We start from the raw sequence: 56,870 nt of genomic DNA, 5'->3' as shown, positions 1-56,870 counted from the left end.
CGGAGTTCACCCAGGTGTACTTCAACATGTCCCAAGGCGCGGAGAACCTGCGCGGGCCCTGGAACCAGGGTGACGGTTGGGAGTTTGTGGAAAACCCACAACCGGCGGTCGATGGCGGTGACGGCACCGCCAGCGTGCAGTTGGACGCCGACGATGAAGCGGTGCTGAGCGCGATGAAAATCCGCACGCTCTCGGACCCCACCAGCGACCCCACCACCGGCGCTGACCTGGGCAAGGGGCTGCAGCCAAAACCTGAACCATGATCCAAGTCGCGCGGCGCCCAACCTTACGGCGCCGCGTCCGCTCGGCACAAGATGGCACTGCGCAGCGTTTTCACGGTCCATGGAACACGTACCACGTATCTGGAGGTGAACCTTGGCGACAAAGAAGAAGCCTGTGGTCGACGGTATGGAATTGGCAATGCTGTCTGCCAGCCGCAAAGACCTGTTCTTTGCGGCCATGCAAGCCAGCCACAGTGCAATGATCGTGACCGACCCCGCGGGGCCTGATAACCCGATCATCTTTGCCAACCAGGCGTTCCTGACCCTGACAGGCTTTGAACTGGACGAAGTGATCGGACGTAATTGCAGGTTCTTGCAGGGGCCTCAAACCGACAAAAACGCGCTGCACCAGGTGCAGCGCGCGGTTGAGCAGCACCATGAGGCCTGTGTCGAGGTGCTCAACTACCGCAAGGATGGCTCGACCTTCTGGAACGAGCTGTTCATTTCGCCGTTGTTCAACGAACGTGGGCAACTGGTGTATTTTTTCGCATCGCAGCTGGACGTGAGCCGGCGTCACGATGCCGAACAGCGCGTGCGTCGCGCACAAGACCTGGAAGCGCTGGGGCAACTGACCGGTGGCATTGCCCATGACTTCAATAACCTGCTGCAAGTGATGATGGGTTATCTCGACTTGATCCAGCAGAGCGCCAAGCGCCCCGGTAGCGATCCGCAGCGCATCGTCAACAGTGCCAGCCGTGCCAGGGCAGCGGCGGAAAAAGCTCAGACCCTGACCCAGCAGTTGCTGGCGTTTTCGCGCAAGCAACGGCTCGACAGTCGGGTGATCAACTTGAACAGCTTGCTCAGCCGCCCCGAATTCATGGCACGTGCGCTGCAGGGCGTCGAGTTGCATGTAGAACTTGCCGAAGATCTGTGGAACTGCCGCATCGACCCTGTCCAGGCGGAGCTGGCAGTGCAGCACCTGTTATCGAATGCCCAGGATGCTTTGCGCGGGCGTGCGGACCCAGCGGTAACCGTCCAGACCTGCAACGTCCAGGTAACGGGCGATGTCGGTCCCGAGCGTGATGGGTTGACCGAGGGCTGTTACGTGAGCATTTCGGTCTCGGATAACGGCAACGGCATCGACGCAGGTATTCAGGACAAAGTCATGCAGCCGTTCTTCACCACCAAGGAAGAAGGCCAGGGCTCGGGCTTGGGGTTGTCGATGGTGTACGGCTTTGTCAAGCAATCGGGCGGCACGGCGCGGATTCATTCAGACCCGGGCATCGGTACGACGATTCGCTTGTACTTTCCTGCAGATGACAGCCAACTGTGGGTCGAGCAGACACCCACAGCTATCTCACCGCAAGGTAACGAACGCATCCTGATCGTGGAGGACCGGCCCGAGGTGGCCGAGTTGGCGCAGGTCATTCTGTCTGACTACGGTTACCACACGGACATCGCCCTCAATGCAGCCGAGGCGTTGGGCATGCTCAAGCAGGCGACGTATGACCTGGTGTTCAGTGACTTGATCATGCCCGGCGTGATGAATGGCGCAGCGTTGGCGCGGGAGGTGTCGCGCTCGTATCCGCACATCAGGATCTTGCTGACCACCGGCTATGCGAAAGACGCGTTGGGCCGCGCGGAGATAGAGGTGCATGAGTTCGAGTTGATTCCCAAGCCGTATCAGCCTGCTGACCTTCCCCGGAAAATCCGTGCAGTGCTCGATGCCTGATCGAGCAGGCCACTGTGCCCCAAATGTGGGAGCGGGCTTGCCCCAATGCCAGTCAGTTAAGCGCAATCCCCTGTGGGAGCTGGCTTGCCTGCGATAGCGGCGGGTCAGTCAACATCAATGTTGGGTGGGCCGACGTCTTCGCGGGCAAGCCCGCTCCCACAGTTGATCTTCGTTGCTTTGAGCATTGCATCCCTCGAGGGCGCCGCCCACAAAGCTACCTCAGCACCGCCAGCGCCAGGTCAAGCGCCAGCACCAACACAATCGAAAACCCGAATATCCTGCGCGCCCAGCCGGTCGGGTCAGCGAGGCGTGTACCGCTGGCCGCGAGGGTTAGCCAATAACTCCCCAGCCCTAGCATCACCACAAAATACAACGCCGCCATCTGCGCCACCGCGCCTAGCACCAGGGCGCTGGCGAGGAAGGCCAGCATGTACGCCTGGATCTGCCGATGGGCTTGGGCCAGGCTCAACAGCGGCAGGCCTGCGGCGCGGAAATCCTCGCGGCGCATCACGTTGATGGCGTGTGAATGCGGCATCTGCCAACAACAGAACACCACAATCAGCAGCAACGCCGTAAGGTCAAACCGCCCGGTGACCGCGCAATAGCCGATCACCGGCGGCATCGCCCCGGAGACGCTGCCGATCAAGGTGGCCCAGTGGGAGCGTCGCTTGAGCCAGTAGGTGTAGACCCCCGCATAGATCACCAGCCCGACCATTGCCAGCCCACACGCCAGCGCATTGCTGCCGGCCCACAGCAAGCCAAAACCGCAGGTGCCCAGGACGATCCCATAGCCTGCGGCAGTGGACACGCTGATGGTGCGCAGTGCCAATGGCCGATGACAGGTGCGCACCATGCGCCGGTCGATGTCGCGGTCAATGCAGTTGTTGACGACACAGCCGCAACCGATCACCAGGGCCGTGCCGAGCAGTGTGGCAAGCCCGTGCGTCACCGAGGCCACATGCCCGCTGGCGGCGAGCAGGTAACCGCCCAGCACCGACGCCAGGTTACCGACAATAATGCCCGGCTTGGTGAGCTCGATAGCGGTATTGAACAGCCCCCGCCAGTGTTTCAGTGCGCCAGCATGTTGTGATGAATACTGTCCATGATCCATAGCGAAAGCCCCACCAACAGAAGAATGATGATCGCCGAGAAAATCAGCGCAATCAGGTTCCAGCGTTGTTCTTCGGCCGTGTCCAGGTGCAGGAAGAACTTGAGGTGGACCACGATTTGTATCGCGCCCAACGCCACTACCAACCAGGCGGTGACGGTGCGCGGCAGTGACGGGAACATCACCAGGGCGAACGGAATCAGGGTGAGCAGTACTGACACCAGGAACCCGACCAGATAGGAGCGACTGCTGCCATGGCTGGTACCGGCGCTGCTGTGAAGCGCGCTTTGCTTGTACATGTCACACCACCCCCAACAGATAGACCACGGTAAAGACGCAGATCCACACCACGTCCAAAAAGTGCCAGAACAGGCTCAGGCAACTGAGCCGGGTGGCGTTGGTGCTGGTCAGGCCGCGTTGCTTGACCTGGACCATCAGCACCGCCATCCAGATCAACCCGGTTAACACGTGCGCGCCGTGGGTGCCGACGAGGGTGAAGAAGGCCGTCAGGAAGCCGCTGCGGTCCGGCCCGTAGCCTTCTGCGATCAAGTGGTGGAATTCGTTGATCTCCATGGCGATGAAGCCCGCGCCCAACACGAACGTGAGCCCCAGCCAGCGCAGCACATCGCGTTGCTTGCCGTGGTTCATGGCGAGCATGGCGTAGCCGTAGGTGATACTGCTCAACAGCAGCAGCATGGTTTCGGCCAGCACATAGGGCAGTTCGAAAATATCCATGCTCGACGGCCCGCCCGCCACGCTGTCGCGCAATACGGCGTAGCCGGCGAACAAGGTCGCGAACAGGATGCAGTCGGTCATCAGGTAGATCCAGAACCCGAACAGGCTCAGGGAACCGGCGTCTTCATGCCCTTGTTCGTGGGTATGGGCAATGTCTTTTTCCATAACGATATTGGACATGGGTCAAGCCTCCGCCAGGTCTTTGAGACGGGCCGTTTCGATGCGCGCGACTTCCTGGGCGGGCACGAAGTAATCGGTGTCTTCGTCGTAGCTGCGCACCACGAACGCGACCACCGAGGCCACCAGGCCGAACGCCGCCAACCACCAAATGTGCCACACCAACGCAAAGCTGCAGACCAGCGCAAACAGGCTGATGACCAGGCCCGACGCGGTATTGCGCGGCATATGGATGCTCCGATAGTCGGTGTGGCTCAGGGTGCTGACGCCGCGCTCCTTCATGCCCCAGTACGCGTCCAGGTCATTGACCTTGGGCTGCTCGGCGAAGTTGTACAGCGGCGGGGGAGACGCGGTGGCCCATTCCAGGGTGCGCCCGTCCCACGGATCGCCGGTGCGGTCGCGGTATTGATGACGGTTGCGGATGCTGACAAACAATTGCAAGGCTTGCGCCGCCACGCCGCAGAGGATGATTGCCACCCCCACCAGCTCCAGCAGCAGCCAGGGCCGCCACTCGGGGTTGTCGAAATGATTGAGACGGCGCGTCATGCCCATGAAACCCAGCACGTAGGAGGGCATGAACGCGAAATAAAAGCCCACCAGCCAGCACCAGAAGGCGATGCGGCCCAGCTTGTCGTTCAAGCGGAAACCGAACGCCTTGGGGAACCAATACGTCAGGCCGGCCATATAGCCGAACACCGCACCACCGATGATCACGTTGTGAAAGTGCGCGATCAGGAACAGGCTGTTGTGCAGCAGGAAATCGGCCCCGGGCACCGCCAGCAGCACCCCGGTCATGCCGCCGATGCTGAAGGTCACGATAAAGCCCAGGGTCCACAGCATGGGCGTTTCGAAGCGCACACGGCCGCGGTACATGGTGAACAGCCAAGTGAAGATTTTCACCCCGGTCGGCACCGCGATGATCATTGTCATGATGCCGAAGAACGCGTTGACGTTGCCCCCCGCGCCCATAGTGAAAAAGTGATGCAGCCACACGATGAACGACAACACGGTGATCGCGATGGTCGCCCATACCAGCGACACGTAGCCGAACAGCCGCTTGCTGCTGAAGGTGGCGGCAATCTCGGAAAACACCCCGAACGCGGGCAGGATCAGGATGTACACCTCCGGATGCCCCCAGGCCCAGATGAGGTTCACGTACATCATCGGGTTGCCGCCCGCCTCGTTGGTGAAAAAATGCATGCCCAGATAGCGGTCCAGGGTCAGCATCAGTAGGGTGGCGGTGAGGATCGGGAATGCCGCCAGAATCAGCACCGAGGTGCACAGCGCATTCCAGGTGAACACCGGCATCTTGAACAGCGTCATGCCTTCGGTGCGCATCTTCAGGATGGTGACGAAGAAGTTCACCCCCGTGAGCAGCGTGCCGATGCCGGATATCTGCAATGACCAGATGTAGTAATCCACCCCGACGCCGGGGCTGTAGCCCAGCTCGGATAACGGCGGATACGCGACCCAGCCGGTGCGCGCGAATTCACCGACCCCCAGCGAAATATTCACCAGCGCCGCACCCACCACGAACAGCCAGAAACTCAGGGCATTGAGAAACGGATAGGCCACATCACGAGCGCCGATCTGCAACGGCACGACGATGTTCATCAAGCCGACCACAAAGGGCATGGCCATGAAGAAGATCATGATCACACCGTGGGCGGTGAAGATCTGGTCGTAATGTTCCGGCGGCAGGTAACCCGGCCCGCCGCTGGCGGCCATGGCTTGCTGGGTGCGCATCATGATCGCATCAGAAAACCCGCGCAGCAGCATCACCAGGGCGACGATGATGTACATGCAACCGATCTTCTTGTGGTCCACCGAGGTGAACCATTCGCGCCACAAATAGCCCCACTTGCGTTTCCAGGTGATCGAGCCCACCAGCGCCACCCCGATCAGGCCCACGATGGCCAGGGTGTACATCACAATGGGTTCAGTGGTTGGGATCGCGTCCCACGACAGTTTTCCGAACATGGTTACCGCTCCTCAGCCAGCAGACTTGGGTGTTGATCGGTGCGTTGTGCAGCGTCGCTCAATGGCGAGCGCCGGGGTTTATTGGCCTTGTTCATGCCCTCGTATTTATCGACGATGTCCAGGAACAAGCGCTCCTGTACCGGCGAGTAATAGGTCACCGGGTGCTTGAGGGTGGGCTTGGCCAATTGCGTGTAAGAGCTGTGGTCCAGAGAGGTGGCCGCACCCTTGACCTTTGTCACCCAGGTTTGAAAGTCGGCAGTGCTCAGGGACAGCGTGGTGAAATGCATGTCGGAAAAACCGGGGCCGTTGTAGTTGGCGGCAATCCCTCTGAACTCACCGGTTTCGTTGGCGATCAGGTGCAACTTGGTCTGCATGCCGGCCATGGCGTAGATCTGCCCGCCGAGTGCGGGAATAAAGAACGAGGTCATGGCCGCGTCGGAGGTGACGGTGAAACTCACCGGCGTGTGCACCGGCAGGGCCAGTTCGTTGACGCTGGCGATGCCCAGGTCAGGGTAGATAAACAGCCACTTCCAGTCGGTGGCGACCACCTGCACATTGATCGGCGGGGTGCCTGATTCCAGCGGGCGATAGGGGTCGAGTGCGTGGGTGGTCTCCCAGGTCACCCACCCCAGGACGATTATGATCAGCAGGGGAACGCCCCATACCACCGCTTCGATTTTGTGTGAACTGGCCCAGCGGGGGGAGTAACGCGCTTTTTTATTGGTGGCGCGGTAGCGGTAGGCGAAGACAAACATCATCACAATCACCGGAACGACCACCAGCAGCATCAGGCCCGTAGCGAGAATAATCAGGTCGCGCTCATCGGTTGCTACTTGCCCCTTGGGGTTGAATACCACCAGGTTGCAACTGGTGAGTAAGAAGAGGCTGGTGATAGTGACCAGGCAATAACCCATCGCTCGTTTCATGTCTTGCTCCTGTATTGGAAACTTGCGTTTTGCTGTGCCGAATCTGTGCTCGCGCGTTAACTAAGCGAAGCGCTTGTTAACATCAGGAACCATCAGGTGATAAACATTCGGCAATAAGCTCGCGTCAGTAGATAAAATGCGTCTACTGTCCGGTTCTATTGGCTTTTTCTGCCGCTCTGCAGGGCGCATTTCGCCGCGCTCCCGAACATTTTGAATAGAGCCCGATGGGTTGGTTTAACAATTTGTTTCCTCGCCTGACGAACGGTTTAACAGGCGAAACGGTAAAGGGTTTTTATCGGTGCATGATGGAGGTGGCCTTGCAGAAAGTCTGAATTCTGGTTAGGGATTTCAGTCGTTAGTTGATGGCCAACCCCACTAACGGTTTTGGAGAAGCGCTATGTTTATACGTGGCAACACCTATAAAGCCTGGGTCTCAAAAGCACTGGAAGAAAAATGCTTCACCCGGGAAGTCGAAAACGGCTGCCATATCGAAGTCAGGGCCCGAGAGCGGGACGATGCTGATATTGAAGTGCTGCTCTGTGTTTATACCGCGACGGGACAATGTGTGGTTGAACGCATCAAGCAGTTGCCGGGTGCCGAATGGACGGTGAATGACGCGCTCAAACGCGGTATTGATCAGGCGGAACGTATTGCCGGAGGTGAGTCCGGCCGACTGCCCTGTGCTGACGCTCACGTGCACGACGACGATTGAGTGGCTGCGCGATCTTGAATGTGGGAGCTGGCTTGCCTGCGATGACGGCCTGACAGCCGACGAGGATTTTGGTCCGACAGGCAAGCTTGGACCTCGGTGCGTCAGTTAGACAAGCGTCGGCTGCCAGGCCGTCACGGGAGCAAGCTCCCTCGCCACAGGATGAAGCGTCGCGGCAGAATAAAAAAGCCCGCACGGAATGCGGGCAAAACAGGAGTTTTTACCAAGAGCCTGGAGTGAACAGACTCAGTATTAAGAAACAGAAGAAGCATGAACCGTTTTATTTTTTTAATGCGAGGCCGACGAACGGTAGTGCGGCAGAAAGTGCGTGATCGTCGTCATTAAAAGATTAAAATTTCTGAACCTTCGTTCTGAGCAAATAACAAAAAATCAGAAGGAGAGGTTATGAAAAATTCTTTATATGTCATCGAGTACGAATACCACCACGAGCCTAAGTCTTTCATTATAAGAGCGGAGGTGATGAATAACGCAGAGGCGTGGCATTGGGCCTGTTGCGATGCAGGAATTGGCATTATTCCCAGGTCGCGTAATGAAAAGATCAAACGCATCAGTAAACCGCTGGCCGAGCGCTACGGTCTTGAGAATGTAAGATGGCGCCCGTCTGGGAGTATCCCGTTTATTGCAAAGCCCTATGTGCCGCCGCCACCCGAATAAATGTATTTTTAATGGACGGTGTTCATACGGGTGGCGGTAGGGGCGAGGCGAGTGTTTACTGTTTTTTGCGTCGCTCCTGCAACATGCACAACTTTTGCACGCTGCGTTGAAGTGCCTCTTTCATCAGGTCGGCTGCATAGTGTTGCTGGCACGCCGGGCAGAGCATGTCAGAGGCCGACGACACTAGAAAGTCGGGGTCATCCAGCGTCGATTCGTAGGGTTGTTTACATTGCAGGCAACTTCGGTTCGCTTGTAGATGGGGCACATCGATTCCTCCCTGAATGAACGGCCACTCTCGATTAAGAAGTGGGCGTTTTCAACTGCTAAAGAGGAAGAATTCAAACAAGCGATTAGTTGATGTTTTAATGCCAGTATCGAGAGGCGGCGGGGAGGGGATGGCGCTTGGACGGCTGTCGATGTTTTAGAACCCTGGCAGGTTTATCGACAGGCGCGTCCTCACTCTCTGCTCTGTGGGTTCAGCAGTTGGGTTTTCTGCTGCGGGTTTTTTGCCCGGCGGCGGTCGCCTGGCGCTTTGATCGGTCCGGGTTGGGCGGAGTGACGCTACTTGCTATCGAGCCTGCCAGGCCGTCATTCGGCGGGGTTGTCAGCTCCTCCCTGGCTTGTAACCAGTGCACGAAATCCTGACCATCAGGCTTCCCTTGCTGTTCCCAAATGCGGTACGCGGTGAGTCGGATCGTTTCTTCGTCCATTGTGAGGCTCCCCTATTGAATAAAAGGTGCTAGGAGTGAATGAAGCTGCTCACGAAGTCCGCCTTGACCACGGGAAGTTCGATCCCATGGATCAAGCCGGCGGTCAGCGCTTGTTGCGGGTCGAGAATGCGTGGCGCGGCGATCAGGTACTTTTCGGTCTCCAGTTTTTCGACAGCATCGGCGGTGCGCTCGGCTACGATGCGTGCGTACAACTGCAAGTCGTAATCGAGGCTCATCGCATATTCGGACATGCGCGAGTGGTCAACCGCGCCTTGCACATGCCAGTGGAAGGGGTGGAACAGGAATTTACTGTGCTTGCAGGCGGTTCTGCGCTCACCGGCCAGGAAGATGATATTGCCCATGGATTCCACGGTGCCGAGGTTATGGGTATGCACCGGAATCGGCAGGGACAATAAAAAGTTGTACATCGTAAAGCCGTAGCTGCATTCACCACCCATGGTGGCGATATTCAGTACCAGGCCCTGGGCATCTTGTTGTACGGCCAACGAGGCTTTTTCAATCAGTTGGCTGCACGTAGAAGCGGTGACCGGTGCGGTGAAGTTGATAATGTGTAAAGGCATGGTGTCCCTCATCAATGAAAGCAGGGGAGCATGGCTCCCCTGCATCAAGCACATCAGCTTTTGCGTCCGCCGCCGTGGCTGTGTTCGCCACCTTTACGCCCGGCTTCGGAAGCTTTTTCACGGTCATTGGCAAAATTGCCGCCACTGTTCTGGCCGCCTTTGCTGCCCGCCTCGGCGGCGCGTTCGGGGTCATTCTTGAAATTGCCCCCGCTGTTCTGGCCGCCTTTGCTGCCGGCTTCAGCGGCGCGCTCGGGATCATTCTTGAAGTTCCCGCCACTGTTTTGGCCACCTTTGCTGCCGATCTCCTGGTAGAACTCTTTGTCATGGGACGCAGAAGTGGCTTCGCCGCCTTTTTTACCGGCTTCGCTGACGCTCATCTGGCCTTGCTTGTCTTGAGTAGTCATGTTCAGTTACCTCGTCGTTATGTCGGTAATGTAACGTTCACTTCGATTGTGCTGGAAACGTGCACTTAGTCGCGTGCGTCAAGCTGCACAGTTATAAGTGCCTTTCACACAAGGGTGGCGTTTTAGATGCACTTATCGTGGCTTCGGCTTGTTCAGCAAGTTGCTGATGTTCGTAACACGCAGACGTATTAGAACGCAGGCCAGTCCTTGCTTTAGTTTGCACTTCTACAATCGGCCTGCGAGCTGGCTCGCCGCGCTGATTATCAATGGACGCACGCATGATGAATGCCCTTTGTTAACGAACGGAACAGCGGTACTGCCCGTGTGGTCAGGACTTACGTCCACCACCATGACTGTTCTGGCCGCCTTTACGCCCGGCTTCCGAGGCTTTCTCGCGGTCGTTGGCGAAGTTGCCGCCAGAGGCCTGTCCACCTTTCCTTCCCGCCTGTGATGCTTTTTCGCGATCATTGGCAAAGTTTCCAGGGTTTTTATTGCTCGTCGTCATAACAATACTCCCAGTTTTGAAATGTCGTTTCGCTAGTTGCCCGTTTATGCAACGGACATCTTTTCTGATAAGGGCAAGTGCGCAGATGTTTTGAAATTTTTTAAAAAGGGCGATGAACGGTAGAGTGGCAGATGAAACTTGTACAAGTAGGCTCAGAAAGTGCCGCTTCGTCTAAGTTTTTCTGCGTCGATTGATATTGAATTAATGGCGACCTTAACGGTTGGTTTAGCTTTCAATACCCTGTTTGATAGTGGTCATTAAAGGCGCTGGCTCCGCTGGCCGGCGCTCAGCCGCACACTCTGTTGCTGCAGCCCGCACAGACTGCTTGTATGCTGGCACTCTGGAACCGGTTGCCCTGTGAGTACCGACGTTCGAATGATGGCTGGAACGGAAACCGGACTTCCTTAAGGTGCTGACGTGAAGCGTGATACCCGTCTTGTGATGCTGTTGCTGTTGGTGATCGGCTGTTCCCTGACTTCGCTGACGATTTGGAAAGTCCTGTCTTCCCGCGACCGTGCGCTGGCGGAAGTGGATGTGCATGGCTTGAACCTGACCCAGGCCCTTAACACCTATACCGAAGGCATCGTGCGGCAAAGCTCGTTGCTGTTGCTGGGGCTGGTTGAGCGCCTGGAAACCGAAGGCAGTGGCCCGGTGCAAATCCAGCGAATCAGCACGCTGATCAACCTACAGCAGCCGCTGATGCCGCAGTTGAGCGGCATCACCATTTATGATCATCAGGGCCGGTGGCTGCTGTCTTCCAATCGTGCGATTCCGGAGGGCGCCAATAGCAGTGATCGGGTCTATTTCATCCACCATCGCGACGATCCGAGCGCTGAACCTTTTATTGGCCCGCCGATTCAAAGCCGCGCCAACCATGAATGGGTGGTGACCATCAGCCGCCGTTTCAACGACGCGGCCGGCAACTTCGCTGGCGTGGTCGCCGTGACCCTGGGGGTGGAAAACTTTCTGCGGGTATTCGGCAAACTCGATGTGGGCCAGGAGGGCGCCATCGGCCTGTCCTACGCCGACGGCACGTTACTGGTGCGTTACCCGTTCCGCGAGCAGGACATGGGCCGCAACTTCTCCACCTCGCCTATTTATTCCAAGTACCTCGTCGACCAGCCTGTGGGCACTGCGGCCTATACCTCCAGCCTGGACGGGGTAGAGCGACTCTATGCCTTTCGCAAAAGCGAAACCCTGCCGCTGATCACCACGGTCGCGTTGGGCAAGCACGAAGCCCTCGCGGCGTGGCGCATCGAGGCGGCACTGTCAGCGGTCGTGGTAGCGGGGCTGTTGGGGCTGACGGGGCTGATCGGCTGGTTTCTGATCCTGGATATCCGCAGGCGTACGGCGGCGGAAGAGGCGTTGCGTGTCGCCCAGCAACAGTTGCTCGACTCCAATCGGCAATTGGCGCTATTAGCGAAAAAGGATGCGCTGACCGGCCTCGCCAACCGCCGCTGTTTTGACGAAACGCTGGCGGTGGAAGCGCGCCGGGCGCAGCGCGAGGGTACGTCACTGGCATTGCTGATGATCGACATCGACCACTTCAAACGCTTCAACGATGCCTTTGGTCACGTCGCGGGAGATGCTTGCTTGCAGGCGGTCAGCACGTTATTGGAAACGTGCGTGCGGCGGCCCTCGGACCTGGTGGCGCGCTATGGCGGAGAAGAAATGGCGGTCATCATGCCCGCGACTGACAGTGCAGGCGCTGCGGTGGTCGCGCAACGCATTCTTTCGCGCCTACAGCAAGAGAACATCACACACCCAGGCAGCCCCTTCGGGCGCGTGAGTGTGAGTATCGGCGTTGCGACGGGCCTGGGCTCACGGCTGGAGCCGGTGTTGGGTTTGGTCGAGGCGGCCGATGCAGCGCTTTACGGTGCGAAGGCGGCGGGGCGCAATGGGTTCAACGTGCACCCTGCGGACGTGACTTCGGGCGGCTGAAACGGCTTTTACCTGGGTATGCGCGGCTCACATCCCAAGCGTCGGGATCATGAGTTCGCCGCACTCCATCAGTTGGCCAGCGGTGACTTGCAGCTGCGGGGTGGGTTTGGCCGCATAGCCTGCGATGAAGCCAGCACTTAGCAGTGCCAGGCAGAGGACGGCTTTTTTCACAAGCATGCGCAGGGTCTCAATCGGTTCAAAAGGGTGAACCACAGATTGTGCATTCGAGAAAAGGTTCCTGGCCGCGCAGAGGGCTTTCTGCCTTCTTCTTTCTATAGGAGCGAGCTTGCTCGCGAAAAACCTCAACGATAACGCGTGCTCCCTGAATAAGCGCGGCGCCTGTGAGTGTTTCGCGAGCAAGCTCGCTCCTACAAAAGGTATCGTCAGCGAATGAACCTGACGTACACACGTTCAGGGTCGTTATCGTCCAGATTCTCGATCTGCCCGCTGGGAATAAAGCCGGCTTTCGTCAGCAGGGCCTGGGACGCGCCGTTGGAGGCATTGGTCGACGCGAACAGCTTGGGCGTCTTGCAGGCCGCTTCGGCCGCTGCCAGCAGACGAAGGGCGACGCCTTGGCGTTGGTACAGCGGTGAAACCACCACCAGCGCTATAAACCCATGGTTGAAAAAATCGTGGGTGAGCACCAGGTAGCCGGCGCACACGTTAGCGTTGGCGGCTACCAGGCATTGCTGGCGAACCACGGCATCATAGATAAACACACGACGGCTGGCATGCTCGGTTGCGTAGGCATCCAGTGCGACCAAGGCATGCACATCGTCGGGGATGGCTTGGCGGATCAGCCAGTGTGGGGCAGCGGGAGGAAGAAGGTATTCAGCCATGGTCGTGGAGCATCCTCTGTTTGAACATTTGACCCCACGTGCTTGATGACAGTCCCTTGTGCATTGATGAGGCGATGCTATCGCCCGCTATAGCACAGTTACAGGGGGCGAAGGGGTTACGTTTGTTGGCCTGGTTGCGGTCGTTGTTTAGAAATGTTTATGTGTTCCAATGGTTATCTCGACTTGCGCAGGAAGCGCATCGGCCGAGGCCATTCAGTCTTTTAACAGATTCATCCCAAGGAGTAACACCATGCAAGGAAGCACATCGCTCAAGTACCTGGCGTTTTCGTTGATCCCGTTGATGGCCGCCTGTACCACGCCCACACGCCAGTCCGCCGTCCTCCCTGCGCCACCCTTGCAGTTCGATAACTGCGCGGTTGGTTGCCCCACCGGCGGCAGCCCAGTGACGTTGAACCGCCAGGCCTACACGTTGAACAACAACGGTTCGACCAAGTTTGCCAATTGGGTGTCGTACAAGATCACCAAGGCCACCGCGGCCAGCGGGCGTTCCCGTGACTGGCGCACCGATCCGGATATTCCAGCCGGGGAAACCCTGGACCCGGTGGATTACAACGGCGCCAACGTCGCGCTCAAAATCGACCGTGGGCATCAGGCCAACCTCGCGTCAATGGCGGGGGTGGCCGATTGGCAAACCCTCAACTACCTGTCGAACATCACGCCGCAAAAAGCCGAACTCAACCAGGGGCCGTGGGCGCGCCTGGAAGACCAGGAGCGCACTCTCAGCAAGGAGCCAGGCGTCGATCAGGTCTATGTGGCCACCGGGCCGCTGTATGAGCATTTTGTCGGCTCGTTGCCGGGTACGAACAAAGTGCACACCATCCCCAGTGGCTATTGGAAAATCATCGTGGTCGGCAGTTCGCCGGAAACGGGCCTGTACGCCTCATTCGTGATGAACCAGGAAACCCCCAAAGGCGCAGACTTCTGCGATTACCAGGTCACCGTGGATCACATCGAAGAGCGCTCGGGGCTGACGTTCTGGAGCACCTTGCCGCAAGCGATGCAAGCCACGCTGAAGGCCAGGCAGGGTCAGTTGCCGAGTCGGATCGGCTGTAGCCGAACCAAAGCCTGACGCCTAGTCGGCACACACCAACGAGGGCCTGCGGCTGTTGTTCTTGCCCAGGCGCTCACGGGTGCTGATCTCTGTGAGCGGCGTGCCGGTGCTTGCCTGTTCATGCAGCGCTGCTTCCAGCGCTTGCAAATGCTTGTTCAGGATTTTCACCGAACCGCTCGGGTTGGCGGGGTCGAAGGGGATCCGGCCGTTGGCAATCAGCACCATGGCCAGTTCCCAGGCGCGTTGTGAGTCGTTCATGACAGGGGTTCCTTCTTCAGCGTGATCGATATAGAGCTGTGACCCGCTGCCAACGCCCCGGTATCAACTGGGTTGCTGTCGAAATTTCGATCATTTCAACGATTCAGTTGCGCTGAAACCATCATCTTTTTAGATGGTGCCCGGGGAGCGTCGAAAGAATGAACCACCGCGGCGCGGTGGTCACCTAATCCGTATGAATCGGTCGTTTCCCATTCAATGTTCCGAGGGGCAACCATGGACTCTGTACTGCGGGCTGTGGCGATTTACCTGGTGCTGCTGGTGCTGTTCAAAGTTGCCGGCAGGCGCACGCTGGCCGAGCTCACCACCTTTGACCTGGTTTTGTTGATGGTCATCGGCGAAGCCACCCAGCAGGCGTTGCTGGGCGAAGATTTCTCGATGACCAACGCCGTGCTGGTCATCGCCACCCTGATTGCCATCGACATTGGCTTCTCGCTGGCCAAGCAGCGTTCAGCCTGGTTCGCGCGGGTGCTCGATGGCGGGCCGACGGTGCTGGTCGAGCAGGGCCAGGTGCTGCACAAACGCCTCAAGCATGCGCGGCTGGACGAGGGTGACATTCTTGAGGCGGCCCGGTCCACCCAAGGGCTTGTCGAGCTCAAGCAGATCCGCTTCGCGATTCTTGAGCGCAACGGCAAGATCTCGGTGATCCCGTTTGATTGATACGCGGCCCCCATTCGTCAGCCAAGGGTCTGTTTTTTGAACGCACGCGCCTCTGTACCAGACAGATAGATCATGGGCGGACGAATGTTGCTGTCGTCACGCGGATATCACTCACTCGCCAGCAGGTGAACCTTCATGAAGAAGCTTTATATGTGCCTGGGCCTGTGCAGCGCATTCATGCTGCACGGCTGTTTTGACAACGCCGACAACGCCACTAAAGACAACAACAGTGGCACCCAGTCGTCGGTGCAGATGCAGGAAGGCAAGGCGGACGAGAGCAAATAGAGCGGCCTGCCAGCCGCCGCTTATATCATTGATGCTCATTGCCGAATGTGGGAGCTGGCTTGCCTGCGATAGCGGTGGTTCAGTTAACGATGCAGTGACTGACCGTCCGCCTTCGCGGGCAAGCCCGCTCCCACAGCGGACCTGTGCCAGGCGCTGATTTTGTGGGCAATGCATGGCCAGCTCCCACAGTTGATCGCGACCGATCAGCGCATATGCAGGATGATCGGGCTACTGCTCGCCGGGTCGGTATGCCCACGCAACTTGCCCACGGCCTTCGCATCGACCGCACCGCCGTGGTTGCCCCAGGTACCGCGCACGTAGCTCAGCACGTCGGCGATTTCCGAGTCGGACAATTGCTCCCGGAACGCTGGCATGCGGTAGGCATCCGGCAGGCCGGCGGTGATCACGCGCTGTGAGCCATTGAGCGTGATGTTGATCGCGGACGCATCTTCCTTGGCCAGGGCCGAGGTAGCGCCGGCCAGAGGCGGCATCCAGTCGGGCTGGCCTTTGCCGTCGAGCCCATGGCAGGAGGCGCAGCGGGTGGCGTACGTGTGAGCACCGGGGACATCCGAGCGCGCCGTTACCGGCTGATATTGCCAGGGGCTGCCGTCACGCTGGGGGTCGCCGGGCAGTGACTTGAGGTAGCGAGCGATCGCGGCCAGGTCATCGTCCTGCATGAACTGCGTGGAGTTGTTGAAGGCTTCGGTCATCGAGCCATAGACCACGGCATGCTGGTTGCGACCGGTCTTGAGGAACTGCACGATCTGTTCCTCACTCCAGCGCCCCAGGCCGGTGTTGTGGTCCTGGCGCAGGCTGGGGGCGTACCAGCCGTCGAGCAGGGCACCGGCCAGGAACGGCGCGCCGGATTCGTCCAGGGCCTTTTCGTTGAACGCCAGCCCTCGTGGCGTGTGGCAACTGCCGCAGTGGCCGGGGCCTTGGACGATATAGGCGCCCCGGTTCCACAGTGCGTCCTTGCCGGGCTTGGCGGCATAGGTCGCGGTCGGTGCAAACACACCGTTCCACAGGGCGATGGGCCAACGCAGGTTGAGCGGCCAGGGAATGTCGCTGGGGATATTAGGCTGGTTGGCCGGTTGCACGCCTTTCATGAAAAACGCGTACAGCGCCTGGATGTCGTCGTCGCTGAGCTTCACATAAGACGGGTAGGGCATGGCCGGGTAGAGTCGTCGCCCACCCGGTGCTACGCCGTGGCGTACGGCGCGGTCGAAGTCGGCCAGGCTATAGGTGCCGATGCCATGCTCGCGGTCGGGGGTGATGTTGGTGGCGTGGATCGCCCCCAGCGGTGTGGCCATTTCCAGGCCACCAGCGAATGGCTGCTTGCCGGCCAGGCTATGGCAGGCCACGCAGTCACTCACTCGCGCGACGTATTCGCCGCGACTGACCAAGGCGGGGTCGAAACTCGTGGCCTGTTGCTGCTCAAAAGGCGAGGCAGGCTCGCGAGTGACGTACCAGGCCAGCAGGCCGGCGGCGACCACGCAGGGCAGCACCAGCCACCCTGCGGTTCTTGCGAATCGGCGGTTATTCATGGGCATTCCCTGTCGGTTAGCTGAAGGTGTAACGGCTCAAAGGCAGACTGCGGATGCGTTGGCCGGTCAGCTGCGCCACGGCATTCGCCACGGCCGGGGCCACAGCCGGCAACGGCGGTTCGCCGATACCGCCCATTTTTTCTCCGCTTTCGACGATCTTCACGTGTACCTGCGCCATACGCGAAGGCGGCAGCACCGGATAAAGGTCGTAGTTGCGCGCCCTTGGCTTGCCATCCACGTATACCGCTTCCTCCAACAAGGTTTGCGACAGGCCCAACGCCACGGCACCGTTGACCTGCGCTTGCACAATCGCCGGGTTGACGATGCTGCCCGGGTCAATCGCTTCCCAGATGTGATGAACCTTGACCTGGCCGTTCTCGATCGACACCTCGGCCACCACCGCTGCATGGGAGCCAAACGGCGAGGCCATGGCTACGCCGCGTGCACGGCGGGTGCCGTCTTCGGCGGTGTAGGGCCCACGCTTCCAACCGCCAGACAGCTCGGCGGCCGCTTGCAGCAGGGTGGTCAGGCGCGGGTTGTCGCGCAGCAGGTGCAGGCGCAGTTCATAGGGATCATGGCCGCCTTTGTCGGCCAGTTCGTCCAGGAAGGCTTCGTAGAAAAAGTCATTGAGCGAGTTACCCACCGAGCGCCAATAACCGAGCATGGCCGGGCCTTTGACGTAAATCTGTGCGATGCGTTTGTTGGGTATTGCGTAGCTCTTGCCCGACAACCCTTCCAGGGCAGTAGGGTCGATGGCGTCGCCCTGTTTGCCGGCGATGGCTTCGGTGGGGCCTTCGGTGGCGCTCACCGCTTCGATGGCGACGGGCAGGCCTTTGTCATCCAGCGCGGCGCGGAACTTGACCACGGCGACCGGGCGCAATACATCGCGCACGAACTCTTCTTCACGGCTCCAGATCAGTTTGATCGGCCGGCCCACCGCCTTGGCCAGCGCAATGGCCTGCGGGTAAGGATTTGCCGAGTCATACAGGAAATGCCGGCCGAAAAAACCGCCCAGCAGCGGCGAGTGCAGGGTGACTTGCTCAATGCTCAGACCGGTGCGCTTGGCAATGTCGGCACGGAACATATCCGGCGCCTGGTTAGGCAGCCACACCTCCAGCGTGCCGTCGGGGTTAAAGCGTGCCAGGGCTGAAGGCGGTTCCAACTGGGCATGGTTGAGGTACTGGTTGTGGTAGGTGGCTTCGACGCGGGTCTTGGCGCTGGCCAGTGCACCGGCCACATCGCCTTCGTTTTCGTCATCGCGGGCCGGGCCCTGCTGGGCGGCGAGGAAGTCGCGGTACTTGTCGCTGGAGAAATCCGCTGGCATGGCCCGCACGGTGGAGTCGGCGGCGGCTTCAAGCCACTCCACCTGGATGGCTTCGACGGCCCGCTTGGCATGCCACCAACGTTCAGCTACCACAGCTACGGCGCCGGGCAGGGTGTGAACCGAATGCACGCCTTTCATGGCTTGCACCTGCGCCTGGTTGCGCAGGCTGCCCACGGTCATGCCCAGGCGTGGCGCATGCTGGACGGCGGCATGGAGCATGCCGTCGATTTTCAGGTCGATGGTGTACTGCGCCTTGCCGGTGGATTTGTCATAGGCATCCAGGCGCTTGACCGGCTTGCCGATCCAGCGGAACTGGCTCGGGTCGCGCAGGGTGATGCTGGCCGGGTCGGGCACCGGCATATCCAGGGCGGCACCTGCCAATTCGCCGTAGCCCAGGGAGCGACCGGAAGCGGCGTGCACCACGCGACCGGGCTGTGTGGTCAGCTCGCTGAGCGGTACGCGCAGTTGCGCGGCGCCGGCCTGCATCAGCATCGCGCGGGCGAGGGCGCCGAGGCGCCGCATGGTCGGGTAGCTCATGCGCACCGACATGCTGCCGCCGGTGATGCGCATGCCATTTTCCATCACCACGTAGGCTTCGCCGGGCGGGGCCGCTTCGACGATGAACGTGGCCGGGTCGGCATCCAATTCTTCACCGACGATCTGCGCCATGGCGGTGTGGGTACCTTGGCCGCCTTCCATGAAGGGGCTTAGCAGGCGCACGCTGCCGTCTGGGCGAATCTCCAAAAAGGCGGGTACCTGGGTTCCACGCTCAGCGGCCGCGCCGGTCGCGGCTTGCACGCGGGAGGTGCCCAGCGGCAAGCCGAAGCCGATCACCAGCGCGCCCACCGCGGTGCTGGCCAGGAAGCGGCGACGGGACAGGTTGATCGGTTCGCCCAGGGTAACGCCGGGAATGATCTCGGTGGTGTTCATCAGGCGGTCTCCTTCCCGGCGGCCAAGGCATCCATGGCGGCATGGATCGCGTTGTAGGTGCCGCAACGGCAGAGGTTGACCATCGCCGCGTCGATCTGCGCCTTGGTCGGCGCGGGGGTATGTTTGAGCAGCGCGGTGGCCGCCATCACCTGCCCGGACTGGCAGTAACCGCATTGCGCGACTTGATGTTCGACCCAGGCCGCCACCACACGCTTGCCCACGTCATCGGCCTCCACGGCCTCGATGGTGGTGATCTCGCGACCGACCACGCCGGCCACGGGCGTCACGCAGGCGCGCACCACGTTGCCGTCCACCAGCACCGAACAGGCGCCGCACTGGGCCAGGCCGCAGCCGTATTTGGTGCCGGTCATGCCCAGGTTGTCACGGATCACCCACAATAACGGGGTGTCGGCTTCGGCATCGACCTGATAGGCCTTTTGGTTGATACGTAATTCCATGCGGGCTCACCTGCTGATCATCGGTTGGTGGTGCTGAGTTCTTATAGGAGCGGTGCGACTGGAAGTCGCCCATCGTCGAACTCTAGACCAACGCGCAAGGGCTATCTATCCGATTGCCCTCAAGTTCAGAGGATCAGGCAAGAATTCAACAGGATTGGGTCACTGTCCTCTGTAGGAGCGAGCTTGCTCGCGAAGATCGCCAACGATAACGCGCGCTATCAGGTTTAACGCGGGGTTCTCGGTTTTTTCGCGAGCAAGCTCGCTCCTACAAGAGCCTTCATCAGCAGCCACCAAATTGAAACCCGCCTGACAGCTTTTCCTTCAAATACCCTACCAATACGGTCACCGATTTGGGCACATGGGGCGAGTAGGGCCGAATGAGGTAAATCTCATCGGCAAACGCGCCTTTGAGTGTCCAGTCCTTCAATACCTGCACCACTTTGCCCGCGTCCAGCGCCGCCTGGGCGCTGAAGTCCGGGAGGAGGGCGATGCCCAGGTGGTTGAGTGCGGCGTCGCGCAAGGCTTCGCTGTTATTGGTGGCGAAGCTGCCGGCGATGGGCACGGTGAGGCGCTCGAGGGGTTGGCTGCCGCGTTCGAAGGTCCAGGCGGGCTGGTCGGTGCCGCGTGGGTAAAACAGGCAGTTGTGGGCCGACAGGTCGCCCGGCTCGCGGGGTTCACCTTGGTGTTGCAGGTAATCATGGGTGGCGACCAGTACCGAGTTGGTGTCGCACAGTTTCCACGCCACGTGGGTTTCGGGCACCTGGAAGCCGTGGCGCACCGCCAGGTCGTAACCCTCGGCGGCCAGTGAGCTCAAGGCATCGGAGACGTCCAGTTGAATACGCACCTGGGGGTACTGCTGCAAAAAGCCGGACAGGTGCGGCACCAGTTGTTGCCGGGCGAAGGCCACGGGGGCGGTCAGGCGCACCAGCCCGCGTATTTCCCCGACCGAGTCGCGCACCGAGGAAAAACTGCGGGCGATCTGCGCGTAGGCGCTGCGTACTTCGCGAGTCAGTGACAGCCCTGCATCGGTCAGCCGCACGCTGCGGGTGGTGCGCGTCACCAGCCGGGTGCCCGTGGCCTTTTCCAAGTCGGAAATGCGCTGGCTCACCGCTGACTTGCTCACCCCCAGGCGCGCGGCGGCGGCGGTGTAGGTGCCTTGTTCCTCCAGCACTGACAGCCAGTGAATGTGGGTCCACAGCCCTTCGATCTCAGCCTTTTCCATGGGGGTATTGTTCGCATATAAGGACAATAAGTTCTGGATTCTGCTCTGGTTCGGAACAAAGCGAAAGCCTATCGTGTGGACCAACGCTACCCACCTGGATCGACTGCCATGACTGCAACCATCGAGCACTACATCAACGACCAGCGCGTCAGCCGCGATGACCGTTATCAGGACGTCTACAACCCGGCCACCGGTGAAGTCACCGCGCGTGTGGCCCTGGCCAGCCGCCATACCGTGGCCGAAGCCGTCGCCGCCGCCCAGGCTGCGTTTGCCGGCTGGGCCGACACCCCGCCGATCCGTCGCGCCCGGGTGTTGTTCCAATACCTGCACCTGCTGCGCGAACGCAAGGACGACCTGGCGCGCATCATCGTCGCCGAGCACGGCAAGGTATTCACCGATGCCCAGGGCGAAGTTGACCGTGGCATCGACATTCTCGAATTTGCCTGCGGCATTCCCAACCTGCTCAAGGGCGAACACTCCGACCAGGTCTCCCGTGGCATGGACAACTGGACGATGCGCCAGCCGTTGGGCGTGGTCGCCGGCGTGACGCCGTTCAACTTCCCGGTGATGGTACCGATGTGGATGTACCCCATTGCCATTGCGGCGGGTAACACCTTTATCCTCAAGCCCAGCCCGACTGACCCAAGCGCGTCGCTGTTCATGGCCGAGTTGCTGCATGAAGCCGGCCTGCCCAAAGGCGTGTTCAACGTGGTGCAGGGGGATAAAGAGTCAGTGGACGCGCTGATCGAACACCCGGACGTCAAGGCTGTGAGCTTCGTCGGCTCCACGCCGATTGCCCAATACATCTACGAGAGCGGCGCCCGCAACGGCAAGCGCGTGCAAGGCCTGGGCGGGGCGAAAAACCATATGGTGGTGATGCCCGACGCCGATATCGAACGCACCGTGGACGCGCTGATGGGCGCCGCCTACGGCAGTGCCGGCGAGCGCTGCATGGCGATCTCGGTGGCGGTGCTGGTAGGCGACGTGGGTGACAAAGTCATCGCCGCCTTGACCGAACGCGCCAAGCTGCTGCGCATCACCGATGGTCGCGATCTCAAAGCCGAGATGGGCCCGATCGTGTCGCGGGCCGCGCTGGAACGCATCAGTGGCTACATTGAGCAGGGTGTGCAAGCCGGCGCGCAGTTGCTGCTCGATGGCCGTGACTACGTGCCCACCGAGCCCGGCCTGGAAAATGGCTTCTGGCTCGGCGCGACCTTGTTCGACCACGTAACCCAGGACATGAGCATCTACCGCGAAGAAATCTTCGGCCCGGTGCTGGCCTGTGTACGGGTCAACGATTTTGCCGAGGCAGTGAAGCTGGTCAACGACCACGAGTTCGGCAACGGCGTCAGCTGCTTCACCCGCGATGGCAACATTGCTCGTGAGTTTGCGCGGCGCATCGAAGTGGGCATGGTCGGTATCAACGTGCCGATCCCGGTGCCCATGGCCTGGCACGGGTTTGGTGGCTGGAAGAAGAGCCTGTTCGGCGACATGCATGCCTACGGCACCGAGGGTGTACGTTTTTACACCAAGCAGAAGTCGATCATGCAGCGCTGGTCGGAGAGCATCGAGCAGGGTGCGGAGTTTGCGATGCCGGTGTCCAAGTAACGTTCAAGCTGTGCTGCAGGATCTGATGTGGGAAGGCTCAAGCCCTCCCACATTTTTTTTGCCTGTTGACGGTTGAACACATAAAAGTCCAGTATGGAATTATAAGTACAAAATAGCCGCTCCACGTTTTTCTTCACTCTTGCCAAACCAACAACAACTTGCGAGAACCCCTCCATGAAGAAACGCCATCTCCTTCCCGCCCTGGCCCTGAGCCTGTTTGCCGCCAGCCACCTGCTGGCCGCCGAGAAAACCCTGCGTATTGGCATTGAGGCCGCTTACCCACCGTTCGCCTCCAAAACCGGTGACGGCAAGATCGTGGGGTTCGACTACGACATTGGCAACGCCCTGTGTGCGCAAATGAAGGTCAAATGCGTGTGGATCGAAGGGGAGTTCGACGGGCTGATTCCGTCCCTCAAGGTCAAGAAGATCGACATGGCGTTGTCGTCCATGACCATCAACGAAGACCGCAAGAAGTCGGTGGATTTCACCCACAAGTACTACTTCACCTCGTCGCGCCTGGTGATGAAGGACGGCGCCGTGGTGGATGACCAGTACGCCAGCCTCAAGGGCAAGAACGTTGGTGTACAGCGCGCCACCACCACCGACCGCTATGCCACCGAGGTGTTCGAGCCCAAGGGCATCAACGTCAAGCGCTACAGCAATAACGAAGAAATCTACATGGACCTGGCAGCGGGGCGCCTGGATGCGATCTTTGCCGACACCATTCCCCTGAGCGACTTCCTGTCGATGCCGCGCGGGCAGGGTTATGCCTTTGTCGGCCCGGAGCTCGAAGACCCGAAATACGTGGGTGAGGGGGCCGGCATCGCAGTACGCAAGGGTAATGGCGAGTTGGTCAGCGAATTGAATGCGGCCATCGACGGCATTCGCGCCAGCGGCGAATACCAGAAGATTTCACAGCAGTACTTCAAGGCCGATATCTACGGCGACTGATTCTAGCGGATCGAACTCTTGTAGGAGCGAGCTTGCTCGCGAAGAACTCTCAGGCACCGCGTTTACCCAGAATGCACGCGTTATCGTTAAAGTTCTTCGCGAGCAAGCTCGCTCCTACAACTGATCAGGCCTTCAATTCCTTCAAATGCTTGTAGACCGTCGCCCGCCCCATGCCCAGCACATTGGCCACATAGTTGGAGGCGCTCTTGCCCTTGAATGCGCCTTCGGCATGCAGCGCCAGCACCAGTTCGCGTTTGTGGTCGCGGGTCAACAGGTTCAGGCTCAACTGACGCTCGCGCAGCCAGGCATGCAGGAAGGTGTTGATACGCTCCTGCCAGTCATCACGGAACAGCGCGTCCGGCTGTGCGATCAGCTTGCTTGGCGACAGGAATAAATCCAGCGCCGCCTTGGCTGTTTCGAACATTGAAATATTCAGGTTGATGCACAACACAGCCAGCCTGCGCCCTTTGTGGTCGTGCAGCACGGTGCTCAGGCTGCGGATTTTCTGGCCATCCCAGTTGAGCTTTTCGTAAGGGCCGATATTCACCTCCCTGACGTCACCGTCGAGCATGTCCTCCAGGGACGAGTCGTCACCCAGGCTGCGTTTGGACAGGTTATTGGCGATGTAATCCACGGTTTGCGTGCGCAGGTCATGCAGCACCACTTCTGCATGGGGAAAGAACAACGTGGCGATTGCATCGGCGATCGCGCGAAAGTTCTGCATGACCTTGTCTTGTTCAGCGGTGTTCATCAATGGGGCTCCAGGCGGACCGGGGAGAGCATACCAGCGTCCAGGCCGAACCGGGTCAGTGCCTCCGGCAGCGGTTCGCCGCGCACCAGAGCGGCGCTTGCCTGGCCCATGGCGGGTGAGGTCTGGATACCATAGCCGCCTTGCGCTGCCACCCAGAACAGCCCCGGTACTTGCGGGTCAAAGCCCGACAGCAAATCACCGTCCTGCACAAAACTGCGCAGCCCGGCCCAGGTGCGCGTGGGGCGGCGGATGGTCAGGGTGGTGGCTTCCTCGATCTGGTAAATGCCCATGGCAATATCCAGCTCTTCGGGTTGCACATCCTGGGGTTCTACCGGGTCGGCGTTGGCCGGTGAGCCGAGGAACATGCCGGCATCCGGTTTCATGTAGAACGCTTCGTCGAGGGCTACCAGCATCGGCCAGTCGTGGCTGTCCATGCCCTCGGGGCCGGCAAAGACAAAGGCCGAGCGGCGCTTGGGCTGCAAGCCGATGGACGCTGCGCCCGCCAGCCCGCCGATATGGTCGGCCCAGGCACCGGCGGCGTTGATGATGACCGGCGCGGTGAAGGTCGCATCCTGGGTGCGCACCTGCCACAGGCCGTCGGCGTCGCGGCTCAAGCCCAGCACATGGCTGTCGGTGCGCACTTCGCCCTGGTTGCGGCGGATACCGCGCAGGTAGCCTTGATGCAGGGCGTCGGTGTCGATGTCACAGGCGGTAGGGTCGTAGATTGCCCCGTGGACTTTTTCACGGCGCAGGATCGGCAAGCGTGCACAGGCTTCATCGACCGTCAGGCGCTGCACCTGCTCTACGGTCGCCTTGGCGCTCAGGTACTGGCTGTCTAGTTCGGCCGGGTCACCGTTGAAATCAACGGTCATTTCGCCCCGGGGCGTCAGCAGGGGATGTTCGCAGAAGCCTGCGGGTGGCTGGTCGAAGAAGGCCCGGCTGGCCAAGGTCAGCGCGCGTACTTGCGGGGTGCCGTACGCGGCGGTGTAGAGCGCTGCCGAACGCCCGGTGGAGTGATAGGCCGGGTGGTTTTCACGCTCAAGCACCAACACCTTGCCGTGCTGCGACAACCAGAACCCGGTGGACGCGCCGGCAATGCCGCCGCCGATAATGATGAAGTCTGCCTGGCTCATGGATATCTCCTGAAATAAGCATTGTAGGCGCGTGCGTGCTCGCGAAAAACGTTGACGATAACGCGCCGATTCTGTGTGACCGCAGTGCCTGTGAGGTCTTGGCGAGCAAGCTCGCTCCTACAGTCGATACAGGGCATTGGCCAGGGCGATGTCTTCCAGGCCCAGGCCGATGGAGCGGAAAAAGACGTGACGATCGTAGTCGGGGCGCTGGGCCATGTCGCTGAACAACTCGGGCAGGTCGCCGACAATCGTGCGTTTGTCCCAGCCGTGCTGTTCGCTGGCGATCAGCATCTCACCGGCCGAATCCGGAGTGGTCTGGCGGTAGTCGCAGAACACGTGCATCTGGTTGAGGCAATGTGGCGGTACTTCATGGGCACGTGGCGCATTGGTGCTGATGGAGGTAATCAGCGCGGGTTTGCTCAGGCGCGAGGGGTCGATGACCGGCCCGGCGGACGAGGTGCACAGCAGGATCACATCCGCGTCTTCCAGGGCGGCCTCACAACTTGAGACGAGGCTCAGGCGCGGGTCCAGGCTGGTCAACTGCGCACGCGTCTCGGCGCTGGCGCTGCCCAGGCTTGGCGAGTACAGGCGGATCTGCTGCCAGTCGCGCAGGTTCTGCACATAACGCAGGTGCGCCTGGGCGATCTTGCCGCTGCCGATGATCGCCAGGCGTTGCGCTGCCGCCGGTGCCAGCGCATCCACAGCCAACGCCGTCGTGGCGGCGGTGCGTGCGGTGGTCAATTCAGCGGCATCGCACAACAGCAACGGCTGGCCGCTGTGCATCGACATCAACAGGGTCCAGGCCGTCACTAGGGGGCCTTGTTCACGCACGATATAAGGCGAGGTCTTGACCCCGTACACCCCATCTTTGACCAGTACGCCCAGGTAGTTGATGAAATCCCCGGCGCCTTGGGGAAATTCCACCAGCTGTTGCGCCGGCTGTACCGCTTGCCCGGCGGCGAGGTCGCGGAACAGTTTGCGCAGGATCGCGGGTACATCGACTTGAGCCAATAAAGTACGGGCCTGGGCCTGGTCGATGACGAGGGGCGTCGTGGACATGGGGTTCTCCGGATAAACTAATTTGTCTATTATGGACTTTTAGTTTTTATCCGCAATAACCTGAGGGAAAAATGAGATCAATGTGGGGGGAGCCATGAAGATCAAATGTGGGAGCTGGCTTGCCTGCGATAGCGGTGTGTCAGTCGGTCCATCAGGTGGCTGACCCGCCGCCATCGCAGGCAAGCCAGCTCCCACAGGTGATCGGTGGTGTTCTGGCGGACGAGTTATCGCCTGCCCGAGCGCGTACTCACATCCACCCACACCGCCAGCACCAGAATGCTGCCCTTCACAATCATCTGCCAGTAGCTGTCCACATCGAGCATCGACATGCCGTTGTCCAAACTTGTAATCACCAACGCGCCAAGCAACGCGCCATAGACGGTGCCCGAGCCGCCGCGCATCGACGTGCCGCCGATAAAACAGGCAGCGATGGCATCGAGTTCGCCCATGTTGCCCGCCGACGGTGAGCCCGCCGCCAGGCGCGCGGTGTTGACCAGGCCGGCCAGCGCGCACATCACTCCCATGATGCCGAAGATCCACAGTTTCACCGCTTGCACGTTGATGCCGGATAGCCGTGTGGCTTCCATATTGCTGCCTACCGCATACACGCGGCGGCCGAATACGGTCTGGCTGGTGACGTAGCTGAATACGCCGAGCAGCACCAGCAACAGCAGAACCGGCACGGGGATACCGTCGTAGCTGTTGAGGGTGGTGACGAACCCGGCGAGCACCGCGCCGATCAATACCACACGTAACACGTCGCGCACCAAAGCGTGCGCGGCCAAGCCATGCAGTGCGCGGTTGCGCCGCTGCTTCCAGGTCAGGAACAGCGTCAGTGCGAACAGCAGTAGGCCAAGCCCCGCGCCCACACTGTGGGGCAAATACCCCTGGCCCACATACACCAGCGACGGCGACACCGGCGCAATGGTGGTGCCGCCGGTAATCCCCAGCAGAATCCCGCGAAACGCCAACATTCCGCCCAGGCCGACGATGAACGAGGGGATGCGCAGGTAAGCGGTCATGTAGCCGTTGGCCAGGCCGATCATCAAGCCGCACAGCGCCACCAGGCTCAGGTTGGCCAATAGCGGCACGTGATAGACCACATCCAGAATCGCCGCCAGCCCGCCCAACAGTCCGAGCAACGAGCCCACCGACAAGTCGATCTCGCCGCCGATAATCACCAGCACCATGCCGCAGGCCAATATCCCGGTGATCGACATCTGCCGCAGCAGGTTGGAGAGGTTGCGCGGGGTGAGAAAACCGCCCTCGGTCTGCCAACTGAAAAACAACCAGATGAACGCCACGGCGATCACCAGCGCGAGCATCTTGTAGCGGGTAAAAAGGTGTTTGACCTGATTCATCTACGCGGTCTTCCGATCATTAGGGTTATGGCTGAGCGCGGCGGCGAGCACCTGTTCCTGGGTGAGCCCTTCATTGATGAAATCCCCCCGCAACTGGCCGTCGCCAATCACCAGCACGCGGTTGGACACGCCGAGCACTTCGGCCAGTTCTGAGGAGACCATGATGATCGACACGCCTTCGGCGGCCAGCGCACCCATCAATTTGTAGATCTCGTACTTGGCGCCCACGTCCACCCCGCGTGTGGGTTCGTCGAGGATCAGCACCTTGGGCTGGGTCATCAGCATTTTCGCCAGCACGGCCTTTTGCTGGTTGCCGCCTGAGAGGTTGGTGATCGGCAGCGACGGGCTGGCGGTCTTGAGGTGCATGCGGCTGATCTGCTGGTCGATGCTGCCCAGTTCGGCCTCAGCGTCGATGCGGGTCATGTGCGCGTAGGTGTCGAGCACCGCCAGGGTAATGTTCTGGCCTACCCCCAGGTCGGGAATGATGCCTTGGCGCTTGCGGTCTTCGGGCACCATGCACAGCCCGGCGCGGATCGACTTGAGCGGCGTGCGCGTGTCGATCACCTGGCCGTCCAGCCATACTTCGGCGCTGTAGCGGCCGGGGTAAGCGCCGAACAGCGCCGACACCAACTCCGTGCGCCCGGCGCCCACCAAGCCGGCGATGCCAAGGATTTCACCGCGCCTGAGCACGAAGGAGATGTCGTCGACGCGCTTGCGCTTGGGGTTATCGACGTCGTAGCAGGTGACGTTACGCGCTTCGAAGATCACCTCGCCCACTTCATGGTGCTCGATGGGGAAGAGGTTGCTCATTTCGCGGCCGACCATCTGCGTGATGATCCGGGGGATGTCCATGTCTGCCATGGCGGTGGTTGCGATGTGCTTGCCGTCGCGAATCACTGCAATGGTGTCGCACACCGCCGCCACTTCATCAAGCTTGTGGGAGATGTACACGCAGGCCACGCCCTTGGCCTTCAGGCCCTTGATAATGTCCAGCAACACCTCGATTTCGCCACGGGTCAAGGCCGAGGAGGGCTCGTCAAGAATCAACAGGCGCGCCTGTTTGTTCAAGGCCTTGGCGATCTCCACCAGTTGCTGGTAGCCGCCGCCGTACTGCGACACCGGCAGCGCCACATTCATGTCTGGCACCTTGAGTTCACGCATCAACGCCTCGGCGCGGTGCAACATCGCCGGGTAGTTCATGCGCCCACCGGGCAGGGTCAGTTCGTGGCCCATGAAAATGTTCTCGGCCACCGACAGGTCGGGCACCAGGGTCAGTTCCTGATGAATGATGACAATGCCGGCCGCCTCGGTTTCGCGGATGGACTGGGCCTTGAGCGGCTGCCCATCCCAGAGGATTTCCCCCTCCCAGGTGCCGTGCGGGTACACCGCCGACAGCACCTTCATCAAGGTGGATTTACCCGCCCCGTTTTCACCGCACAGGCCCACGCATTCCCCAGGCTTGACCTTGATGTCTATGCCGTTGAGAGCGTTGACACCGCCAAAGCTTTTGACGATGCCGTTCATTTGCAGCAGGTAATCGGCGGCCACGGTCATTGCCCGGCGATCTGCTCTTTGGTGTAGAAACCGTCCTTTTCCAACAGGTCGATGTTGGCTTTGGTCAACGGCGTCGGCGTAAGCAGGATGGTGTCCACCTTCTTGCTGCCATTGTCATATTGCGAGCTGTAGGTCGGCTGTTCGCTGCGTGCCAGTTGCACCGAAAGCTTGGCCGCTTCGGTAGCGATCAGCTTGAGCGGTTTGTACACGGTCATGGTCTGGGTGCCGTTGATCACGCGCTTGATCGCTGCGAGGTCAGCGTCCTGGCCGGAGATTGGCACCTTGCCCGCCAGTTTCTGCGCGGCCAGGGCCTGGATCGCACCGCCGGCGGTGGCGTCGTTGGAGGCGACAATAGCGTCGATCTTGTTGTCGTTACGGGTCAGGGCGTTTTCGACAATGCTCAATGCCTCGGTGGGGTTCCATTCCTTGACCCATTGCTGGCCGACGATCTTGATATCGCCTTTGTCGATGGCCGGTTGCAGCACCTTCATCTGACCTTCGCGCAGCACCTTGGCGTTGTTGTCCGTCGGCGCGCCGCCGAGCAGGAAGTAATTGCCCTTGGGCGCCGCTTGCAACACGCCGCTGGCCTGCATCTCGCCGACTTTTTCGTTATCGAAGGAAATATAGGCGTCGATGTCGGCATTGAGGATCAGGCGATCATAGGACACCACCTTGATCCCGGCTTTCTTGGCTTCGGCCACCGCATTGGTCAGCACCGTGGCGTTGAACGGCACGATCACGATCACATCGACGCCCCGGGAGATCAGGTTTTCGATCTGGGCAATCTGCTTCTGCTCGTTGGCATCGGCAGACTGCACGAACACCTTGGCGTCGAGCTTTTCCGCAGCGGCGACAAAGTAATCACGGTCGCGGGACCAGCGCTCCAGGCGCAGGTCGTCGATGGAAAAACCGATTTTGGGGTGCGCAGGATCCGCCATCACCGGCAGGGCGAGCAGTGCCAGGGCTGCGGCGAGCAGGGCAGGTTTGAATGACTTCATGGTGGTGCGTCCTTTTATTGTTGTTGGAAAGACACTAGGTGAAGATCCTCTTTGTGGCGAGGGAGCTTGCTCCCGCTGGAGTGCGTAGCACTCCCATTTTTTGGGGCCGCTTCGCGCCCCAGCGGGAGCAATCTCTGGCCACAGTCAGGTGTAGATAAACCGATTCACAACGCCTTCAAGCATCTCCTGGCGCCCACTCACCGCCTGCGGGTTCAGCGCGTTGGCAAAGGCATGTTCAGCCAATGACTCCAGGCTGAACTCACCGGCCAACACCGCCTGGCCCAATGGCTGCTGCCAGCCGGCATAGCGTTGGTCCTTGAACTGCTGCAAGCGGTCGTCCTGCACCATCGCCGCCGCACGCTCCAGGGCCAGAGCCAGCACATCCATGGCGGCGACATGCCCGTGGAACAGGTCCACCTCGTCCAGGCTCTGGCGGCGCACCTTGGAATCGAAGTTATAGCCGCCGTTCTTGAACCCGCCGGCCTTGAGGATTTCATAGGTGGCCAGGGTCATTTCTTCGACGCTGTTGGGGAACTGGTCGGTGTCCCAGCCGTTCTGCGGGTCGCCGCGGTTGGCGTCGATACTGCCGAAGATCCCCAACGACACGGCGGTGGCGATCTCATGATGAAAGCTGTGCCCGGCCAGCGTCGCGTGGTTGGCCTCGATGTTCACTTTGATCTCGTGTTCCAGGCCGTACTCATGCAGGAAGCCGAACACGGTGGCGCTGTCGTAATCGTATTGGTGTTTGGTCGGCTCTTGGGGCTTGGGCTCGATCAACAGGTCACCCTTGAAGCCGATCTTGTGCTTGTGTTCAACCACCATGCGCATAAAACGCCCGAGCTGTTCGCGCTCGCGCTTGAGGTCGGTGTTGAGCAAGGTTTCATACCCTTCACGGCCACCCCACAGCACATAGTTGGCGCCCTTGAGGCGCAGCGTGGCATTCATCGCGCTGAACACCTGGGCGGCGGCGAAGGCGAACACCTCTGGATCTGGATTGCTCGCCGCCCCGGCGGCAAAACGCGGGTTGCTGAAGCAATTGGCGGTGCCCCACAGCAGCTTGATGCCGGTCTGTTCCTGATGGCGCTCCAGGTGGTCGATCATCTGCGCAAAGTGATTGCGGTACTCCTTGAGCGTGCTGCCTTCGGGCGCCACATCGGTGTCGTGAAAGCTGTAGTAGTCGATGCCCAGCTTGGAAAAAAACTCAAACGCCGCCTCGGCCTTGCCGATGGCCACCTCCATCGGATCGCCACTGCGCTGCCACGGGCGCTTGAACGTCCCCATCCCAAACATATCCGCCCCCGGCCACACAAAGGTATGCCAGTAACAGGCGGCCATGCGCAGGTGCTCCCGCATGGGCTTGCCGAGGATCAGCTTGTTGGCGTCGTAGTGACGAAACGCGAGGGCAGAGGTGCTGGCAGGGCCTTCGAAGCGCACCTTTTCGACACCGGGGAAGTACGGCATGGGTTTTTCCTTATTGTTCTGAGCGGTGTCTGGATACTAGCAATGGCACTTGGGCGGCTGATTATGAAAATCACCAAAGGGGAGTGCGATTTTGAGTGAGGGGCTGAGAACGGCTGAGGGAGTACAGGATTTAGAGAAACGTCTGACTTTACGGTGGGGATATGCCTCTTCAAGGTTTGGTGTGCCACTTGCTCGTTTACCTCGGAAGGCGTTACGCGTCAGTTTTCTTATCGGGACGAGCAGGGAAGTACGGCCAAAAAACATGGATAAGAGGCAAAAAAATGAGCGTAGGTTATTTCATTGGACTGGGTGACAAGACCACCTGCGGCGGGGAAGTGCTGGACGGTGATAAGAGAGTCAACATACATGGCCTTTTTCATGCGTGCGAAGGTGACCGAGTCACCTGCGGCAAGGATGGGCAAACTTATAAGATCGTCGGTGGCGTTTCCCACATAAACAGCCATGGTCGGCTTATGGCCGGCACTTTGGATAGTTACAGCGACTGTCCCTGTAAAGCCGAGCTGATTCCTTCGGTGTACTCGGCCACCTATGAAAACCAACATGCAGAACCGCCCATTAACCTGCGAGTAGCTCCAACAAACCCATCATCTGTAAATCGAAACACTGTAGCGCCACGTCATTCTGGTTTCGTGCCGTCCGGTCATGTTGGATCAATGGCATCCAATGGTGTGCAAGGTCAGGAGCCAGGTTTTTATATCGTGCCCAAAAGCATGACCCGCGAGGCGCTGGAAGCCACACTTTTTCCGACGCTCGACCCGGCTGTAATGCGCAAGTTTCAATCGCTGAATCCCAACACAGGCTACGTCAAAGCTGGTTCGATGATCGTGCTCAGCGATCCGAAAAACACCTCCTGCTCGTATGAAGAAGCTCAACTGATGCAGGCTGCACAACACGTCAGCGCATCACTGGATGAGCTGACGCCGGACGAGGCTGACTTTCTGCATCGCCACGGTGCAGAGATCGCCGGTTTCATCGGCCAAACCTCAACCTGGCTCGGCGTCAGCGCAGTGGTGATGGAAAAACACCTGAGCAATCTGCGCGAAACGCTGCAGGCCATGGAGCGCCTGCATCAGGACAGCTATCGGCAGCACGGACACCTTAGGTCACCGCAGTTCTTTGCTGATCGTCAGCGACTTATGAATCAGTTGGATGCTCATCTGCTCAACTCCACCCGCCTGCGCGGGCAGACCACCTTGGGCGATCACCCCAAGTTGAAAACGGCCCTGGGTATATCCAGTCGCAGCTTGGTGCATCACTGGGACAAGGCGGGTGGGCCGGGGCAGATTCCGGGGTATGCCGCTCATGTGGAAGCGGTCAGCCGTGCCACGAAGTACATGAAGGCAGGGGGTTATATCGGTATTGGACTTGGGGGAGTGTCTTCGTTGCTGGCTATTGAGCAGGTATGTAACGGGGATTCTGGAGCTGCATGTGAGAGGGTTAAGTTCACTGAAGGGGGGAAATTCGCTGGAGCCACATTGGGGGGTATTTGGGGTGGAGTGACGGGTCAAATTGCGGGTGGTTCAATCTGTTTGGGGATTGGAGTGGCAACCGGCGGGCTTGGAGGGGTCGTCTGTGTCGCGGCCTTAGTCGGGGCCGGCGCCTGGGCAGGTACGACTTTCGGTGAGATGGGTGGCGATTATATTGGGGAAAAAATTTACGAGGCTTTTCAACCATGACCCGTATTGACTCTTGGTCACCCTGGGCTGCGATCATTTTTACCGGCGGGCCTTTTCTGCTCGAACTCGTGAGTATTGCGTACAGCTTGTTCCTGAGTCATCGACATTTGGATGCGATAAAAGAGGCATTGAAAAACAGTCGCTATATTTATCTTTGGGGGCCGAGCCTGGGGAGGCGCGGCTATATTTGGTCGTTGTTGGAGATGGCGAAAATCACCGGGATGATAGCGATGCCAAGGACATATATCCGCATTGGTGACTTGAGCCCTATCGATTATGAAAACTTTCCTCCGTACCTAAAACGCCTGCTGAACCTACATTTAGCAATGGTAGTTGGCACTGGCGTTTGGCTAGGAACTGTATTCATAGTTTTAAAATTTAGGTAGATAGAACGGGCCTCCCTGAGGCCCGATATGCTCAGACTGCTTCCAGGACGTGACATCGATTTGAATGTAGCTAGGCGTGCGTAGTACACAGGCCTAATCTGCACCGACCGGCCCCAGGACAAAAACAATGAAAACCCTACCGCCCGTTCACCGTATCGCCTTGCTCTTCAACGGCAGCAAAATCTACGACCGCGGCATCATCGCCGGTATCGGCAACTACCTGAGCAGCACCCGCGCATCCTGGGACCTGTTCCTGGAAGAAGACTTCCTCTGCCGCCTGCGCGGTATCGAGCGTTGGCAGGGCGATGGGATCATTGCTGACTTCGATGACCCGCTGATTGGCGAGGCGTTGGCCGGCAGTCGGGTTCCAGTGGTGGCGGTGGGTGGGTCTTATGAGGATGTGGGCAAGTACCCGAAGGGCATTCCCTATGTGGCCACCGATAACCATGCCCTGATGAAGCTGGCCTACGAGCATCTGGTGGAGGCGGGTTTGACGCGGTTTGCCTGTTTCAGCCTGCCCGAAGCCCAGGCCAATCGGTGGGCCCAGGAGCGTGAGAAAGCTTTTCGCCGCTTGATGCAGCGTGATGGCTTGCAGGTAGAGGTGTATCGCGGCCTGGGCACCAGTGCGCCGTTGTGGGACAGCGCGGTGGAGCAGCAGATTGCCTGGCTGCACAGCTTGCCCAAGCCTATCGGCATCATCGCGGTGACCGATGCCCGCGCCCGGCAATTGCTGCAAGCCTGCCTGACGGCGGGTATTGCGGTGCCGGAGGAGGTGGCGTTGATCGGCATCGACAACGACCCGCTGACCCGCACCCTCACGCGGGTGCCGCTCAGTTCGGTGATCCAGGGCACGGAGACCATGGGCCGTACCGCTGCGGCATTGTTGCATCAGATGCTGCATGGCAAACCCTGCACGGGCACGCAGGTGCTGGTGCCGCCAGACGCCATTAACGTGCAAGCCTCCAGCCTGCATCAACCCCTGGGCAACCCTTACGTGATGCAGGCCTTGTTGTTTATCCGCCAGTACGCCTGCCAGGGTATCAAGACCGATCAGGTCGCCGCTTATGTCGGTGTTTCCCGCTCGTCCCTGGAAGCGCATTTTCGCAAGGCGCGTGGCTGCAGCGTGCATGATGAGATTTTGCGCTTCAAACTCGCCGCTGCCGCCAAAGGCCTGGAAAACCAAAGCCTTGCTATAGCCGACATTGCCGCACGCTGCGGCTTCACCTCTGCGCAGTACCTGCATACGGTGTTTCGCCGCGAATTTGGCTGCACGCCACGTCAGTATCAGCAGGGCGCGAGCTAGAACACCGCTTTGACTTGCAAACCCAGCACCAGCGCATTGTCGATGCTCTCACCGGAAAACGCCCCCGGCTCGATGATGTATTGCACATCCGGGCGCAAGGTCAGCCAAGGCGTGGCCTGGTAGCCATAACTGAGTTCGATCAATTGTTCGGCGCTGTCGATTGAGGGGTAGGACGCCCCGGCATTGAACGCAGCCAACTCTTGCACATCACGGCTGCGCGGGTTCGGCACCGCGCGGCCATAGCCCAGGGCGACGGTATCGCGCGGGCGACCTTCGAACGGCTTGTACAGCACCACGCCTGCGCCATACCACTTGGTGAACGGCGAGGCCGCTTGGCTGGCGGCAGAGTACTGGCCGAAGGCGTGCAGGCTACGGCCTTGGGATGATTGTGAGGCCCACACAGCCTGGTCGATCAAGAGGTAGTGACCGCCGCGCCCGCTGACGTCCTTGTTGCTGCCAATACGTTTTACATCGGAACTGTCGTAGTAATACCCGAGCTTGTATTCACCGGGCAGTGCGCCCGCATGCTTGTAGATAAGCTCGATGGGCACCACGGTGCCGGTGGTGTGCTTCGGCCCCAGGTGCCAGGCACGGCTGGAGTTGCCGTTGCTGGACGGGTCGACATTGAACGCCGCCACGCGCAGTTGCCAGTTGGGCGAAAAGTCGTATTTTACCCGGGCACCGAGGTGCGCATTCGGGTAGTTGGCCCAGCCACTGCCGCCGGACATATTCAGCGGATGCCCGCAGAAGCCGGCGTTCATGAAGTTGCACAGGATGCCGCTGTCCAGGCCGCCGAGATCATTGCCCATGGCCATATAGCCCAGCTTGAGGTTCAGCGCCGGGGTGAACAGCGTGCGCTCGTAGCTCAGCTCGGTGAGGCGCGTGTAGAGGCCGCCGTAGTTTTCCTGGATCGGCAGGCGGTTGCCCACCAAGTCCTCGGAGGCGCTGTTGCCGCGTCGGTCGTTGATGGTCAGCTGGATGCGGTCGCCGTTGTTGAAACCGTAGAGCTTGCCCAGGTCGAACTGCACGCCGAGCTTGATATTTTGCGAATAGCGCGCCGAACGGTGTTGGCCGCCGTGGGCGTTGTAGGCGGTCTCGCCGCTGTAGTCACCGGTAAAGCGCACACCTTGCGCGTCGAGTTCGCGGCGCAGGCCGCCCCAGTCGCCGGTCAGGGTGGTGTCGTCGGCTTGAACGGGCAGGGCGGCCGCAAAGGCCAGGCCCAGCGCCAGGCGCCAGGCGGTATGAGGAGTAGGGGTCATGGGGGATCTTTCCAAACACAAAGCGCGGTGCCGGAGCACCGCGCGAACAGAGGGCGGTTACGGCAGGGCGTAGGCGATCACGTAGTCGCCACGGTCGGTGGACTGGCGTGCGCCGCCGGCGGTGACGACGATGTATTGCTTGCCGGTTTTCGGCGACACGTAGGTCATCGGCCCACCCTGGCTGCCGACGGGCAGGCGTGCTTTCCAGATTTCATCGCCATTGCCGCTGTTGAAGGCGCGCAGGTAGAAGTCCTGGGTGCCGGCGATAAAGATCAGGCCGCCTTGGGTGGACAGCGTACCGCCCAGGGTCGGCAGGCCTACCTTGATTGGCAGGTGCATGCGGATACCCAGGGGGCCGGTGTCTTCAACGGTGCCCACCGGTACTTGCCAGGCGACCTTTTGCGTCTTCATGTCGATGGCGGTCAAGGTGCCGAATGGCGGCGCCTGGCACGGAATGCCGGCCACCGACAGGAAGCGGTTTTTGTTCACCGCGTACGGCGTGCCCTTGAGCGGCACGGCGCCCATGCCGGTGTTCAGCGCTTCCCCACCGGAAGAGGCCTGGGCCTTGTTCTGCGACGGTACCATCTGGATCCACAGGCCCAGGCGCATGTCGTTGACGAAGATAAAACCGTGCACCGGGTCGGTGGAAATGCTGCCCCAGTTCATGCCGCCCAGGGAACCCGGGAAGCTCAGGGATTTATCGGTGCCCGGCGCGGTGTACAGGCCGTCGTAGCGCATGCCCTTGAAATCGATGCGGCACAGCAACTGGTCATACGGCGTCGCGCCCCACATGTCCGACTCGGTGAGGGTTTGCGCGCCGATCTGCGGCATGCCGACGGATTTAGGCTGGGTCAGGGAATACGGCTCGTTGGGAATGTTCGCGGCTTTTACCGGCACTTCCTGCACGTCCGTCAGCGGCTTGCCGGTGGCGCGGTCGAGCACGTAAATCTGCCCGGCCTTGGTGCCGATGACCACGGCCGGTACAGCCTTGTCGCTACCTGGCGGGGTGAAGTCGATCAGGCTTGGCTGCATTGGCAGGTCGAAGTCCCACAGGTCGTTGTGGACCGTCTGGTAGACCCACTTCTCGGCACCGGTGGAGGCGTCGAGTGCCAGCACCGAAGCGCCGTATTTGTGGTTGAGCTGGGTGCGCTCCACGCCGTAGATATCGGTGGAGGAGCTGCCCATCGGCAGGAAGACCGTGTTCATCAGTGGGTCGTAAGACATCGGCGCCCAGCTGTTCGGGGTGCTGCGCACGTAGGTGGCGTCGCCCGTCGGGGCCTGCTTGTCTTCAGGGTTGCCTGGGTCGAAGGCCCAGCGCATCTGGCCAGTGATCACGTCAAAGCCACGGATCACGCCACCGGGCATATCGGTCTGCACGTTGTCTGCCACGCGACCGCCGACTACGACGGTGGTACCGGCCATCAGCGGCGCCGAGGACAGTTGGTAGTAGCTGTCCGGCACATTGCCCAGGCCGGCCTTGAGGTCCACCTGACCGTGGGTGCCGAAGTCTTCGCAGAACTTGCCGGTGTCGGCGTCTACGGCGATCAGGCGTGCATCAATGGTGTTGGTCAGCAGGCGACGCTGGCACTGCGCACCGGCGGGCACGCTGGCGGCCAGGACCGGCGAGCTGTCGGGCTGGGTCGGCTGGGCAATCGGCGCGCTGGCGTCGAAATACGCCATGCCCCGGCAACGCTGCCACACTGCCGATTTGGCGTTGACTTCGTTCTTCCACAGTTCTTTGCCGGTGTCGGCATCCAGCGCGATCAGGTTGTTGTGCGGGGTGCAGATAAACACTTTGTTGCCGATCTGCAGGGGCGTCAGTTGGTCTTCGGCACCGTTACCGTCGCTGATGGCCACGTCGCCGGTGTGGTAGGTCCAGGCGACCTTGAGCTTGTCGATGTTGTCGCGGTTGATCTGGTCCAGCGCGGCGAAACGGCTGCCACCTTCGGTATTACCGTAGTGGGCCCAATCTTTCTGCGCATCGGCCGCAGCCACCGGGGTGACGCCCGGGCCTGCACCGGTGGGCGCAACGCTGGGGTGCGCGACAAACATATTGCCCGCTGCCACCGCCACGCCCAGCGCCAATACGGCGGCGACGCCATAGGCACCCCGCGCCGGTTTGCCGGCCAGCAACGGATACACCAGTGCGACCACCACGCCAATCACCGCAAACATGAACAGTCGCGAGAACAGCGGCCAGTATTCCAGGCCCACGTCGGCCACCGCCCACACGGCGGTAGCCACTAGAAACGCGGCGAACAACCAGGCGCCGGCAGGCTTGCAGCGGGCAATCAACAGCCCGGAAATGGCCATGACCACGCCGCCCAGCAGGAAGTACCAGGAACCTCCCAGGCTGACCAGTTTGGCGCCGCCGACGGCAAGCGCAAGGCCGAGCAGGGCGATGACGACGCCCAGGCCCAGGAGTAAGAATCTAGAGACGCCAGCGGCGCGCGATGCTCGTTTCATGTCGAATGGACTCGAGTGAGAGAGGGCAAAGACGCGATTTTAGCAAGATAAGTAACCGGTTAGTACATTTGAGTCCTGCAATAGACTGTTGCAGGTACTGCGATGATGGGCAGGGCCGCCTCTGAGTCGGCCTAGATGGACCCGGCGACGCGTACCCTGTGGCGAGGGAGCTTGCTCCCGCTGGGGCGCGAAGCGGCCCCGCTCTTAATTTAAAAGACTGGGACTGCTACGCAGTCCAGCGGGAGCAAGCTCCCTCGCCACGGTACAGCGCTGCCTTTATTGGGCGGGCATCAGAACTTGAAGCGCCCCACCAGCCCATTGAGCTGGCCGGAAATATCAGTCAGCCGCCCTGAACCGGTCTGCGCCGAATGCGCAAAGCCTTCCACCAACTGCGCGTCGGCGTGGATCTGCGCGATATGCCGGTTGATCTCTTCGGCCACCTGGTGCTGCTCTTCGGCGGCGGTGGCGATCTGAGTGTTCTGGTCGCGAATCGAATCCACCGAGCCGCGGATCTTGTCAAAGCTGTCGCGGGCCTGCTGGATGCGCTCCACGCTGGTGTTGGACACCAGCAAGCTGCTTTGCATCTGCTGGGTGACTTCCTGGGTGCGGCGGGCGAGGTTGCCCAGCAGGCTGTCGATTTCGCCGGTGGAGTCAGCGGTGCGACGCGCCAGTGCACGCACTTCATCGGCGACCACCGCAAAGCCGCGGCCCTGGTCGCCAGCGCGGGCGGCTTCGATCGCGGCGTTGAGCGCCAGCAGGTTGGTCTGTTCGGCAATCGAGCGGATGGTGTCGAGGATGGTGTTGATGTTCTGGCTGTCTTGCTCGAGCAACTGCATGGTCTGTGTGGATTTTTGCAGGTCTTCGCTGAGCTTGAGCACGCTGCCGGTGGCTTCGCCGATGTGCTGCTGGCCGGTGTGCACGTCGCGATAGCCCTCATCGGCACTCGTGGCGGCGGCGCTGCATGAGCGCGCGACTTCGTTGGCGGTGGCGACCATCTCGTTGAACGCGGTGCTCACCAGTTCCACGGCTTCGCGCTGGCGGCCGGCGGCCTGGTTCATATTGTTGGCCACGGCGCTGGTGTCGGCGGCGGCGGTTTGCAGGTCTGAGGAGGCGTTGCCGATGCGCTGCACCAGTTGCGCGATCATGCTCAGGAACTGGTTGAACCAGCCGGCCAGGCTGGCGGTTTCGTCCTTGCCTTGCACTTTGAGCTGGCGCGTGAGGTCGCCTTCACCTTCGGCGATTTCCTGCAGGCCGTCGGCCACACCGCGAATCGGACGTACGATCACACGGGCGAAACTGGCACCGACGATTGCGAACACCACGGCCAGTACGGCGGCGATCGCAGCGATCAACCACGTCAGGCGGGTGGCGCCGGCCATCACTTCGTCACGCTTGATCAGGCCGATAAAGCGCCAGCCCAAGTCTTTGGAACTGACCACGTTAGCCATGTAGGCCACGCCATCGATGCTCACCTCGGTCACGCCATCGCCGTGCTTGGCCAGTTCGGCGTAGTTCGCGCCCAGGCCCGCCAGGGGCTTGAAGTTGTGCGTGGCATCGCTGGGGTCCACCAGCACGTTGCCGTCGGCTTCCACCAGCATCAGGTAGCCGCTGTCGCCCAGCTTGATGGTGCGCACCAGCTCGGTGAGTTGCTTGAGCGACACGTCAAGGCCAACCACCCCAAGGACGTTACCCGTGGCATCCGCGACGGTGCGCACGGTGCCGATCAGCACCACATCGTCCGGGGCCCAGTAGTAGGCGCCTGTGCGCACGGTCTTGCCTGGCGCTGCAATGGCGGCCTGGTACCAGGGGCGGGTGCGCGGGTCGTATTGCGTCAGCTTGGCGTCGTCCGGCCAACTGGCGTAGCCGCCATCGCTCAGTCCCAGGGACAGGTAGGCGGTACTGGGGTGGCTTTTGGCGAACTGATCAAAAATCGCCAGCAGTTCGGTGTTGGTCGGCGTCAGCGGAATTTGCGCTGCATCGGCGCCGGCGTAGTTCTTCAGGTTCTTGGCCGCGATCACACGCGGGTCTTTGGCGACGAAGTCGACATTCTGGCTGATGCCGTCGAAAAACTGCTGCATGCCATTGTCGATCTGGCGGATCTCGCGGCCGCTGCTGTCGAGGAAGTTGGCCAGCGCACCCTCGCGCAGGTTCAGCACCACGATAATGGCGACCAGGATGACCGGCACGCACGCGATGGCCGCAAACGCCCATGTCAGCTTCTGCTTGATATTCATGACTTCACCCGCGGGTATTTATAGTTTTGGCAAGGGGAGAAAAATGGCTACTGCGTGTCGCAGGCGTTTTTGTGAGAGGCGAGGCCATGCGTACCCTCGGTATATCGGCCGAGGGAGTTGGCACTTGAGGAGGGGGAATCAGGCGATCGGGTCACCGACCAGGGCATCGCGGCGCATCGACTGCAGGTTCTTCTCGATGGTTTCGCAGATGCTTTCCATCTGGATCTGGTGTTCGCTGGAATTGAACGGGCTTTGCAGGTCGGTGCCGATGCGTTCGATGGCCAGCAGCATGAAGCCCACGACCGTGGAGGCCAACGGCGTGAACCAACCGAGCGATTCCACCAGGCCCACCGGCACGATCAGGCAGAATAACGAAATGAATAGCCGCGGGAAGTACACGTAAGGGTAGGGCAGTGGCGTGTTGGCAATCCGCTCCATGCCGCCCTGGGCGTTGGAGAGGTCCACCAGGGTCGACTCCAACCGCGCCAGGCGGATGCTGTCCAGGCGCCCGGCCTGGTATTCGCGCGCCAGCAACGAGGCCGAGCCGGTGAGGATGTCATTGGCGAAGTTATTGGTGGCGCCGTTGCGCGCAAATTCTTCGGCGGGGATAAAGGCTCGCACTTCCTCCGGGCACGGCTGGCCCTTGAGGTGCGCAGCCAGGCAATTGACGTAAGCCACGTGACGGCGCAACAGCGTCGACTTCACCGGGTTCACCTCACCAGGGGCGTCATCGAGCAGGGTCAACACTTGCCGAGCAAAACTGCGCGAGTTGTTGACCATCGCACCCCACAGCGTGCGTGCTTCCCACCAGCGGTTGTAGGCGCTGCTGTTGCGAAAACTGATCAGCACCACCAGTGCCGAGCCGAGCAAGGTCAGGGGCATCAGCGGCAAATTGATCTTGGCGGTGAGAAACAGCATGAAATCCACCGTCACCGCCACATCCCACAACAACAGCCAGAACAACGCCCAGCCCACATAGCCCATGGTCTTGATGATCAGGCGGTATTTCTTCAGAAGGGCAGCTTTCAAACGAGAACCTCGCGGCGGGCGGTTGGCAACAATCCCCTGTTACGACGCCGCCGAGGAGGGAAGGTTCGCAGTGTGCTGAATCGATTAGTCCTCTAACCGCCAGGCGGAGAGAATGTAACCAAAGGTTGCGCGTAAGTGTGTGTGTCACGGGGCATTTGACGGTGGAACAACTTTGGTACTGATGACGTCTTGTCCGGCAATCGCTGTACATTGCGTTCGAGGCAAAAAGCCATTAATGGCAGGAATTTTGAAGTGATTTGTTTTGGGGCCGGGCTGCAGGGATTTCGTAGCTGAGATCAGTGGCATCAAGTTGGATGATCAGGGCTCTTTCATGCGTGTCAGTTCGTTGAAGTTGGCTATGTGTAATACCGCGCAAGCGCTCGAACGTCATAAGGATTTTGAATCGTGCATGAGAGCGCATTACCACGTGCTGCTCGTGCCCTATTCGAAACGACCGTTTTTCTACAAGAGTGCCCTTAAATACAGCCGCTTGATGGTGTCGTTTGCATTATTGAGCCAATACTTTTCCACACCGCTGCCGTTGTTGGCAGAAGTTAAAGCCTTGTGCGTAACGCGCAAATATTGTTCGAAAAACAGCCTGGAATCGATTTTTTTGCTATTCCGGGCTCTGGGTTTCATGGAGGTTGCGCCGCACCCCGAAGACAGTCGCTTCAGGGTGTATGCACCCTCGGATGAAGCCTGCCGCGAAGCGCGGTTGATGCTCACCGCCCTCACGGAGTCGTTGGCGCTGCTCTACCCCGAACGGGAAGTGTTCCGGCAGATGCGCGACTTGGATGACCGCGAGTTCCTTGCGCTCTATTTCAAGGGTTTTGCCATGATTCTCGCGGCCGAGTTGACGGTGGATGTCTTGCTGCCCGAATGTTACTGGCTGGTGAAGCGCGACGCCGGCCATCTGTTGATGCTGGCGATCTACAATGACGCCTTTGCCCCTGAGAACGACCGCGCCACCTTCCGGTCGTCTTCCTACCTGGCCTTGGCCAAGCAACTTTCCGTGTCCAAGACCCACGTTATCCGTATGGTGCAGGAGGGGGTCGAAAAGGGTTATTTCAAAGCCCACTCCAAAACCCGGCTGGAAGTTCTGCCACCCTTTGCCAGCCTGGTAAAGCGGTTCATGGCCTTTTCATTTGCGATGGGCCTGCATGCTATTGAGATGGGAGCGTAAGGATGCCTGCTAACTTGAAGTTGCGGCCCAGAATGCGCAGTTTGTTGTCACCTGCGGTGACCCAAGCCGAATGGGTCGGGATTATTGCCTGGGTCGGCATGCTCCTGATTCCTGCGGCCCTGAAGTTGGATTTTTATATGTTGGCCGTCACGGTGGGCCTGCTGATTGTTTGCCGGGTACATGCCACCACCACGAACTTTCTGCTCTGGCGAGTGCTGGGAGTCACCTATATGGTGTTGTTGTCCGTCGGCTTCGCTTATCTGATTCATATGCACGCAGAGTTGCGTATCTATGGCTTGCCGTTGGCGGTGACCCTGGTGGTGGGCAGTGCGATCTTGTTTATCAGTGTCCAGGATTATCTGGCCGATGCGCTATTGATCTGGCTGATCCTGTGGCCACCCATGCAGGCGGATATATACGCTGGCACCGAGGTGTATTTGCTGCTGTTCTGCGCGGCGTCGGTGTCCATCGGGTTTATCTTGAGTTATTCCTACTTGAAGAACCTGCGTTCGGTATTGCTGGTGGAAAGCGAGTTTCGCGCTTTGGCCGAGACCGACTACCTGACGTCCATTCTCAACCGGCGCGCTTTTATGCAGAGCTTCGAGAAGTTGCTCGGTGGGGAGCAGGGCGGCTACTTCATCATGTTGGATATCGACAGTTTCAAAGAAAAAAACGACCTGTATGGCCACGACGTGGGGGACAAGATTCTGCGCGCCATGGCCCTGTGCCTGAAAAACGCCAAGGGCAGCCACAGCTTTGGACGGATCGGCGGGGAAGAGTTCGGCGTGTTATTGCAGGGCGACGATGTGGAGGTGGCCTGTGATTATGCCCTGGACTTGTTGCAGGCGATCCGCAGCAGCGTGCCTGCGCCCCACCATTACACCTGCAGCGCGGGGATGGCGCGTTTTTCGCCGGGCGACGAGTTGTCGGCCGTACTCAAGATGGCGGACAAGAACCTGTACGGCGCCAAGCGCAATGGCAAGGACTGTGTGCACCTGGACGGCGCATTGCTACAGGCGGTCTTGTCCTGACGCGTGCCGTCTAGTGCTGTGACAGAACGCTGGCCAGCAACCCAGGGAAGCGGCTTTCCAGCTCGTCACGGCGCAACGAGTTCATATGGGTGGTGCCCACATTGCGCGTGTGCACCAGGCCGGCATCGCGCAATACCCGGAAGTGATGGGACATGCTGGACTTGGGCCGCCCCCCGTCGAGTTCGCCACAGGTGGCCTCTGGCACGTTGGCCAGGTAGCGCACGATGTCCAGGCGCACGGGGTCGCTCAAGGCGTACAGCACACGCTCAAGCGTCAATTCTTGCGGGGTAGGGTGTTTGAAGGCTCGCATGGGGCGGATCATAACAGGGGGGTAGCGTTCAATACCATAGTTCGATTACCATCGAACTATCGAATCACTCATCCCTTCCTGGAGTTCTCAATGTCGGCCTTGTTCGAACCGTTCAAACTCAAAGATGTGACCTTGCGCAATCGCATTGCTATCCCACCGATGTGCCAATACATGGCCGAAGACGGCATGGTCAACGACTGGCACCACGTCCACCTGGCTGGCATGGCCCGTGGCGGTGCCGGCCTGCTGGTGGTCGAGGCCACCGCGGTCGCCCCTGAAGGACGCATCACCCCAGGCTGCGCCGGGATCTGGAGCGATGCCCATGCCCAGGCATTTGTGCCCATGGTCAAGGCCATCAAGGCCGCAGGTTCGGTGCCGGGCATTCAGATCGCCCACGCCGGTCGCAAAGCCAGTGCCAATCGCCCCTGGGAAGGTGATGACCACATCCCGGCTTCTGATGCGCGTAGCTGGGAAACCATCGCCCCCTCTGCCATCGCGTTTGGTGCCAACTTGCCCAACGTACCGCGTGCCATGACCCTGGAAGACATTGCCCGCGTGCAGCAGGACTTCGTCGACGCGGCCCGCCGCGCTCGCGATGCCGGCTTTGAATGGATCGAGCTGCACTTTGCCCACGGCTACCTGGGCCAGAGCTTTTTCTCTGAGCATTCCAACCAGCGTACCGATGCCTACGGTGGCAGCTTCGACAACCGCAGCCGCTTCCTCCTCGAAACCCTGGCTGCGGTGCGTGAAGTCTGGCCGGAAAACCTGCCGCTCACCGCCCGGTTCGGTGTGATCGAATACGACGGCCGTGATGAGCAGACCCTCACCGAGTCCATCGAACTGGCCCGCCGTTTCAAGGATGGTGGCCTGGACCTGCTGAGCGTCAGCGTCGGCTTTACCATTCCTGACACCAACATCCCATGGGGCCCGGCCTTCATGGGCCCGATTGCTGAGCGTGTACGCCGTGAAGCCGGTATTCCGGTGACCTCGGCCTGGGGCTTCGGCACGCCGCAACTGGCGCAAGGCGCGCTGCAGGCCGGGCACCTGGACCTGGTTTCGGTGGGGCGCGCACATTTGGCTGACCCGCACTGGGCCTACTTTGCCGCGAAGGAACTGGGCGTGGACAAGTCCTCCTGGACCTTGCCGGCGCCTTACGCGCATTGGCTGGAACGCTATCGCTGAGGTATGCCTGCGCGTTGCATGAGCCACTCGATTGAGTGGCTTTTTTTCGCCTGTGGTTTTTGCGTTACCCACTGGAGACACAGCAGGGACGTGAAAAATAACAAATGAGAACCGATATCAAACGAGAATGCCTTGATATATGATGCGCGGCGAATTCTTGGCAGGTTTGCCGTCCCATCTGGCTCATTCACTAGGTTTTACACCCATGCGTCGTACCCTGATTTCCATCTGTGTGCTCCAGGCGTTTTCCCCCTTCGCGTGGGCAGAGCAGGTGCCTGCCGAGAACACCAGTATCGAGCTGCAAGCGACCAATGTCACCGCCACCGCCGACCTTGAGTCGGCCCAAGGCCCCGTGCAGGGCTACCACGCCACACGCTCAGCCAGTGCGACGCGCACCGACACCGCCATTCATGAAACCCCGCAGTCCATCAGCGTAGTGTCCAAGGACGTGGTCGAAGACCTCGGTGCAACGCGCTTGCAGGATGCCCTTGATTACGCCGGCGGCGTGGGCCGTGCCAACAATTTCGGCGGCCAGGGCCTGACCACCTTTACCGTTCGCGGCTTCACCACCGGCGAGTTCTACCGCAACGGTTTCCCGATCAACCGGGGTTACCCGAACATGCCGGACGCCAACACCATCGAGCGTCTTGAAGTGCTGCGCGGCCCTGCGACCATGCTCTACGGCCGTGGCGACCCAGGCGGTACCTTCAACGTGGTGTCCAAGCAGCCGCTGGCTGAACGCACCGTCACCCTGGGCAGCCAGCTCAATGACCAGGGCATGAAGCGCGGCACCCTGGATGCCTCCGGCCCGCTGGACGAGGAAGGCCGCCTGGCCTATCGCCTGAACGTGGTGGGCGAGGGCGGCGACACCTTCCGCGATCACGTCGAGACGGAACGCTACGGCGTGACGCCGGTGATCACCTGGCAGGCCACCGATGACACCAAGGTGACCTTCGAAGGCGATTTCATGCGCAACAACCACCCGCTGGACCGTGGCCTGACGCGCTTCCCCAACCAGCGCGGCACGCCCTCGCGTGATACGTTCTGGGGCGACAAGGACGCTGGCAAGCTGCACAACGACAACAACATGGCGCAGTTGCGTTTCGAGCATGCACTGAGCGACAACTGGACCCTGGGCGGCGGTTTCCAGTGGTTGGACGGCAGTTTGAAAGGCAATGCCATCGAAGCCAACGGGCCGGGCAGCCTGGGCGCTGATGGCCGCACCCTGCAACGCAACTTCAACTACCGCAAGCTGGAATGGACCGACAAGGACTATCAGCTCAACCTGACCGGGCACTTCTCCACCGGCGGGTTTGATCACACCTTGCTTACCGGTATCGAGTACGAGGATTACGACTATAAGTCGATCATTCAACGTTCAAGCGACAAGGTGGGCACTTACCCGGTCGACATCTTCAACCCTGTGTACGGCCAAACGCGTCCGGCACTGACCCGCACGCCCACCCACGATAAAGAAAACCTCAAGACCTACGCCGCCTTTGTGCAGGATCAGGTCGCCTTGACCGAACGTTTGAAAGTACTGGCCGGTGCGCGCTTCGAACGCTTTGAGCATGATTACGAAACCTATGTGCCACGCGGTAAAAACTGGCAGGCCGCCGACAACGCCGTCACCCCACGCGTGGGTGTGATCTACGACCTCACCGACACCGTCGCGGTCTATGCCGATGCTGCGCGTTCGTTCAAGCCCAACACTGGCGCCAGCCGCGAAGGCGGTGGTTTTGCACCGGAGAAAGGCAAGTCCTACGAGATGGGTATCAAGTGGGAGGCGCTGGACCGGCAGTTGAGCGTGGATGCGGCGATCTATCAGATCGAGAAGAAGAACGTGCTGACCACCGATCCCGTGGACAATACCTTCAGTGTCGCGGCCGGCCAGGTGCGCAGTCGGGGCTTCGACCTCAATGTGGCAGGCAACCTCACGCCCGAATGGCGCGTGATCGGCGGCTACGCTTACGTAGATGCGGAAGTTACCCGTGATAACACGTTGCGCTCCGGCACGCGCTTGATGAACATCCCGCGCAACAGTTTCAGCCTGCTCAACGTCTACGAGTTCCAGGACGGCGCGCTCAAAGGCCTGGGCCTGGGCGCCGGCGGCAAGTACGTCGACCAACGCGCCGGCCAGACCGCCAATACGGCATTCTCCATGGACGCCTATACCGTGGTCGACCTGCTCGGTTACTACAAGGTCAATGAGCGTGTGCGCTTGAACCTGGATGTGAAGAACCTGTTCAACCGCGAATATGAAGAAGGCGCGTTCGGCAATATCTACGCCTACCCCGGCGCACCGCGTACCGTGCAGGTGGGCATCGCCTACACCCTGTGATGAACAGCTGCGGTACCACGCAGGGCCGGTGGCGAGAGAGATTGCTCCCGCAACGGCCCCTATCTACCTGACGCTACGCGTTCCAACTGTGGGAGCTGGCTTGCCTGCGATGACGGCCTGCCAGCCGACACTTCTATACCTGACACCCCACATTTGGAATGCGGCGCGTCAGGTGGATATGCGTCGGCTGGCAGGCCGTCGCGGGAGCAAGCTCCCTCGCCACAGGGGCCTGCATCAGCTTCCCTGTCAGGTTTGACAGTAGACACTGGCGGGCGATCGAGGGATGTTTGCTCGTAACGTGCCAGCGCAGCGGTCGGCGCTCATTGCTTTTCGAAGCCACGCTTAATAGGGATATTAAAAATGGAACGGGAACTGATCGAGAAAGCTGAAGACCTGATCAAAAAGACCAACGATGCCGAGCGTCTGTTCACCCGATACGCCACCAAGTGCTACACGTCAGCCTTGCAAAAATATGCCAAGGAGATCAGCGAAACCTCCTATACCTATCTGCTGGCCGAGCTGGCCGAAAGTTCGCTGAGTTCGGAAATTCTAGGCCGTCCAGGCGCCAATATCAGCCTGGTCAGGATCGAGATAGAGGAGGTCATGCTCGAAGCCGATGTGATCAAGAAATTGAAGCGGGCCGAAACCCATTACCTGGAAACCCTGGAATCGGTGCGCAAGTTCGAAGACCTTAAACGCTTCGAGAAAATGCAGGACACGTCCGATATCGTCCGCTCGATAAAACTCGGCGTGTCACGTTTCAATATCCTGTTTGTCATCTTGCTGATCGGTGGGTTGACCTGGGCGGCGATCAATCTGCCTAAAGAAGCCTTGGCGTTGATTTCCGCTGCGATCGGCGGCGCCATCACTCACTTGCTGTCCGAGCGCCAGGCCGTGCTGGCGCTGAAAAAAGAGGGCGATAACACCTGCCCCAGGGCCAACAATAACAGTCAGGAATGACGCGGGCTCACAACGGCGTCAACACGTTCATCACCGTATCCAGCGCCACCCGCGTGTCATCCAGTTGCACCAGCGACGCATGCCGCGCACCCAGGGCGTCGCGGTTCTGGATCGCCGTGAGGATCGCTTTGTGCCGAGGCAGACTCAGGCCCTGGATATCCGGGCGGCGGTTGGTGATGTTGATCGACTCGCGCAACGGCAGCGAGAGCATGTTGCACATATAGGCGAGCAGGTCGTTGCGGGTGGCGTCGGCAATCGCGCGGTGGAAGTCCAGGTCGGCCTGTAACAGGTCCTCGTGGGTCTTGGCGGTTTCCATGCCTTGGTAGGCTTGTTCGATGGTGGCGATGTCTTCGTCGGTGGCGGTGGTCGCGGCCATGGCGGCGATTTCCGGTTCGAGGATGCGGCGCACCCCGGCCAGGGTGTTGAAGAATTCGCTGTGGGGCGTGGACTGCATCAACCAGGACAGCACGTCCGGGTCGAGCAGGTGCCATTTCAAGCGTGGCCGTACCACCGCGCCCACCCGTGGCTTGGAATACACCAGGCCCTTGGCGCTGAGCACCCGCGTGGCTTCGCGCAATACCGAGCGGCTGACCTGGTATTCCTCGCACAGCGTGGCTTCCATGGGCAAGCGTTCTTCAGGCTTGAAGCGACCGGAAACGATGTGCATGCCCAAGTCCTGAACGATCTGGGCATGCTGGCTCTTGCGCGGCTTGGGCGGCTGGTGATCCATAACGACGGGGAGGCTCTGGCTTAGATTCGCCGCATCATAGCATCCCAATTAGTGGGAATGCCGTGGGACTTCTGCCCCGCGACAGCCCACCAGGAAGTCAAAGTCACAGCCTTGGTCGGCTTGTAGCACATGGTCGATGTACAGCTGGCGATAGCCGCCGACGATGAGGTTCTGCGCGGGCGGCAGGTCGGCCATGCGCGCTGCCAGCTCGGCGTCTGGAATGTCCAGGTGCAGGCGGCCATTGGCGCAATCGAGTTCGATCCAGTCACCTTCCTTCACTGTTGCCAACGGCCCGCCGGCGGCGGCTTCCGGTGCCACGTGCAACACCACGGTGCCGTAGGCGGTGCCGCTCATGCGCGCATCGGAAATGCGCACCATGTCCGTCACGCCCTGGGCCAGCAGCTTGGCGGGCAGGCCCATGTTGCCGACTTCGGCCATGCCGGGGTAACCCTTGGGGCCGCAGTTCTTCATGACCAGGATCGAGTTGGCATCCACGTCCAGCTCCGGGTCGTTGATGCGTGCCTTGTACATGTCGAAGTTCTCGAACACCACGGCGCGGCCACGGTGCTGCATCAGTTCGGGGCTCGCTGCCGAAGGCTTGAGCACCGCGCCCAGGGGCGCGAGGTTGCCACGCAGCACGCAGATGCCGCCGTCGGCGCGGATCGGGTTGTCCAGGGTGCGGATCACTTCGTCCTGGCCGTAGATCGGCGAATCCTGGGTGTTCTCGCCCAGGGACTTGCCGTTGACCGTCAAGGCGTTGGGGTGGGGGATCAGATTGGCCTCACCCAGGCGACGCAGCACCGCGGGCAGGCCGCCGGCGTAGTAGAACTCTTCCATCAGAAAGCGTCCGGAGGGCTGCAGGTCGACGATGGTCGGCATACCGCGGCCGATGCGGGTCCAGTCATCCAGGTCGAGTTCGACGCCGATGCGCCCGGCGATGGCTTTCAAGTGGATCACGGCGTTGGTCGAGCCGCCGATGGCCGCGTTCACGCGGATAGCGTTCTCAAACGCCTCCTTGGTGAGGATTTTCGACAGCTTCAAGTCCTCACGCACCATCTCCACGGCGCGCATGCCCGACATGTGCGCCAGTACATAGCGGCGCGCATCCACGGCCGGAATCGCCGCGTTGTGGGGCAGGGAAGTGCCCAGCGCCTCGGCCATGCAGGCCATGGTGGAGGCCGTGCCCATGGTGTTGCAGGTGCCCGCCGAGCGCGACATGCCGCCCTCGGCCGCGAGGAAATCATCCAGGGTGATGGTGCCGGCCTTGACCTGTTCGCTGAGCTGCCACACCACCGTCCCCGAGCCGATGTCCTGGCCCTTGTGCTTGCCGTTGAGCATCGGTCCGCCGGTGACGACTATGGCCGGCACATCACAACTGGCCGCGCCCATCAGCAGCGCCGGGGTGGTCTTGTCGCAGCCGGTCAGCAGCACCACACCATCAATCGGATTGCCGCGAATCGCTTCTTCCACATCCATGCTCGCCAGGTTGCGAGTGAGCATGGCGGTAGGGCGCAGGTTGGATTCGCCATTGGAAAACACCGGGAACTCCACCGGAAAGCCACCGGCCTCGATCACGCCACGCTTGACGTGCTCGGCGATCTGGCGGAAATGCGCGTTGCACGGGGTCAGCTCCGACCAGGTGTTACAGATGCCGATGATCGGCTTGCCATGGAACTGATGGTCGGCAATGCCTTGGTTCTTCATCCAACTGCGGTACATGAAGCCGTTTTTGTCGGCGGTACCAAACCACTGGGCAGAGCGTAGGCCGGGCTTTTTGTCAGGCATGATCGATTCTCTTATTGTATGACTATATGTTCTATGCGTGCTTAAACATAAGCGCAAAATCGCCGCTTTGGAAGTGTTGTTTTGCAAATAGTCATACTATATAGTCGATGTTAACTGAGGTATGGCCCTGGCGAATTTCGCCAGAGGCGTCCCCCGAGCTTCTATAAAAACAACAATCGGAGATCGACCCCATGAGCCAGGAACTGCGGCTTATTCGGCGCATCACGCTGAAACTGATTCCCTTCCTGATCCTGCTGTACCTGATCGCCTACGTGGACCGTTCCGCCGTGGGCTTCGCCAAGCTGCACATGGGCGCTGACGTGGGCATCGGTGACGCCGCCTATGGCCTCGGTGCCGGGTTGTTCTTCATTGGCTATTTCCTGTTTGAAATTCCCAGCAACCTGATGCTCGACCGCTTCGGCGCGCGGCGCTGGTTTGCGCGCATCATGATCACCTGGGGCGCCATCACCATCGGCATGGCCTTCGTGCAGGGGCCGCACAGCTTCTATGTGATGCGTTTTCTGCTGGGCGCGGCGGAGGCGGGCTTCTTTCCCGGCGTGCTGTACTACATCACCCAGTGGTTCCCGGTGCGCCATCGCGGCAAGATCCTCGGGCTGTTCATCCTCTCCCAACCTATTGCAATGATGATCACCGGCCCGGTGTCCGGCGGTTTGCTCGGCATGGACGGCATCCTTGGCCTGCATGGCTGGCAGTGGCTGTTCATCGTGATCGGCACCCCGGCGATCCTGCTGACCTGGCCGGTGCTGCGTTACCTGCCGGACGGCCCCCAGAAGGTCAACTGGATGAGCGAGGAAGAAAAAGCCTGGCTCACCGGCGAGCTGCACAAAGACCTGCAAGCCTACGGCCAGACGCGCCATGGCAACCCCTTGCATGCGCTCAAGGACAAGCGCGTGTTGCTGCTGGCGCTGTTCTACCTGCCGGTGACCCTGAGTATCTACGGCCTCGGCTTGTGGCTGCCGACCCTGATCAAGCAGTTTGGCGGCAGCGACCTCACAACCGGTTTCATCTCCGCCGTGCCCTATATCTTCGGCATCATCGGCCTGTTGATCATCCCGCGCAGTTCCGACCGCTTGAACGACCGTTACGGCCATCTCGCCGTGCTCTATGTACTGGGCGCCATCGGCCTGTTCTGCAGCGCCTGGCTCACGGTGCCAGTGCTGCAAATGGCCGCACTGTGCCTGGCGGCGTTTGCCATGTTTTCCTGCACCGCCGTGTTCTGGACCCTGCCGGGGCGCTTCTTTGCCGGCGCCAGTGCGGCAGCCGGTATTGCCTTGATCAACTCGGTGGGCAACCTCGGCGGTTACATCGGCCCGTTCGTGATCGGTGCGCTCAAGGAGTACACCGGCAATCTGGCCTCAGGCTTGTATTTCTTATCCGGTGTGATGGTGTTCGGGTTGCTGCTGACCCTCGTGGTCTACCGCTTGTTGGAACGCAAGCACGTGCTGCCCGTCGACCAATTCGCCGCCAGCGCCCGTGGCGCCACACGCACTTAAATCCAGGAGAACCTGCATGCGTTTAGTTCAGTTCGAGTTGAGCAACGGTGAGCGCCGCGTCGGCGTGGTAGAAGGCAACCAGGTACGCGAAGTGCGCGGCGCCCACAGCGTGCGTGAACTCGCGCTGGCTGCCATCGATGTCGGCGGCAAGTTGCAGCAACAGGTAGAAGCCCTCGGCCTGGGCGTCAGCCATGACTACGCCGCCTTGTTGGCGGAACACAAAATCCTGCCGCCGTTGGACCATCCGGACCCGGCCCATATGCTGATCAGCGGCACTGGTCTCACCCACCTGGGCAGTGCCTCGGCCCGCGACAAGATGCACCAGCAGGCCGGCGACGACAGCGCGATGACCGACACCATGCGCATCTTCAAATGGGGCGTGGAGGGCGGCAAACCAGGCGCCGGCCAGGCCGGTGTGCAACCGGAGTGGTTTTACAAAGGCGATGGCAGCATCGTCGTGCGCCCGGGCCAGGCGTTCCCGGTGCCGCCGTTTGCCGAAGATGCCGGCGAAGAACCGGAAATCGGTGGCCTCTATGTGATCGGGCATGACCGTAAACCCTATCGCCTGGGCTTTGCGGTGGGCAACGAGTTCTCCGACCATGTGATGGAGCGCAAGAACTACCTGTACCTGGCCCATTCCAAGCTGCGCAGTTGCAGCTATGGCCCGGAGTTGCGCGTGGGCGAACTGCCCGAGCATCTGGCGGGCACCAGCCGCATTCTGCGCAACGGCGAGGTGATCTGGCAGAACGAATTCCTCAGTGGCGAGGCCAATATGTGCCATAGCCTGGAAAACCTCGAATACCACCACTTCAAATACAGCCAGTTCCTCAAGCCGGGTGATGTGCACATTCACTTCTTCGGCACCGCCACCTTGTCATTCGCCGACGGTATACGTACCCAGCCGGGCGATGTGTTCGAGATCAGCCAGGCTGAATTCGGCGCGCCGTTGATCAACGGTATCGGCAGCAGCGATGCGGCATTTGAACCCGGCCAAGTCACCCCCCTTTAAGGAGATCAACATGACCCCGTTCCTCGGCCACAACTACATCGGCGGCCAGCGCAGCGCCAACGGCAGCATCAAGCTGCAAAGCATCGACGCTACCACCGGCGAAGCCTTGCCCCAGGATTTCTACCAGGCCACCGCCCAGGAAGTGGACGCCGCCGCCCAGGCCGCGGCCCAGGCGTACCCGGCCTATCGCGCCTTGAGCGCCGCACGACGTGCGCAGTTTCTGGATGCGGTGGCCGATGAGCTGGACGCCTTGGGCGATGACTTCGTCGAACTGGTCTGCCGCGAAACCGCATTGCCGGCCGCACGCATCAAAGGCGAACGCGGGCGCACCAGCGGCCAGATGCGTTTGTTCGCCACCGTGCTGCGCCGCGGTGACTTTTACGGCGCGCGTATCGACAAGGCCCTGCCAGAGCGCCAGCCGCTGCCGCGCCCGGATCTGCGCCAATACCGCATCGGCCTCGGCCCGGTGGCGGTCTTTGGTGCCAGTAACTTCCCCCTGGCATTCTCCACCGCCGGCGGTGACACGGCGGCTGCATTGGCCGCTGGTTGCCCGGTGGTGTTCAAGGCCCACAGCGGCCACATGGCGACCGCCGAGCGCGTGGCCGATGCGATCATTCGCGCCGCTGAGGCCACCGAGATGCCGGCCGGCGTGTTCAATATGATCTTTGGCGGCGGCGTCGGTGAGGCGCTGGTCAAGCACCCGGCGATCCAGGCGGTGGGCTTTACCGGCTCACTCAAAGGCGGCCGCGCCCTGTGCGACATGGCCGCGGCGCGCCCGCAACCGATCCCGGTGTTTGCCGAAATGTCGAGCATCAACCCGGTGATCGTGCTGCCCCAGGCGCTGCACGCCCGCGCCGAGAGCATCGCCCGCGATCTGACCGCCTCGGTGGTGCAAGGCTGCGGCCAGTTCTGCACCAACCCAGGCCTGGTGATCGGTATCGCCTCGCCTGCGTTCACCGCGTTCACTCAGCAGGTCGCGCAATTGATCGGCGAGCAACCGGCGCAAACCATGCTGAATGCCGGCACCCTGGGCAGCTACGGCAAGGGCCTGGAAAAACTCCGGTCTCACCCGGGCATCCAGCATCTGGCGGGCAGCGCGCAATCGGGCAATCAGGCGCAACCGCAACTGTTCAAGGCGGATGTACGTCTGTTGATTGACGGCGATGAAGTGCTCCAGGAAGAAGTCTTCGGCCCCACCACGGTGTTCGTCGAAGTGGCCGATCAGGCCCAACTCAGCGCCGCCCTGCAGGGGCTGCACGGGCAATTGACCGCCACGCTAATCGGCGAACCGACCGACCTGCAACAGTTCGCCGAACTCACGCCGCTGCTGGAACAGAAAGTCGGGCGCATCCTGCTCAACGGTTACCCCACCGGCGTGGAGGTGTGCGATTCCATGGTTCACGGCGGGCCGTACCCGGCGACTTCCGACGCCCGTGGCACCTCGGTCGGCACGCTGGCCATCGACCGTTTCCTGCGCCCGGTGTGCTTCCAGAACTACCCTGATAGCCTGCTGCCCGACGCGTTGAAAAACGCTAACCCCTTGCGTATTCAGCGCCTGGTAAATGGCACGCCATCGCGCGAATCGCTGTAACTGATCAGGAGGCTTCATGTCGTTGAGCGCAGTCACCCCGCACCGTGCCCGGTTGGGCGAAGGGCCGTTCTGGGATGTACCGACCCAGGCCCTGTATTGGGTGGATATCGCCGCCCGCCAGGCGCTGCGTCTGATGGGGGGGCAGTTGCAGGTGTGGCAATTGCCTGAGCACGTCTCGGCGTTCATCCCCTGTCAAAGCGGTGATGCGCTGGTGACCTTGAGCAGCGGTGTGTATCGCCTGGACCTGGCCACCGAAGCCTTGACCCTGCTGTGCGTAGCCGACCCGCAAACGGGCAACCGCGGCAATGAAGCACGCTGCGATGCCCAGGGCCGGCTGTGGTTGGGCACCATGCAGAACAACATAGGCGAGCAGGGCGAAGACCTGCCGATTACCCGGCGCTCCGGTGGCTTGTTTCGCATCGATGCCGATGCGCGGGTCACGCCGTTGTTGGCGGGCCTGGGCATTCCCAACACCTTGCTTTGGAACGAGGCGGGCAGCCAGGTGCATTTCGGCGACAGCATGGACGGTACGCTCTATCAGCATTCGATCCAGGCTGACGGCCAACTCGGCGCCGCCCAGGCCTGGTTCGGGCCGCACACACGCGGCGGCCCGGATGGCTCGGCCATGGACGCCGACGGCTACATCTGGAACGCGCGCTGGGACGGCAGTTGCCTGCTGCGGCTAACGCCTTCAGGTGAGGTGGATCGCATCATCGAACTACCGGTCAGCCGTCCCACCAGTTGCGTGTTCGGTGGGCCCGCGCTCACCACGCTGTACATCACCAGCGCCGCGAGCCCCTTGGGGCATCCCCTTGATGGTGCGGTATTGGCCATTGAGGTCGACGTGCCAGGCAAGCCCTGTCACCGCTTCGCCGGATAAACCAAACGCGCTGTTGTGGCGAGGGAGCTTGCTCCCGTTCGACAGCGCAGCTGGAGCCGGCTTTTTTTGGGGGGCGCTGCGCACCCCAGC

50 protein-coding genes and 3 pseudogenes (1 of these 53 running past the window's edge) are annotated in these 56,870 nt (G+C 60.6%); 22 read left to right on the top strand and 31 right to left on the bottom strand.

Features of this window, described 5'->3' with window-relative positions; genetic code table 11:
• Together GIV26_RS06595 and GIV26_RS06590 are read left to right on the top strand one after the other, a co-directional pair.
• Positions 1-263: the end of a manganese catalase family protein gene (locus GIV26_RS06595; protein ID WP_198715080.1), read on the top strand. The gene continues 622 nt to the left of window position 1, outside the view; 263 of the gene's 885 nt are visible here — the last part of the coding sequence; its start codon lies off the left edge, out of view; it ends in the stop codon at positions 261-263.
• A gap of 112 nt (positions 264-375) precedes the next feature.
• Entirely contained in the window at positions 376-1,953 is a 1,578-nt protein-coding gene (locus tag GIV26_RS06590; protein ID WP_268942060.1) for a histidine kinase famiy protein, read from the top strand.
• Between the two features lie 214 nt (positions 1,954-2,167).
• Here GIV26_RS06590 and cyoE read toward each other — a convergent pair whose 3' ends face one another.
• From cyoE to cyoA, 5 genes are read right to left on the bottom strand one after another with little or no spacing between them, the layout of a single operon-like run.
• Positions 2,168-3,064: a heme o synthase gene (gene cyoE / locus GIV26_RS06585; RefSeq protein WP_236279707.1), complete on the bottom strand. Its 897-nt coding sequence runs from the start codon at positions 3,062-3,064 to the stop codon at positions 2,168-2,170.
• Entirely contained in the window at positions 3,022-3,360 is a 339-nt protein-coding gene (cyoD, locus tag GIV26_RS06580; protein ID WP_236279706.1) for a cytochrome o ubiquinol oxidase subunit IV, read from the bottom strand. Before cyoD ends, cyoE begins: the two co-directional genes overlap by 43 nt.
• Before the next feature lies 1 nt (position 3,361).
• A complete protein-coding gene (locus tag GIV26_RS06575) occupies positions 3,362-3,976 on the bottom strand; it encodes a cytochrome o ubiquinol oxidase subunit III (RefSeq protein ID WP_003190467.1) in 615 nt (204 codons plus the stop codon).
• 3 nt (positions 3,977-3,979) lie between these two features.
• A complete protein-coding gene (gene cyoB, locus GIV26_RS06570) occupies positions 3,980-5,953 on the bottom strand; it encodes a cytochrome o ubiquinol oxidase subunit I (RefSeq protein ID WP_198715083.1) in 1,974 nt (657 codons plus the stop codon).
• A gap of 2 nt (positions 5,954-5,955) precedes the next feature.
• On the bottom strand, positions 5,956-6,879 hold the full coding sequence (gene cyoA / locus GIV26_RS06565) for a ubiquinol oxidase subunit II (RefSeq protein WP_442962899.1): 924 nt from the start codon (positions 6,877-6,879) through the stop codon (positions 5,956-5,958).
• A gap of 397 nt (positions 6,880-7,276) precedes the next feature.
• On the opposite strand from cyoA, the gene GIV26_RS06560 reads away from it, so the two are divergent.
• A complete protein-coding gene (locus tag GIV26_RS06560; protein WP_034127106.1) occupies positions 7,277-7,591 on the top strand; it encodes a hypothetical protein in 315 nt (104 codons plus the stop codon).
• Between the two features lie 402 nt (positions 7,592-7,993).
• Positions 7,994-8,263: a DUF6555 family protein gene (locus GIV26_RS06555; RefSeq protein ID WP_003190473.1), complete on the top strand. Its 270-nt coding sequence runs from the start codon at positions 7,994-7,996 to the stop codon at positions 8,261-8,263.
• Positions 8,264-8,739: 476 nt separating this feature from the next.
• Here GIV26_RS06555 and GIV26_RS06550 read toward each other — a convergent pair whose 3' ends face one another.
• The 4 genes and pseudogenes from GIV26_RS06550 to GIV26_RS06535 form a co-directional block, all read right to left on the bottom strand.
• Entirely contained in the window at positions 8,740-8,973 is a 234-nt protein-coding gene (locus tag GIV26_RS06550; protein ID WP_014718034.1) for a DUF2934 domain-containing protein, read from the bottom strand.
• Positions 8,974-9,002: 29 nt separating this feature from the next.
• Positions 9,003-9,554: an ATP-dependent Clp protease proteolytic subunit gene (locus tag GIV26_RS06545; RefSeq protein WP_014718035.1), complete on the bottom strand. Its 552-nt coding sequence runs from the start codon at positions 9,552-9,554 to the stop codon at positions 9,003-9,005.
• A 53-nt stretch (positions 9,555-9,607) separates the two neighbouring features.
• A complete protein-coding gene (locus tag GIV26_RS06540; protein ID WP_014718036.1) occupies positions 9,608-9,958 on the bottom strand; it encodes a general stress protein in 351 nt (116 codons plus the stop codon).
• 328 nt (positions 9,959-10,286) lie between these two features.
• Positions 10,287-10,439, bottom strand: a pseudogene (locus tag GIV26_RS06535) (general stress protein); the annotation flags it as partial.
• A 441-nt stretch (positions 10,440-10,880) separates the two neighbouring features.
• Here GIV26_RS06535 and GIV26_RS06530 point away from each other — a divergent pair.
• Positions 10,881-12,404: a sensor domain-containing diguanylate cyclase gene (locus tag GIV26_RS06530; protein ID WP_236279705.1), complete on the top strand. Its 1,524-nt coding sequence runs from the start codon at positions 10,881-10,883 to the stop codon at positions 12,402-12,404.
• Positions 12,405-12,431: 27 nt separating this feature from the next.
• Here the strand turns inward: GIV26_RS06530 and GIV26_RS06525 are convergent, their stop codons facing one another.
• Together GIV26_RS06525 and GIV26_RS06520 are read right to left on the bottom strand one after the other, a co-directional pair.
• A complete protein-coding gene (locus GIV26_RS06525; protein ID WP_127882096.1) occupies positions 12,432-12,764 on the bottom strand; it encodes a hypothetical protein in 333 nt (110 codons plus the stop codon).
• 23 nt (positions 12,765-12,787) lie between these two features.
• Complete coding sequence (locus GIV26_RS06520) at positions 12,788-13,243, bottom strand: GNAT family N-acetyltransferase (protein WP_034127108.1); 456 nt, start codon at positions 13,241-13,243, stop codon at positions 12,788-12,790.
• 250 nt (positions 13,244-13,493) lie between these two features.
• Here GIV26_RS06520 and GIV26_RS06515 point away from each other — a divergent pair, with 250 nt between their 5' ends.
• On the top strand, positions 13,494-14,333 hold the full coding sequence (locus GIV26_RS06515; RefSeq protein WP_236279704.1) for a DNA/RNA non-specific endonuclease: 840 nt from the start codon (positions 13,494-13,496) through the stop codon (positions 14,331-14,333).
• Positions 14,334-14,336: 3 nt separating this feature from the next.
• On the opposite strand, the gene GIV26_RS06510 is transcribed toward GIV26_RS06515, so the two are convergent.
• The gene (locus GIV26_RS06510; protein ID WP_236279703.1) at positions 14,337-14,573 is read right to left on the bottom strand and encodes a hypothetical protein; all 237 of its coding nucleotides are present in this window, start codon (positions 14,571-14,573) and stop codon (positions 14,337-14,339) included.
• A 234-nt stretch (positions 14,574-14,807) separates the two neighbouring features.
• Here GIV26_RS06510 and GIV26_RS06505 point away from each other — a divergent pair, with 234 nt between their 5' ends.
• Both GIV26_RS06505 and GIV26_RS06500 read left to right on the top strand, forming a co-directional pair.
• Positions 14,808-15,251: a DUF421 domain-containing protein gene (locus tag GIV26_RS06505; RefSeq protein WP_034127111.1), complete on the top strand. Its 444-nt coding sequence runs from the start codon at positions 14,808-14,810 to the stop codon at positions 15,249-15,251.
• A gap of 135 nt (positions 15,252-15,386) precedes the next feature.
• Complete coding sequence (locus GIV26_RS06500; protein WP_003190489.1) at positions 15,387-15,536, top strand: hypothetical protein; 150 nt, start codon at positions 15,387-15,389, stop codon at positions 15,534-15,536.
• Positions 15,537-15,739: 203 nt separating this feature from the next.
• Here the strand turns inward: GIV26_RS06500 and GIV26_RS06495 are convergent, their stop codons facing one another.
• The 4 genes from GIV26_RS06495 to GIV26_RS06480 all read right to left on the bottom strand — a co-directional run bounded on the left by GIV26_RS06495 (position 15,740) and on the right by GIV26_RS06480 (position 21,014).
• A complete protein-coding gene (locus GIV26_RS06495) occupies positions 15,740-17,080 on the bottom strand; it encodes a c-type cytochrome (RefSeq protein WP_198861906.1) in 1,341 nt (446 codons plus the stop codon).
• A gap of 16 nt (positions 17,081-17,096) precedes the next feature.
• On the bottom strand, positions 17,097-19,334 hold the full coding sequence (locus GIV26_RS06490; RefSeq protein ID WP_198861905.1) for a xanthine dehydrogenase family protein molybdopterin-binding subunit: 2,238 nt from the start codon (positions 19,332-19,334) through the stop codon (positions 17,097-17,099).
• The gene (locus tag GIV26_RS06485) at positions 19,334-19,792 is read right to left on the bottom strand and encodes a (2Fe-2S)-binding protein (RefSeq protein WP_014718046.1); all 459 of its coding nucleotides are present in this window, start codon (positions 19,790-19,792) and stop codon (positions 19,334-19,336) included. The genes GIV26_RS06490 and GIV26_RS06485 overlap by 1 nt, the downstream gene beginning before the upstream one ends.
• A gap of 280 nt (positions 19,793-20,072) precedes the next feature.
• The gene (locus tag GIV26_RS06480) at positions 20,073-21,014 is read right to left on the bottom strand and encodes a LysR family transcriptional regulator (protein WP_236279702.1); all 942 of its coding nucleotides are present in this window, start codon (positions 21,012-21,014) and stop codon (positions 20,073-20,075) included.
• A 108-nt stretch (positions 21,015-21,122) separates the two neighbouring features.
• On the opposite strand from GIV26_RS06480, the gene GIV26_RS06475 reads away from it, so the two are divergent.
• Together GIV26_RS06475 and GIV26_RS06470 are read left to right on the top strand one after the other, a co-directional pair.
• Positions 21,123-22,622, top strand: a complete 1,500-nt coding sequence (locus GIV26_RS06475) for a CoA-acylating methylmalonate-semialdehyde dehydrogenase (RefSeq protein WP_236279701.1) — start codon at positions 21,123-21,125, stop codon at positions 22,620-22,622.
• Between the two features lie 174 nt (positions 22,623-22,796).
• The gene (locus GIV26_RS06470; RefSeq protein ID WP_236279700.1) at positions 22,797-23,573 is read left to right on the top strand and encodes an ABC transporter substrate-binding protein; all 777 of its coding nucleotides are present in this window, start codon (positions 22,797-22,799) and stop codon (positions 23,571-23,573) included.
• 124 nt (positions 23,574-23,697) lie between these two features.
• Here GIV26_RS06470 and GIV26_RS06465 read toward each other — a convergent pair whose 3' ends face one another.
• The 7 genes from GIV26_RS06465 to xylA form a co-directional block, all read right to left on the bottom strand.
• Complete coding sequence (locus GIV26_RS06465) at positions 23,698-24,324, bottom strand: helix-turn-helix transcriptional regulator (protein WP_236279699.1); 627 nt, start codon at positions 24,322-24,324, stop codon at positions 23,698-23,700.
• Positions 24,324-25,457 (bottom strand): NAD(P)/FAD-dependent oxidoreductase, encoded by a 1,134-nt coding sequence (locus tag GIV26_RS06460; protein WP_072448524.1) that lies wholly within the window; start codon positions 25,455-25,457, stop codon positions 24,324-24,326. Before GIV26_RS06460 ends, GIV26_RS06465 begins: the two co-directional genes overlap by 1 nt.
• 117 nt (positions 25,458-25,574) lie before the next feature.
• Complete coding sequence (locus tag GIV26_RS06455) at positions 25,575-26,516, bottom strand: ornithine cyclodeaminase family protein (RefSeq protein ID WP_236279698.1); 942 nt, start codon at positions 26,514-26,516, stop codon at positions 25,575-25,577.
• A gap of 224 nt (positions 26,517-26,740) precedes the next feature.
• On the bottom strand, positions 26,741-27,877 hold the full coding sequence (locus GIV26_RS06450) for a sugar ABC transporter permease (protein ID WP_236279697.1): 1,137 nt from the start codon (positions 27,875-27,877) through the stop codon (positions 26,741-26,743).
• Positions 27,878-29,431 (bottom strand): D-xylose ABC transporter ATP-binding protein, encoded by a 1,554-nt coding sequence (gene xylG, locus GIV26_RS06445; RefSeq protein WP_181124157.1) that lies wholly within the window; start codon positions 29,429-29,431, stop codon positions 27,878-27,880.
• Entirely contained in the window at positions 29,428-30,429 is a 1,002-nt protein-coding gene (gene xylF, locus GIV26_RS06440) for a D-xylose ABC transporter substrate-binding protein (RefSeq protein ID WP_181124158.1), read from the bottom strand. Before xylF ends, xylG begins: the two co-directional genes overlap by 4 nt.
• Before the next feature lie 144 nt (positions 30,430-30,573).
• A complete protein-coding gene (gene xylA / locus GIV26_RS06435; RefSeq protein WP_236279696.1) occupies positions 30,574-31,890 on the bottom strand; it encodes a xylose isomerase in 1,317 nt (438 codons plus the stop codon).
• Positions 31,891-32,171: 281 nt separating this feature from the next.
• Here xylA and GIV26_RS06430 point away from each other — a divergent pair, with 281 nt between their 5' ends.
• The 3 genes from GIV26_RS06430 (at position 32,172) to GIV26_RS06420 (ending at position 35,276) form a co-directional block, all read left to right on the top strand.
• Positions 32,172-33,587: a PAAR domain-containing protein gene (locus tag GIV26_RS06430; RefSeq protein WP_236279695.1), complete on the top strand. Its 1,416-nt coding sequence runs from the start codon at positions 32,172-32,174 to the stop codon at positions 33,585-33,587.
• Entirely contained in the window at positions 33,584-33,973 is a 390-nt protein-coding gene (locus tag GIV26_RS06425) for a hypothetical protein (RefSeq protein WP_054895673.1), read from the top strand. Before GIV26_RS06430 ends, GIV26_RS06425 begins: the two co-directional genes overlap by 4 nt.
• Positions 33,974-34,100: 127 nt before the next feature.
• Positions 34,101-35,276 (top strand): XylR family transcriptional regulator, encoded by a 1,176-nt coding sequence (locus GIV26_RS06420; protein ID WP_034127136.1) that lies wholly within the window; start codon positions 34,101-34,103, stop codon positions 35,274-35,276.
• Here the strand turns inward: GIV26_RS06420 and GIV26_RS06415 are convergent.
• The 5 genes and pseudogenes from GIV26_RS06415 to GIV26_RS06400 all read right to left on the bottom strand — a co-directional run bounded on the left by GIV26_RS06415 (position 35,273) and on the right by GIV26_RS06400 (position 42,264).
• Positions 35,273-36,535, bottom strand: a complete 1,263-nt coding sequence (locus GIV26_RS06415) for a carbohydrate porin (protein ID WP_072448538.1) — start codon at positions 36,533-36,535, stop codon at positions 35,273-35,275. The genes GIV26_RS06420 and GIV26_RS06415 overlap by 4 nt on opposite strands.
• A 57-nt stretch (positions 36,536-36,592) precedes the next feature.
• On the bottom strand, positions 36,593-39,001 hold the full coding sequence (locus tag GIV26_RS06410; RefSeq protein ID WP_236279694.1) for a glucose/quinate/shikimate family membrane-bound PQQ-dependent dehydrogenase: 2,409 nt from the start codon (positions 38,999-39,001) through the stop codon (positions 36,593-36,595).
• 290 nt (positions 39,002-39,291) lie between these two features.
• Positions 39,292-39,828: pseudogene (locus tag GIV26_RS27335) on the bottom strand (methyl-accepting chemotaxis protein); the annotation flags it as partial.
• Positions 39,829-40,155: 327 nt separating this feature from the next.
• Positions 40,156-41,235 (bottom strand): annotated as a pseudogene (locus tag GIV26_RS27330) (HAMP domain-containing protein); the annotation flags it as partial.
• A 138-nt stretch (positions 41,236-41,373) separates the two neighbouring features.
• On the bottom strand, positions 41,374-42,264 hold the full coding sequence (locus tag GIV26_RS06400) for a bestrophin family protein (RefSeq protein WP_003190542.1): 891 nt from the start codon (positions 42,262-42,264) through the stop codon (positions 41,374-41,376).
• 331 nt (positions 42,265-42,595) lie between these two features.
• Here GIV26_RS06400 and GIV26_RS06395 point away from each other — a divergent pair, with 331 nt between their 5' ends.
• Both GIV26_RS06395 and GIV26_RS06390 read left to right on the top strand, forming a co-directional pair.
• Positions 42,596-43,447 (top strand): hypothetical protein, encoded by an 852-nt coding sequence (locus GIV26_RS06395; RefSeq protein WP_236279885.1) that lies wholly within the window; start codon positions 42,596-42,598, stop codon positions 43,445-43,447.
• A gap of 2 nt (positions 43,448-43,449) precedes the next feature.
• Positions 43,450-44,478 carry a GGDEF domain-containing protein gene (locus tag GIV26_RS06390; RefSeq protein ID WP_236279692.1) on the top strand — a complete coding sequence of 343 codons (1,029 nt, stop codon included), beginning with the start codon at positions 43,450-43,452 and terminating at the stop codon, positions 44,476-44,478.
• Positions 44,479-44,488: 10 nt separating this feature from the next.
• On the opposite strand, the gene GIV26_RS06385 is transcribed toward GIV26_RS06390, so the two are convergent.
• Positions 44,489-44,788 carry an ArsR/SmtB family transcription factor gene (locus GIV26_RS06385; RefSeq protein ID WP_003190545.1) on the bottom strand — a complete coding sequence of 100 codons (300 nt, stop codon included), beginning with the start codon at positions 44,786-44,788 and terminating at the stop codon, positions 44,489-44,491.
• A gap of 90 nt (positions 44,789-44,878) precedes the next feature.
• On the opposite strand from GIV26_RS06385, the gene GIV26_RS06380 reads away from it, so the two are divergent.
• The 3 genes from GIV26_RS06380 to GIV26_RS06370 all read left to right on the top strand — a co-directional run bounded on the left by GIV26_RS06380 (position 44,879) and on the right by GIV26_RS06370 (position 49,271).
• Positions 44,879-45,970 (top strand): NADH:flavin oxidoreductase/NADH oxidase, encoded by a 1,092-nt coding sequence (locus GIV26_RS06380; RefSeq protein WP_014718067.1) that lies wholly within the window; start codon positions 44,879-44,881, stop codon positions 45,968-45,970.
• A gap of 205 nt (positions 45,971-46,175) precedes the next feature.
• Positions 46,176-48,311, top strand: coding sequence for a TonB-dependent siderophore receptor (locus GIV26_RS06375; RefSeq protein WP_236279691.1), 2,136 nt, complete (start codon positions 46,176-46,178; stop codon positions 48,309-48,311).
• Positions 48,312-48,671: 360 nt separating this feature from the next.
• Positions 48,672-49,271, top strand: a complete 600-nt coding sequence (locus GIV26_RS06370) for a hypothetical protein (RefSeq protein ID WP_034126738.1) — start codon at positions 48,672-48,674, stop codon at positions 49,269-49,271.
• Between the two features lie 7 nt (positions 49,272-49,278).
• Here GIV26_RS06370 and GIV26_RS06365 read toward each other — a convergent pair whose 3' ends face one another.
• Together GIV26_RS06365 and GIV26_RS06360 are read right to left on the bottom strand one after the other, a co-directional pair.
• Positions 49,279-50,001, bottom strand: a complete 723-nt coding sequence (locus tag GIV26_RS06365; RefSeq protein WP_034126739.1) for a FadR/GntR family transcriptional regulator — start codon at positions 49,999-50,001, stop codon at positions 49,279-49,281.
• Positions 50,002-50,049: 48 nt separating this feature from the next.
• Positions 50,050-51,786 carry an IlvD/Edd family dehydratase gene (locus tag GIV26_RS06360; RefSeq protein ID WP_019817288.1) on the bottom strand — a complete coding sequence of 579 codons (1,737 nt, stop codon included), beginning with the start codon at positions 51,784-51,786 and terminating at the stop codon, positions 50,050-50,052.
• A 191-nt stretch (positions 51,787-51,977) separates the two neighbouring features.
• Between GIV26_RS06360 and GIV26_RS06355 the strand changes: the two genes are divergently transcribed.
• Genes GIV26_RS06355 through GIV26_RS06340 form a run of 4 tightly spaced genes read left to right on the top strand, consistent with a single transcriptional unit; the run spans position 51,978 to position 56,780 of the window.
• Complete coding sequence (locus tag GIV26_RS06355; protein ID WP_003190554.1) at positions 51,978-53,300, top strand: MFS transporter; 1,323 nt, start codon at positions 51,978-51,980, stop codon at positions 53,298-53,300.
• A gap of 16 nt (positions 53,301-53,316) precedes the next feature.
• Positions 53,317-54,309, top strand: coding sequence for an AraD1 family protein (gene araD1, locus GIV26_RS06350; RefSeq protein WP_089042661.1), 993 nt, complete (start codon positions 53,317-53,319; stop codon positions 54,307-54,309).
• 10 nt (positions 54,310-54,319) lie between these two features.
• Positions 54,320-55,900, top strand: a complete 1,581-nt coding sequence (locus GIV26_RS06345; RefSeq protein ID WP_236279690.1) for an aldehyde dehydrogenase (NADP(+)) — start codon at positions 54,320-54,322, stop codon at positions 55,898-55,900.
• A 16-nt stretch (positions 55,901-55,916) separates the two neighbouring features.
• A complete protein-coding gene (locus tag GIV26_RS06340) occupies positions 55,917-56,780 on the top strand; it encodes an SMP-30/gluconolactonase/LRE family protein (RefSeq protein WP_200582920.1) in 864 nt (287 codons plus the stop codon).
• The last annotated feature ends 90 nt before the right edge of the window (positions 56,781-56,870 follow it).

The sequence above is a fragment of the Pseudomonas sp. PA-1-3F genome, from assembly GCF_021609665.1.
Classification (GTDB): Bacteria; Pseudomonadota; Gammaproteobacteria; order Pseudomonadales; family Pseudomonadaceae; genus Aquipseudomonas; species Aquipseudomonas paracarnis.
Note: the sequence above shows the minus strand (reverse complement) of the source record. Positions and strands in the feature narration are given on the sequence as shown.

Bases quoted from the DNA above. Each gene is read 5' to 3' on its own strand.
- GIV26_RS06490 (WP_198861905.1), bottom strand. From the start codon at position 19,334: ATGAACACCACCGAGATCATTCCCGGCGTTACCCTGGGCGAACCGATC.
- GIV26_RS06480 (WP_236279702.1), bottom strand. From the start codon at position 21,014: ATGGAAAAGGCTGAGATCGAAGGGCTGTGGACCCACATTCACTGGCTG.
- GIV26_RS06365 (WP_034126739.1), bottom strand. From the start codon at position 50,001: ATGGATCACCAGCCGCCCAAGCCGCGCAAGAGCCAGCATGCCCAGATC.
- GIV26_RS06555 (WP_003190473.1), top strand. From the start codon at position 7,994: ATGAAAAATTCTTTATATGTCATCGAGTACGAATACCACCACGAGCCT.
- araD1 (WP_089042661.1), top strand. From the start codon at position 53,317: ATGCGTTTAGTTCAGTTCGAGTTGAGCAACGGTGAGCGCCGCGTCGGC.
- xylA (WP_236279696.1), bottom strand. From the start codon at position 31,890: ATGCCGTACTTCCCCGGTGTCGAAAAGGTGCGCTTCGAAGGCCCTGCC.
- GIV26_RS06520 (WP_034127108.1), bottom strand. From the start codon at position 13,243: ATGGCTGAATACCTTCTTCCTCCCGCTGCCCCACACTGGCTGATCCGC.
- GIV26_RS06450 (WP_236279697.1), bottom strand. From the start codon at position 27,877: ATGAATCAGGTCAAACACCTTTTTACCCGCTACAAGATGCTCGCGCTG.
- GIV26_RS06385 (WP_003190545.1), bottom strand. From the start codon at position 44,788: ATGCGAGCCTTCAAACACCCTACCCCGCAAGAATTGACGCTTGAGCGT.
- cyoB (WP_198715083.1), bottom strand. From the start codon at position 5,953: ATGTTCGGAAAACTGTCGTGGGACGCGATCCCAACCACTGAACCCATT.
- GIV26_RS06485 (WP_014718046.1), bottom strand. From the start codon at position 19,792: ATGGAATTACGTATCAACCAAAAGGCCTATCAGGTCGATGCCGAAGCC.
- GIV26_RS06410 (WP_236279694.1), bottom strand. From the start codon at position 39,001: ATGAAACGAGCATCGCGCGCCGCTGGCGTCTCTAGATTCTTACTCCTG.
- cyoE (WP_236279707.1), bottom strand. From the start codon at position 3,064: ATGGATCATGGACAGTATTCATCACAACATGCTGGCGCACTGAAACAC.
- GIV26_RS06355 (WP_003190554.1), top strand. From the start codon at position 51,978: ATGAGCCAGGAACTGCGGCTTATTCGGCGCATCACGCTGAAACTGATT.
- GIV26_RS06425 (WP_054895673.1), top strand. From the start codon at position 33,584: ATGACCCGTATTGACTCTTGGTCACCCTGGGCTGCGATCATTTTTACC.
- xylF (WP_181124158.1), bottom strand. From the start codon at position 30,429: ATGAAGTCATTCAAACCTGCCCTGCTCGCCGCAGCCCTGGCACTGCTC.
- GIV26_RS06515 (WP_236279704.1), top strand. From the start codon at position 13,494: ATGCAAGGAAGCACATCGCTCAAGTACCTGGCGTTTTCGTTGATCCCG.
- GIV26_RS06375 (WP_236279691.1), top strand. From the start codon at position 46,176: ATGCGTCGTACCCTGATTTCCATCTGTGTGCTCCAGGCGTTTTCCCCC.
- GIV26_RS06415 (WP_072448538.1), bottom strand. From the start codon at position 36,535: ATGACCCCTACTCCTCATACCGCCTGGCGCCTGGCGCTGGGCCTGGCC.
- GIV26_RS06545 (WP_014718035.1), bottom strand. From the start codon at position 9,554: ATGCCTTTACACATTATCAACTTCACCGCACCGGTCACCGCTTCTACG.
- GIV26_RS06550 (WP_014718034.1), bottom strand. From the start codon at position 8,973: ATGGACGAAGAAACGATCCGACTCACCGCGTACCGCATTTGGGAACAG.
- GIV26_RS06495 (WP_198861906.1), bottom strand. From the start codon at position 17,080: ATGAATAACCGCCGATTCGCAAGAACCGCAGGGTGGCTGGTGCTGCCC.
- GIV26_RS06420 (WP_034127136.1), top strand. From the start codon at position 34,101: ATGAAAACCCTACCGCCCGTTCACCGTATCGCCTTGCTCTTCAACGGC.
- GIV26_RS06430 (WP_236279695.1), top strand. From the start codon at position 32,172: ATGAGCGTAGGTTATTTCATTGGACTGGGTGACAAGACCACCTGCGGC.
- GIV26_RS06560 (WP_034127106.1), top strand. From the start codon at position 7,277: ATGTTTATACGTGGCAACACCTATAAAGCCTGGGTCTCAAAAGCACTG.
- GIV26_RS06540 (WP_014718036.1), bottom strand. From the start codon at position 9,958: ATGACTACTCAAGACAAGCAAGGCCAGATGAGCGTCAGCGAAGCCGGT.
- GIV26_RS06345 (WP_236279690.1), top strand. From the start codon at position 54,320: ATGACCCCGTTCCTCGGCCACAACTACATCGGCGGCCAGCGCAGCGCC.
- GIV26_RS06475 (WP_236279701.1), top strand. From the start codon at position 21,123: ATGACTGCAACCATCGAGCACTACATCAACGACCAGCGCGTCAGCCGC.
- xylG (WP_181124157.1), bottom strand. From the start codon at position 29,431: ATGACCGTGGCCGCCGATTACCTGCTGCAAATGAACGGCATCGTCAAA.
- GIV26_RS06340 (WP_200582920.1), top strand. From the start codon at position 55,917: ATGTCGTTGAGCGCAGTCACCCCGCACCGTGCCCGGTTGGGCGAAGGG.
- GIV26_RS06465 (WP_236279699.1), bottom strand. From the start codon at position 24,324: ATGAACACCGCTGAACAAGACAAGGTCATGCAGAACTTTCGCGCGATC.
- GIV26_RS06460 (WP_072448524.1), bottom strand. From the start codon at position 25,457: ATGAGCCAGGCAGACTTCATCATTATCGGCGGCGGCATTGCCGGCGCG.
- GIV26_RS06360 (WP_019817288.1), bottom strand. From the start codon at position 51,786: ATGCCTGACAAAAAGCCCGGCCTACGCTCTGCCCAGTGGTTTGGTACC.
- GIV26_RS06470 (WP_236279700.1), top strand. From the start codon at position 22,797: ATGAAGAAACGCCATCTCCTTCCCGCCCTGGCCCTGAGCCTGTTTGCC.
- cyoA (WP_442962899.1), bottom strand. From the start codon at position 6,879: ATGAAACGAGCGATGGGTTATTGCCTGGTCACTATCACCAGCCTCTTC.
- GIV26_RS06500 (WP_003190489.1), top strand. From the start codon at position 15,387: ATGAAGAAGCTTTATATGTGCCTGGGCCTGTGCAGCGCATTCATGCTG.
- GIV26_RS06370 (WP_034126738.1), top strand. From the start codon at position 48,672: ATGGAACGGGAACTGATCGAGAAAGCTGAAGACCTGATCAAAAAGACC.
- cyoD (WP_236279706.1), bottom strand. From the start codon at position 3,360: ATGTACAAGCAAAGCGCGCTTCACAGCAGCGCCGGTACCAGCCATGGC.
- GIV26_RS06575 (WP_003190467.1), bottom strand. From the start codon at position 3,976: ATGTCCAATATCGTTATGGAAAAAGACATTGCCCATACCCACGAACAA.
- GIV26_RS06380 (WP_014718067.1), top strand. From the start codon at position 44,879: ATGTCGGCCTTGTTCGAACCGTTCAAACTCAAAGATGTGACCTTGCGC.
- GIV26_RS06390 (WP_236279692.1), top strand. From the start codon at position 43,450: ATGCCTGCTAACTTGAAGTTGCGGCCCAGAATGCGCAGTTTGTTGTCA.
- GIV26_RS06455 (WP_236279698.1), bottom strand. From the start codon at position 26,516: ATGTCCACGACGCCCCTCGTCATCGACCAGGCCCAGGCCCGTACTTTA.
- GIV26_RS06505 (WP_034127111.1), top strand. From the start codon at position 14,808: ATGGACTCTGTACTGCGGGCTGTGGCGATTTACCTGGTGCTGCTGGTG.
- GIV26_RS06510 (WP_236279703.1), bottom strand. From the start codon at position 14,573: ATGAACGACTCACAACGCGCCTGGGAACTGGCCATGGTGCTGATTGCC.
- GIV26_RS06395 (WP_236279885.1), top strand. From the start codon at position 42,596: ATGCGTGTCAGTTCGTTGAAGTTGGCTATGTGTAATACCGCGCAAGCG.